50 protein-coding genes and 1 tRNA gene (2 of these 51 only partly in view) are annotated in these 57,671 nt (G+C 60.2%); 22 read left to right on the top strand and 29 right to left on the bottom strand.

Features of this window, described 5'->3' with window-relative positions:
* The 3 genes from GC127_RS07145 to GC127_RS07135 all read left to right on the top strand — a co-directional run.
* On the top strand, window positions 1–342 hold the 3' portion of the coding sequence (locus tag GC127_RS07145) for a hypothetical protein (protein ID WP_254700027.1). Its footprint begins 111 nt before the window's first position; 342 of the gene's 453 nt are visible here — the last part of the coding sequence; its start codon lies off the left edge, out of view; the stop codon is at window positions 340–342.
* 605 nt (window positions 343–947) lie between these two features.
* On the top strand, window positions 948–2,336 hold the full coding sequence (locus tag GC127_RS07140) for a hypothetical protein (protein WP_151977277.1): 1,389 nt from the start codon (window positions 948–950) through the stop codon (window positions 2,334–2,336).
* 225 nt (window positions 2,337–2,561) lie between these two features.
* Window positions 2,562–2,975 (top strand): hypothetical protein, encoded by a 414-nt coding sequence (locus tag GC127_RS07135; RefSeq protein WP_151977275.1) that lies wholly within the window; start codon window positions 2,562–2,564, stop codon window positions 2,973–2,975.
* Between the two features lie 724 nt (window positions 2,976–3,699).
* On the opposite strand, the gene GC127_RS07130 is transcribed toward GC127_RS07135, so the two are convergent.
* Window positions 3,700–3,774: transfer RNA gene (locus GC127_RS07130), tRNA-Gln, on the bottom strand.
* Window positions 3,775–3,902: 128 nt separating this feature from the next.
* Window positions 3,903–4,406 carry an SH3 domain-containing protein gene (locus GC127_RS07125; RefSeq protein ID WP_081507015.1) on the bottom strand — a complete coding sequence of 168 codons (504 nt, stop codon included), beginning with the start codon at window positions 4,404–4,406 and terminating at the stop codon, window positions 3,903–3,905.
* 102 nt (window positions 4,407–4,508) lie between these two features.
* Between GC127_RS07125 and GC127_RS07120 the strand changes: the two genes are divergently transcribed.
* Genes GC127_RS07120 through ggt form a run of 3 tightly spaced genes read left to right on the top strand, consistent with a single transcriptional unit; the run spans window position 4,509 to window position 8,430 of the window.
* Complete coding sequence (locus tag GC127_RS07120; protein WP_081507014.1) at window positions 4,509–5,495, top strand: D-glycerate dehydrogenase; 987 nt, start codon at window positions 4,509–4,511, stop codon at window positions 5,493–5,495.
* Window positions 5,496–5,534: 39 nt separating this feature from the next.
* Window positions 5,535–6,647, top strand: a complete 1,113-nt coding sequence (locus GC127_RS07115; protein WP_151977273.1) for a class I SAM-dependent RNA methyltransferase — start codon at window positions 5,535–5,537, stop codon at window positions 6,645–6,647.
* A gap of 10 nt (window positions 6,648–6,657) precedes the next feature.
* The gene (gene ggt, locus GC127_RS07110) at window positions 6,658–8,430 is read left to right on the top strand and encodes a gamma-glutamyltransferase (RefSeq protein WP_151977271.1); all 1,773 of its coding nucleotides are present in this window, start codon (window positions 6,658–6,660) and stop codon (window positions 8,428–8,430) included.
* A 94-nt stretch (window positions 8,431–8,524) separates the two neighbouring features.
* On the opposite strand, the gene cueR is transcribed toward ggt, so the two are convergent.
* The gene (gene cueR, locus GC127_RS07105; protein ID WP_081507011.1) at window positions 8,525–8,911 is read right to left on the bottom strand and encodes a Cu(I)-responsive transcriptional regulator; all 387 of its coding nucleotides are present in this window, start codon (window positions 8,909–8,911) and stop codon (window positions 8,525–8,527) included.
* Window positions 8,908–11,367, bottom strand: a complete 2,460-nt coding sequence (locus tag GC127_RS07100; RefSeq protein WP_199861207.1) for a heavy metal translocating P-type ATPase — start codon at window positions 11,365–11,367, stop codon at window positions 8,908–8,910. The genes cueR and GC127_RS07100 overlap by 4 nt, the downstream gene beginning before the upstream one ends.
* A gap of 479 nt (window positions 11,368–11,846) precedes the next feature.
* Between GC127_RS07100 and GC127_RS07095 the strand changes: the two genes are divergently transcribed.
* The gene (locus GC127_RS07095) at window positions 11,847–13,082 is read left to right on the top strand and encodes an MFS transporter (RefSeq protein WP_008279138.1); all 1,236 of its coding nucleotides are present in this window, start codon (window positions 11,847–11,849) and stop codon (window positions 13,080–13,082) included.
* Between the two features lie 55 nt (window positions 13,083–13,137).
* Window positions 13,138–14,856: a methionine--tRNA ligase gene (gene metG / locus GC127_RS07090; RefSeq protein ID WP_151977267.1), complete on the top strand. Its 1,719-nt coding sequence runs from the start codon at window positions 13,138–13,140 to the stop codon at window positions 14,854–14,856.
* A gap of 67 nt (window positions 14,857–14,923) precedes the next feature.
* Here the strand turns inward: metG and GC127_RS07085 are convergent, their stop codons facing one another.
* Together GC127_RS07085 and GC127_RS07080 are read right to left on the bottom strand one after the other, a co-directional pair.
* On the bottom strand, window positions 14,924–15,160 hold the full coding sequence (locus GC127_RS07085) for a YdcH family protein (protein WP_151977265.1): 237 nt from the start codon (window positions 15,158–15,160) through the stop codon (window positions 14,924–14,926).
* Window positions 15,161–15,269: 109 nt separating this feature from the next.
* Window positions 15,270–16,076, bottom strand: a complete 807-nt coding sequence (locus tag GC127_RS07080; RefSeq protein ID WP_008279142.1) for a pseudouridine synthase — start codon at window positions 16,074–16,076, stop codon at window positions 15,270–15,272.
* 62 nt (window positions 16,077–16,138) lie between these two features.
* Here GC127_RS07080 and GC127_RS07075 point away from each other — a divergent pair, with 62 nt between their 5' ends.
* Entirely contained in the window at window positions 16,139–16,600 is a 462-nt protein-coding gene (locus GC127_RS07075) for a nucleoside deaminase (RefSeq protein WP_008279143.1), read from the top strand.
* On the opposite strand, the gene GC127_RS07070 is transcribed toward GC127_RS07075, so the two are convergent.
* The 4 genes from GC127_RS07070 to phaC form a co-directional block, all read right to left on the bottom strand.
* On the bottom strand, window positions 16,592–17,557 hold the full coding sequence (locus GC127_RS07070) for a LysR family transcriptional regulator (RefSeq protein ID WP_008279144.1): 966 nt from the start codon (window positions 17,555–17,557) through the stop codon (window positions 16,592–16,594). The genes GC127_RS07075 and GC127_RS07070 overlap by 9 nt on opposite strands.
* Window positions 17,558–17,563: 6 nt before the next feature.
* On the bottom strand, window positions 17,564–18,121 hold the full coding sequence (gene phaR / locus GC127_RS07065) for a polyhydroxyalkanoate synthesis repressor PhaR (RefSeq protein WP_008279145.1): 558 nt from the start codon (window positions 18,119–18,121) through the stop codon (window positions 17,564–17,566).
* Window positions 18,122–18,259: 138 nt separating this feature from the next.
* Entirely contained in the window at window positions 18,260–18,709 is a 450-nt protein-coding gene (locus tag GC127_RS07060; protein ID WP_008279146.1) for a hypothetical protein, read from the bottom strand.
* Between the two features lie 140 nt (window positions 18,710–18,849).
* A complete protein-coding gene (phaC, locus tag GC127_RS07055) occupies window positions 18,850–20,652 on the bottom strand; it encodes an alpha/beta hydrolase (RefSeq protein ID WP_151977263.1) in 1,803 nt (600 codons plus the stop codon).
* Between the two features lie 108 nt (window positions 20,653–20,760).
* On the opposite strand from phaC, the gene phaZ reads away from it, so the two are divergent.
* A complete protein-coding gene (gene phaZ / locus GC127_RS07050) occupies window positions 20,761–22,035 on the top strand; it encodes a polyhydroxyalkanoate depolymerase (protein WP_037296657.1) in 1,275 nt (424 codons plus the stop codon).
* A gap of 36 nt (window positions 22,036–22,071) precedes the next feature.
* Here phaZ and GC127_RS07045 read toward each other — a convergent pair whose 3' ends face one another.
* The 3 genes from GC127_RS07045 to GC127_RS07035 form a co-directional block, all read right to left on the bottom strand.
* Window positions 22,072–22,800: an alpha/beta fold hydrolase gene (locus GC127_RS07045; protein ID WP_008279150.1), complete on the bottom strand. Its 729-nt coding sequence runs from the start codon at window positions 22,798–22,800 to the stop codon at window positions 22,072–22,074.
* A gap of 83 nt (window positions 22,801–22,883) precedes the next feature.
* Window positions 22,884–23,627 (bottom strand): alpha/beta fold hydrolase, encoded by a 744-nt coding sequence (locus tag GC127_RS07040; RefSeq protein WP_151977261.1) that lies wholly within the window; start codon window positions 23,625–23,627, stop codon window positions 22,884–22,886.
* Between the two features lie 87 nt (window positions 23,628–23,714).
* Complete coding sequence (locus tag GC127_RS07035) at window positions 23,715–23,939, bottom strand: hypothetical protein (protein WP_008279152.1); 225 nt, start codon at window positions 23,937–23,939, stop codon at window positions 23,715–23,717.
* A 249-nt stretch (window positions 23,940–24,188) separates the two neighbouring features.
* Here GC127_RS07035 and thrS point away from each other — a divergent pair, with 249 nt between their 5' ends.
* Entirely contained in the window at window positions 24,189–26,135 is a 1,947-nt protein-coding gene (gene thrS / locus GC127_RS07030) for a threonine--tRNA ligase (RefSeq protein WP_008279153.1), read from the top strand.
* A gap of 12 nt (window positions 26,136–26,147) precedes the next feature.
* Here thrS and GC127_RS07025 read toward each other — a convergent pair whose 3' ends face one another.
* Window positions 26,148–26,864 (bottom strand): GNAT family N-acetyltransferase, encoded by a 717-nt coding sequence (locus GC127_RS07025; RefSeq protein WP_151977259.1) that lies wholly within the window; start codon window positions 26,862–26,864, stop codon window positions 26,148–26,150.
* A gap of 67 nt (window positions 26,865–26,931) precedes the next feature.
* A complete protein-coding gene (gene aspS, locus GC127_RS07020; protein ID WP_151977257.1) occupies window positions 26,932–28,713 on the bottom strand; it encodes an aspartate--tRNA ligase in 1,782 nt (593 codons plus the stop codon).
* Window positions 28,714–28,950: 237 nt separating this feature from the next.
* Between aspS and GC127_RS07015 the strand changes: the two genes are divergently transcribed.
* The gene (locus tag GC127_RS07015) at window positions 28,951–30,177 is read left to right on the top strand and encodes a cyclopropane-fatty-acyl-phospholipid synthase family protein (RefSeq protein WP_151977255.1); all 1,227 of its coding nucleotides are present in this window, start codon (window positions 28,951–28,953) and stop codon (window positions 30,175–30,177) included.
* 6 nt (window positions 30,178–30,183) lie between these two features.
* Here the strand turns inward: GC127_RS07015 and GC127_RS07010 are convergent, their stop codons facing one another.
* Window positions 30,184–31,308, bottom strand: coding sequence for an aminodeoxychorismate synthase component I (locus tag GC127_RS07010; RefSeq protein ID WP_151977253.1), 1,125 nt, complete (start codon window positions 31,306–31,308; stop codon window positions 30,184–30,186).
* Between the two features lie 422 nt (window positions 31,309–31,730).
* On the opposite strand from GC127_RS07010, the gene carB reads away from it, so the two are divergent.
* The 5 genes from carB (at window position 31,731) to GC127_RS06985 (ending at window position 38,777) form a co-directional block, all read left to right on the top strand.
* On the top strand, window positions 31,731–35,030 hold the full coding sequence (carB, locus tag GC127_RS07005; RefSeq protein WP_037296663.1) for a carbamoyl-phosphate synthase large subunit: 3,300 nt from the start codon (window positions 31,731–31,733) through the stop codon (window positions 35,028–35,030).
* Window positions 35,031–35,178: 148 nt separating this feature from the next.
* Window positions 35,179–35,445, top strand: coding sequence for a hypothetical protein (locus GC127_RS07000; RefSeq protein WP_151977251.1), 267 nt, complete (start codon window positions 35,179–35,181; stop codon window positions 35,443–35,445).
* Between the two features lie 91 nt (window positions 35,446–35,536).
* Window positions 35,537–35,917 (top strand): helix-hairpin-helix domain-containing protein, encoded by a 381-nt coding sequence (locus GC127_RS06995; protein ID WP_008279162.1) that lies wholly within the window; start codon window positions 35,537–35,539, stop codon window positions 35,915–35,917.
* 598 nt (window positions 35,918–36,515) lie between these two features.
* Complete coding sequence (locus tag GC127_RS06990) at window positions 36,516–36,854, top strand: hypothetical protein (RefSeq protein WP_151977249.1); 339 nt, start codon at window positions 36,516–36,518, stop codon at window positions 36,852–36,854.
* A gap of 234 nt (window positions 36,855–37,088) precedes the next feature.
* Entirely contained in the window at window positions 37,089–38,777 is a 1,689-nt protein-coding gene (locus tag GC127_RS06985) for a type I secretion protein (RefSeq protein WP_151977247.1), read from the top strand.
* A gap of 13 nt (window positions 38,778–38,790) precedes the next feature.
* On the opposite strand, the gene GC127_RS06980 is transcribed toward GC127_RS06985, so the two are convergent.
* Window positions 38,791–39,621 carry an ABC transporter permease gene (locus GC127_RS06980; RefSeq protein WP_151977245.1) on the bottom strand — a complete coding sequence of 277 codons (831 nt, stop codon included), beginning with the start codon at window positions 39,619–39,621 and terminating at the stop codon, window positions 38,791–38,793.
* 178 nt (window positions 39,622–39,799) lie between these two features.
* Between GC127_RS06980 and GC127_RS06975 the strand changes: the two genes are divergently transcribed.
* Entirely contained in the window at window positions 39,800–40,402 is a 603-nt protein-coding gene (locus GC127_RS06975) for a GcrA family cell cycle regulator (protein WP_008279166.1), read from the top strand.
* A gap of 18 nt (window positions 40,403–40,420) precedes the next feature.
* Here the strand turns inward: GC127_RS06975 and GC127_RS06970 are convergent, their stop codons facing one another.
* Both GC127_RS06970 and dapE read right to left on the bottom strand, forming a co-directional pair.
* Entirely contained in the window at window positions 40,421–41,002 is a 582-nt protein-coding gene (locus tag GC127_RS06970; protein WP_151977243.1) for a TIGR04282 family arsenosugar biosynthesis glycosyltransferase, read from the bottom strand.
* The gene (gene dapE / locus GC127_RS06965) at window positions 41,002–42,153 is read right to left on the bottom strand and encodes a succinyl-diaminopimelate desuccinylase (RefSeq protein WP_151977241.1); all 1,152 of its coding nucleotides are present in this window, start codon (window positions 42,151–42,153) and stop codon (window positions 41,002–41,004) included. The genes GC127_RS06970 and dapE overlap by 1 nt, the downstream gene beginning before the upstream one ends.
* A 354-nt stretch (window positions 42,154–42,507) precedes the next feature.
* On the opposite strand from dapE, the gene GC127_RS06960 reads away from it, so the two are divergent.
* On the top strand, window positions 42,508–44,088 hold the full coding sequence (locus GC127_RS06960; RefSeq protein ID WP_151979661.1) for a Hint domain-containing protein: 1,581 nt from the start codon (window positions 42,508–42,510) through the stop codon (window positions 44,086–44,088).
* A 3-nt stretch (window positions 44,089–44,091) separates the two neighbouring features.
* On the top strand, window positions 44,092–45,180 hold the full coding sequence (locus GC127_RS06955; RefSeq protein WP_151977239.1) for a Hint domain-containing protein: 1,089 nt from the start codon (window positions 44,092–44,094) through the stop codon (window positions 45,178–45,180).
* Here GC127_RS06955 and GC127_RS06950 read toward each other — a convergent pair.
* Both GC127_RS06950 and GC127_RS06945 read right to left on the bottom strand, forming a co-directional pair.
* Window positions 45,152–46,459 carry a sensor histidine kinase KdpD gene (locus tag GC127_RS06950; protein ID WP_254700025.1) on the bottom strand — a complete coding sequence of 436 codons (1,308 nt, stop codon included), beginning with the start codon at window positions 46,457–46,459 and terminating at the stop codon, window positions 45,152–45,154. The two genes, GC127_RS06955 and GC127_RS06950, sit on opposite strands and share 29 nt — an antisense overlap.
* A gap of 333 nt (window positions 46,460–46,792) precedes the next feature.
* The gene (locus tag GC127_RS06945; protein WP_008279172.1) at window positions 46,793–47,125 is read right to left on the bottom strand and encodes a hypothetical protein; all 333 of its coding nucleotides are present in this window, start codon (window positions 47,123–47,125) and stop codon (window positions 46,793–46,795) included.
* A gap of 130 nt (window positions 47,126–47,255) precedes the next feature.
* Here GC127_RS06945 and GC127_RS06940 point away from each other — a divergent pair, with 130 nt between their 5' ends.
* Together GC127_RS06940 and GC127_RS06935 are read left to right on the top strand one after the other, a co-directional pair.
* Window positions 47,256–47,648, top strand: coding sequence for a rhodanese-like domain-containing protein (locus GC127_RS06940; RefSeq protein ID WP_008279173.1), 393 nt, complete (start codon window positions 47,256–47,258; stop codon window positions 47,646–47,648).
* Window positions 47,649–47,714: 66 nt separating this feature from the next.
* Window positions 47,715–48,953, top strand: a complete 1,239-nt coding sequence (locus GC127_RS06935) for an FAD-binding oxidoreductase (protein ID WP_151977235.1) — start codon at window positions 47,715–47,717, stop codon at window positions 48,951–48,953.
* 33 nt (window positions 48,954–48,986) lie between these two features.
* Here the strand turns inward: GC127_RS06935 and GC127_RS06930 are convergent, their stop codons facing one another.
* The 8 genes from GC127_RS06930 to GC127_RS06895 form a co-directional block, all read right to left on the bottom strand.
* Window positions 48,987–50,207 (bottom strand): phenylacetate--CoA ligase family protein, encoded by a 1,221-nt coding sequence (locus tag GC127_RS06930; RefSeq protein WP_151977233.1) that lies wholly within the window; start codon window positions 50,205–50,207, stop codon window positions 48,987–48,989.
* A 41-nt stretch (window positions 50,208–50,248) separates the two neighbouring features.
* Complete coding sequence (locus GC127_RS06925; RefSeq protein ID WP_008279176.1) at window positions 50,249–51,073, bottom strand: ABC transporter ATP-binding protein; 825 nt, start codon at window positions 51,071–51,073, stop codon at window positions 50,249–50,251.
* Between the two features lie 106 nt (window positions 51,074–51,179).
* Window positions 51,180–52,466: an ABC transporter substrate-binding protein gene (locus GC127_RS06920; RefSeq protein WP_037296671.1), complete on the bottom strand. Its 1,287-nt coding sequence runs from the start codon at window positions 52,464–52,466 to the stop codon at window positions 51,180–51,182.
* Window positions 52,467–52,566: 100 nt separating this feature from the next.
* Complete coding sequence (locus GC127_RS06915; RefSeq protein ID WP_151977231.1) at window positions 52,567–53,643, bottom strand: branched-chain amino acid ABC transporter permease; 1,077 nt, start codon at window positions 53,641–53,643, stop codon at window positions 52,567–52,569.
* Window positions 53,644–53,895 (bottom strand): hypothetical protein, encoded by a 252-nt coding sequence (locus GC127_RS06910; RefSeq protein WP_008279179.1) that lies wholly within the window; start codon window positions 53,893–53,895, stop codon window positions 53,644–53,646.
* A gap of 1 nt (window position 53,896) precedes the next feature.
* A complete protein-coding gene (locus tag GC127_RS06905) occupies window positions 53,897–54,883 on the bottom strand; it encodes a branched-chain amino acid ABC transporter permease (RefSeq protein ID WP_151977229.1) in 987 nt (328 codons plus the stop codon).
* A gap of 83 nt (window positions 54,884–54,966) precedes the next feature.
* On the bottom strand, window positions 54,967–55,785 hold the full coding sequence (locus GC127_RS06900; RefSeq protein ID WP_008279181.1) for an ABC transporter ATP-binding protein: 819 nt from the start codon (window positions 55,783–55,785) through the stop codon (window positions 54,967–54,969).
* Window positions 55,786–55,812: 27 nt separating this feature from the next.
* Window positions 55,813–57,671 carry the 3' portion of an AMP-binding protein gene (locus GC127_RS06895; RefSeq protein ID WP_151979660.1) on the bottom strand. Its footprint extends 88 nt past the window's final position, so only the last 1,859 of its 1,947 coding nucleotides appear in the window; the start codon falls outside the window, past its right edge; the stop codon is at window positions 55,813–55,815.

The raw sequence follows: 57,671 nt of genomic DNA, 5'->3' as shown, positions 1-57,671 counted from the left end.
CTGACAACAAAGGCCGGGATTTACGCGGAGGTCTACACTCCAGAGCGCGGTGTTCGTATTGGCGAGACAGGTCGAAGCATTCGCGGAAAGATTAAACACGACATTCGTTGGTTCCGCTCGATGCGCGATGGGACGGCCCCGGAAAGCCAGCTTCGACGGACACTTCCTATCGCCCAAGCAGCAAAGTGCACTGGAGACATTGGGTTTGCATATTTCGTTGTTAGCAGCGACCCCCGTCTTGAGGACAAGGTTCTACGCCAAGTGTGCGAGCGCTTCATGTTCGAATGGGTGCGCAACCATCCCCACTGGGTAGACTGGAACCGACAACGCAGCTGGCGTTAAGTAATGATCAGAGCGGACATTGGCACCCGGTGCAACATCGCGAAGTTAGGGCTCACGGCCACTACGCAGCGGTGCGGCGAATTACTCCATTTCAGGGTCGCGCGAATGGCGACTCCAGACGTCACGGCATGGATGGTTCGGGCTTGCAGAGAAGGTCCACAGTCCGCCCTCAGGGTCGAGGGTTCCGGTCCGAGCTGCACCCTGCCGACCGTTTGAAAAGGGGCTGGGACCCGTCGTTTGTGCCCGAAGCAGGTGACGTCTGTGACAGCGATTGTAAGGCGCTCCGCGCTGTCATGCGACAATTCGGCGGCGAACCATGGAAATGGCCACTGGTGAATGTCAGCAACAAGCTCAGCCTGGAAGCTGATGCTACACATCCATCGGTCCAGCTCATCTTCCCTGATTTCGACCTAGAACGAAGGCGACCCAAGCATCCATCATCTCGCGCTGATTTTCCAGTAGATCCAAACGCTGGTATGATCGTAAAAGCTATACATAGTGATTTCCACGACGTCGCTTTATCCTCAAGTGGGTCCCTTGCCGGCTGATACTTCTGCAGGCAAAAGAGCTTTTAAACCTGTGGGGTCGGGGGATTGGTCAAGGAAATGCGCAGGTGGGTCGATCTTCTGACGGGCATCTTGCTGGTCGGGATCACATGTCTTGTGATCTTTCACGAATGGCATGTCGCGGAATGGATGGCACCCGTGAAGCCAGTGCTTGTGGTGTTGACCATCACGATTTTCGCAGCTCAGGTGCGCCTTGCACGCAAGGCGTTTGTCGCGGTTGCCCTCGGACTTACGCTGGCGCTGGCCCTCAGCGCACATGACTGGCAGGAGACGGTTCTGGATGGATTGCGCTCAGCGGCGTTCATCGCGGCCTTCTTCTCGGCGCTGTCGACCTTGCGCAATGTCGCGCAAACCTCGCCTGCTGTGCAGGCAGCGGGGAGATTCCTTTCCGGTCAGCGGCCCGGTCGGCGCTATCTGGCGCTGACCCTAGGTGGACAAGGCTTCGCGTTGCTGCTCAATTATGGTGCAATCCAGTTGTTGGGCGCTCTGGCGTTGGCGAATGCTGGTTCCGAGCCTAATGCCGAGGTGCGTGGCCACCGCATTCGTCGAATGCTCCTGGCGATTCAGCGGGCCTTTGTATCGACCCTCCCCTGGTCGCCCCTGTCCTTTGCCATGGCGATTTCGGTGAGTGTCGTTCCTGGCACGAGTTGGGCACAGGCGATGGTGCCGGGGATCATCTCCTCGGTGCTGTTGGCCGGGGTTGGCTGGGGACTGGACACTGCGTTCAAGCCGAGGCTGAGCGTGACACCACAACGCCAGGAGCCAGAGGGCTCTTGGGCCCTCATGTTGCCGCTGCTAGCGCTACTAGGGGTTCTTGTGATCAGTGTGATCATCCTGTCTGCGATTACGGACGTGCGGATCGTTGGGCTGGTCGTTGTCATTGTGCCGGGGATCGCACTGGTGTGGATGATCATCCAGCATTGGGCGCACGCACCTGTTCGATCGGTGGTGCGGCGGGTCGGCGATTACGTGTTCAAGGAACTACCGGGATATCGTGGAGAACTCACGCTGCTGATGATGGCAGGGTATATTGGCACCGTGGGCTCAGCCTTGTTGGGGCCGTTGATGCAACGCGCGGGGCTCGATCTATCGGTGCTTCCGCCCTGGGTAATCCTCGTGGCTTTTGTCTGGCTCATCCCGCTGGCGGGGCAGCTCGGGATGAACCCGATTCTTGCGGTGACGCTGATCGCGCCGCTCATTCCTGGCGCCGACAGTTTGGGCGTCACGCCGACGGCCATCGTCGTGGCACTGGTCGCCGGCTGGGCGTTGAGCGGGGCAAGTTCGCCCTTCACCGCGACAACGCTGCTGATCGGGTCTTTCGCGGGCATCAGCGCGCTGCGCGTCGGATGGGTGTGGAACGGCGTCTACACCCTGCTCTGCGGTGCGGTCCTGTCGATCTGGGTGGTGCTTTACGCCTTCGTGCTGTGACAGTCCAACCCGGCGTCATTAGGACAGGCGAGATGGCCAGGCGAGAGACATGGGGACGCAGCCCCGGATCTGTGAGCTGTGACGGGTAATGCAGGTCTGGCACCTCGGTTCGGCACTGTTGTCGGCGTTGTGAAGCCGCCAGTCGAGGGTATATCATCCCGAGGTGGATGACACTGCGGACCCGGCTACGTGTTCGTCTGATCAAGGAGATCCATTGTGAAACCTATGACACCCCTCGCGGCTCTTCTCCTGCTCACCAGCCCTGCATTTGCCGAAACGTGGCGGTGTGAGGTGCCCTATGACGAGGTCAACGGTGGCGGCCGTGTCACCATCGAGGACGACCGACTGGTCTTCCTGTCTAACTGGCCGCATCGTGACCCCGAGATTTTGAAATGCACCAGGAACGGTCTGACAAGTGAATGCATGTCGGCGGATCTTGCCGCGAATAGAAATGGCGGCGCGTCCGTATTCGCGAAGCTCTTCTCAATCGTCTGGCAAAAGGACGGCGGCCCTCCGGCGACCATCACAACACGGCAGCTTTCAGCGATCTTCCACGCCCATGAAAACGGCTATGCGATAGCCGAGGCATTTCCCTCCATCGGTTACCGGTTTCCCGTGACCGATTGCAAGGTAGATTGACCGGATGAAGGAAGGCAAACTGGTGCTGCAACCCAATCTGTAGACGGGCCGCGCCGCTGGACTATCTAGGGGGCAAACGAGAAGTGAATTCCCCTGTCGTCCTCGTCGTAGTTAACGGCGCAACACTTGCAGCGGTGTCAGCTTGGGGCGGGGCCATGATCGCCTGAGCGATCGGTTAAAGGGAAACACCTTGCCATTTTCAGTAGTTGTCGCGGTTTGAACAATGTCTCAATAATTGCCGGTGCAGTTGACCCTATCCTCTTAGACAGTAGGGGAGGTCGGACAGTCGGGCATTGGGTGCGTGTCCGACAGTCTGACTGCCCGACACGAAGAATATGGAACGGCATCTGACTGTGCTCTGTAGTGTCAAGCTGTCGCTCCGGGTCATGCTTTACGCATACGCCTTTTGGCGCTCCAATGACGGTGGCGGCTCTGTCGCTGATGATCTCAAGGCGCAGCTGGCTGCGTCCGTGTATCTGCCGAACTCGAATCGGTGTCTGGAGTGCCTGCTCTCGGTCTTTAGGTGGCAGAGACGGGGGGCGGAACACAGCGTGTGCGTGCCGGTCGTCTTGTTCCAGCGGTCAATTGCTTAGAGTTATCGGGTCTAATCGAGTCGTCTGCTCAGAAGGGGCCAAGATGTTATGGATCCATGATCCGATAAAGTGTTCCGGAGGCGAAAATTGTATCACGCCTAAGTTATTGAAAAACATTAACTTAGGAGACTTGGCTGGGGTGGTAGGATTCGAACCTACGGTACACGGTACCAAAAACCGACGCCTTACCACTTGGCTACACCCCAACGTGACGCGCTAATTACTCTGGAGCATGGTGCGGTTCAAGGGTGCTTGGCAAAAAAAACGTGGTGCGATCCAAATACATGGTTAAGTATATAATATAATTCAGTAAATTAAAGGACGCAGCGAGCGGTTACTCGAATGTTTCGCCGTCCATAACGCCCCAGAGCGCCGATTTCGGGGCCCAGCCATCATAGCCACCGGCGGAAACCGCGCACCAGTCGGGCTGGCATTCCTCGAGTCGGGCGATCACGCCTTGCTCCAGCCGGGCCACGACCATGGCCTTCGCATCAGGCTTGGCCAGCAAGTCCAGCATTTCAACTTCGACGCTGGCAGTGCGTACGCCGGACAGAAGCGTGTAATGGACCCATCCGCCCGCGCCGTCGCGATCCCGCACCCGGCGCCAATGGCCATGCTCTGCGGTGATCTCGAGCGGCATGTCGCGCCGTTTGAAAATCCAGTCGATACGATGCGTCAGGCTCGGGCCTCGGCGCACATTGCCTTCTGAGGCCTTCATCGACACAAAGCGGGGCAGTGGCAGGTTCGTGACCGGCCCGCGCTCTTGGCCCATGGCCGCAACGGGGCCCAGTCCCATCATTATGACAAGGGCGGCAAGCCCGGATTTCATCACCGTCATTCGAATTCTGCCCGTAATCTGCAAGGGGGTTCTTGTGCCCCGCTCTTTCCTGCGCCACTCTGGCAGCAACGCGCCTGAAAGGAAAGTTTCAAGGAGGGCTTCATGCCATCTGCACGCCTGAGTGTTGTTGTTACGCGACGCCTGCCCGAGCCGGTCGAGACGCGGATGCGCGAACTTTTCGATGTTCGCCTGCGCGAGACGGACGTGCCCATGACGCGAGAGGAACTGGCTCGCGCCGCCAAAGAGGCAGATGTGCTGGTTCCGACCTTGTCGGACCGGATCGACGCCAGCCTGATCGCGCAGGCCGGGGATCGGCTCAAACTGATCGCCAATTACGGGGCCGGGGTGGACCATATCGACGTGGGCACCGCGCGCCAGCATGGCATTCTTGTGTCGAACACGCCGGGCGTATCGGCTGATGACACCGCTGATATGACCATGGCCTTGATCCTCAGCGTGACGCGCCGCCTGCCCGAAGGGTTGGCGGTGATGCAATCGGGGCAATGGGGCGGTTGGTCACCCACGGCCCTGTTGGGGGGGCGGATCGCCGGGCGCAGGCTGGGTATCCTTGGCATGGGCCGGATCGGTCAGGCGGTGGCGCGGCGCGCGGCGGCCTTTGGCATGCAGGTGCATTACCACAACCGCCGCCGCCTGCGCCCCGAAATCGAAGAGAGCCTTCAGGCGACCTATTGGGAAAGCTTGGATCAGATGGTGGCGCGTATGGATGTGCTCAGCATCAATTGCCCGCACACGCCCTCGACTTTCCATCTTATGAACGCGCGGCGGCTCAAGCTAATGAAGCCCGAGGCGGTGATCGTCAACACGTCACGCGGTGAGGTGATTGACGAGAATGCCCTCACCCGCATGTTGCGCGCCGGAGAGATCGCAGGCGCCGGTCTTGATGTTTATGAACATGGCGCGGACATCAACCCGCGCCTGCGCGAGTTGAAAAACGTTGTGCTCTTGCCGCATATGGGGTCGGCCACCGTGGAAGGGCGGATCGAGATGGGCGAAAAGGTGATCATCAATATCAAGACTTTTGACGATGGCCACCGCCCGCCCGATCAGGTCGTCCCCTCGATGCTGTGACGGCTCGCCTTTGGGGCCAGTCTGGCCTATGACGGCGCGATGACACAGCCTGAGCCTTTTGAAATCTTTCTCGCCGCCGCTCCGGGGCATGAAACTGCCCTCGCGGAAGAGGCGGTGCAACATGGCTTTGGCCCTGTCACGATCCTGCCCGGCGGGGTCAGCTTTCGGGGGCTTTGGCCTGATGTCTGGCGCGCCAATCTTGTTCTGCGCGGGGCAGGGCGGGTGCTGGCGCGGATTGGGGCGTTCCGCGCGATGCATCTTGCACAGTTGGACAAGCGGGCGCGTAAATTCGATTGGGCGGCGCATTTGCGCCCGGATGTGCCGCTGCGCGTCGAAGTCACCTGTCGCAAGTCCAAGATCTATCATGCAGGGGCCGCGACAGAGCGGATCGTCAAGGCCTTGACCGAAACCTTGGGCGTGGCCGTCACCGAGGATGCGCCGCTGCGCCTGATGGCACGGATTGAGGATGATCTGGTCACTTTCAGCCTGGATACCTCGGGCGAGCCGTTGCACCGGCGCGGGTATAAAGAGGCGGTGGGCAAGGCCCCCTTGCGCGAAACCTTGGCAGCGCTCTTTCTGCAGCAATGTGGCTATGACGGGCGCGAGCCGGTGCTTGATCCGATGTGTGGCTCTGGCACTTTTCCCATTGAGGCGGCAGAGATTGCGGCGGGGCTGATGCCGGGCCGCGCGCGCCACTTCGCGTTCGAGGATATGGCGGCCTTTGACCCTGCGGTCTGGACCGCGCTCAAGTCGGCGCATGCGCCGCACGCCACAGCGTTGCGATTCATGGGATTTGACCGTGACGCAGGTGCCGTGCGGATGGCAACTGAGAATGCGGAGCGGGCGGGCGTGGCAGGCACTACGCAGTTTGCTTGCCAACCGCTTTCGGCCTTGACCCGCCCCGAAGGGCCGCCGGGATTGGTGATGGTCAACCCGCCTTATGGCGCGCGCATCGGCAATCGCAAGTTGCTCTTCGGTCTCTATGCCAGCTTGGGCGAGGTGCTGCGTCGCGAGATGCACGGCTGGCGGGTGGGGATTGTCACCAGCGATGGGGGCTTGGCCAAAACCACCGGTCTGCCCTTCTTGCCACCGGGGCCGCCGGTGGCGCATGGTGGGCTCAAGGTGACGCTCTGGCGCACCGATCCGCTTTAGGGGGGGGCTCATGCGCGGTCTGGTTCTGATCTTGTCGATCTTCGCAGGGGGTGCCGCTTTGGCACAACAGGCCGCCGACACTGTCGCACCAGAGGGGGCAGGGGCCGGGGTATTGCAGGTGCCCGCGCGCCTTCTGTCGGCGCAGGCGGCCAAAGACGCAGGCCAGCCGGTTGAGGCACAAAACTGGATGATCGCCGCCGCCCATCCGCTTGCCGTTGACGCCGGCGCAAGGGTGCTGCGCGAAGGCGGCACAGCGGCGGATGCGATGATCGCCACGCAGCTTGTGCTAGGGCTGGTGGAGCCGCAAAGCTCGGGGCTAGGCGGCGGAGCCTTTCTTGTCTGGCACGATGGCGCGAGCGGAGCGATCACCACGCTCGACGGGCGCGAGACAGCGCCTTTGGCGGCAACTCCCACACTCTTTCAAGATGCCAACGGGCAACCCCTTGCCTTCTTTGACGCGGTGGTGGGCGGGCGCTCGGTTGGCACGCCCGGCATCCCGGCGCTTTTGGCAGAGGCGCATGCCCGCTGGGGCCGCACGGCGTGGGCGGGGCTGTTTTCCGAGGCCATCGCCTTGGCCGAGACCGGCTTTCCCGTTAGCCCGCGCCTTGCCGGGCTGATTGCCGAGGATGCCGACCGCCTCAAGATATTCAAGGACACGCGCGAGTATTTCCTGCCCGGTGGCGCGCCGCTCGCGCCGGGGCACATCCTGCGCAATCCGGATTACGCCGATACCCTGCGTCTGCTTGCCGATAAGGGCGTATCGGCCTTTTACGCGGGTGAGATGGCGCTCGACATCGCGGAACGGGTGCAGCGGTCAGGTGGCAATCCGGGCGTTCTCAGCCCCTTGGACCTTGCCATCTACCGGGTCAAGGAACGACCTGCGCTTTGCACGCCCTATCGCGGCTATGAGGTCTGTGGCATGGGCCCGCCGTCTTCGGGGGCAAGCACGGTGGGGCAGATACTTGGCCTGCTGGAACCTTTCGATCTTTCATCTCTTGGGCCTCAAAGCCCCGAGGCTTGGCGCCTGATCGGGGATGCCAGCCGATTGGCCTTTGCTGACCGGGGGCGTTACCTTGCGGATAGTGATTTCGTGGCCGTGCCGCTCAAGGGCCTTTTGTCACCTGAGTACCTCAAACAGCGCTCTGACCTGTTGCGCGGCGATGATACCTTGCCGGAGGTGACGCCGGGCCGCCCCGACTTTGATCACGCCTATCTCTGGGCGGATGATCAATCGCTGGAACTGCCCTCGACCTCGCATATCTCGATTGTCGATGGCTATGGCAACGCCCTGTCGATGACGACGACGATTGAAAACGGGTTCGGGTCGCGGCTGATGGTGGGGGGCTTTCTGCTCAACAATGAGCTGACCGATTTCTCTTTTGCCACTCATGACTCAGGCCTGCCTATCGCCAATGCCTTGGCCCCCGGCAAGCGCCCGCGTTCCTCAATGGCGCCCACAATCCTGCGCCGCGACGGCGTGCCGGTCCTTGTGCTGGGCAGCCCGGGGGGAAGCAGCATAATTGGCTATGTTGCCAAAACCATCATCGCCTGGGTCGATTGGGGCCTTGATGTGCAACAGGCGGTCAGCCTGCCGCATCTGGTCAACCGTTTTGGCCCTTATGACATTGAACCGGGAGCGCGCGCCTTGGTGTCGCCTCTCACCGAGATGGGGTTCGAGATACGTGAGACGGCGCTTACCTCGGGCCTGCATGTCATCGCCATTGGCGCAGAGCTTGCAGGCGGTGCCGATCCCCGCCGTGAGGGTCTCGCCTTTGGGGAGTGACGGATTTTGAGTATTTGAGCCATAAAGAAACAGCTTTGTTTTCATCTGGCCTTAAATACCGCGGGGGGTTCGGGGGGCAGCGCCCCCCGCCTGCTCAGCCTTCGGCCAGATCGCGCAATATGGGGCAATCGGGCCGCGCATCCCCGGCGCATTCCCGCACCAAGTGGCGCAGCGTCGCCTGCATCGATTGCAACTGTGCGATTTTTTCGTCGATCTGCGCCAGATGCTCTTGCGCCAGTTGCTTGACATCGCTGCTGGCGCGATCCTGATCCTCATAGAGCGCCATCAGTTTGCGGCAATCCTCAATGGAGAACCCAAGCGCGCGGGCACGGCCCAGAAAGGCCAGCTTGTGACTGTCGCTTTGGCGAAACACGCGGTAGCCATTGGTATCGCGCAAAGGCCGGATGAGGCCGATTTCCTCATAATACCGGATCGTCTTAGGGGGCAGGCCGGTTTCGCGGGCCACATCCGAAATATTCATGCCGCAGCCCCCATCACCGGGCGCAGACGCTTAAGGCGCAGCGCGTTGGACAGCACAAAAACCGACGAGAGCGCCATCGCCCCCGCCGCCAGCATGGGCGACAAGAGGACACCGCTCACCGGATAGAGAACCCCCGCCGCCACGGGGATGAGTGCCGCGTTATAGGCAAAGGCCCAAAAGAGGTTTTGCCGGATGTTGCGCAGCGTGCGATGCGAGAGCGCCTGTGCCTCGACCACCCCGGTCAGGTCGCCTGACATCAGCACCACATCTGCCGCCTCGATCGCCACATCCGTGCCGGTGCCCACGGCGATTCCCACGTCGGCCTGCGCCAACGCGGGCGCATCATTGATCCCGTCCCCGACAAAGGCGAGCGTGCCAAAGCGCGCTTGCAAGGCGCGCACCGCCGCCACCTTGCCTTCGGGCAGGACTTCGGCCTCGACATGGTCGATGCAGAGGTCGCGGGCGATGGCATGGGCGGTGGCGGCACTGTCGCCTGTGATCATCGCGGTTCTGATCCCCTTGGCATGCAGGGCGGCGATCACCGCAGCACTGGTCGGTTTGACCTGATCGGCAATGCCCAGCACCGCCACAAGATGTCCGTCAACCGCGATGTGAATAGCGGTCTGCCCTGCGTCGGCCAAAGAGGCGGCCTCATTGGCCAAGGCATCGATCGCGATGCCCTCGCGCGTCATCAGCCGCGCCGCGCCGATCAGCACGCGGGCGCCTTCGACCTCGGCGCTTAGCCCGTGGCCAGCGATGGCGCGCACAGCATCAGCCGCCGGCACCTCCAGCCCGCGCCGCGCTGCTTCGGCCTCGACCGCGCGGGCGATGGGATGTTCAGAGCGCGCCTGAGCCGCCGCTGCCAGCCGCAGCACGGTGTCCGCCTCTTGCCCCGCAACCACGGCAACCCGCGTCACCTCGGGCTTGCCACGTGTCAGCGTGCCGGTCTTGTCAAAGGCGATGGCGCGCACCTCATCCAGCCGCTGCAACGCTTCGCCCTTGCGAAAGAGCACGCCCAGGTCTGCCGCGCGCCCGGTTCCCACCATGATCGAGGTCGGCGTCGCCAGCCCCATCGCGCAGGGGCAGGCGATGATCAGCACCGAAACCCCCGCCACCAGCGCATGGGTTAGAACCGGGGCGGGGCCCAGCAGCAGCCAGACCGCCACCGTCAAAAGCGCAATCGCAATCACCACCGGCACAAAAATTCGCACCACCCGGTCGGCCAGCGCCTGCACCGGCAGCTTGGCCCCCTGCGCCGTCTCGACCATCGCCACGATGCGCGCGAGCACGGTATCCTGCCCCACCGCCGTCGCACGAAAGCTGAGTGCGCCCGCACCATTGACCGTGCCGCCGACGATACTGTCACCGGGCCCTTTGGCTACGGGCAGCGCCTCGCCGGTGATCATGGATTCATCGATGTAAGACTGGCCTTCGATCACCTCGCCATCAAGTGCCACCCGCTCGCCGGGACGCAGATGGATCAGATCGCCAAGCGCCACCTCCTCGATGGGCAGATCGTTGACCTTGCCGTTGCGCGCGACACGGGCTGTCTTGGGCTGCAATCCGATGAGCCGCTGGATCGCTGCGCCCGTGCGCCCCTTGGCCCGCGCCTCCAGCCAGCGGCCTGTCAGGATCAACGTGACAATCACCGCCGCCGCTTCGAAATAGACAGCGCGCGTGCCCTCGGGCAACACGGCAGGGGCAAAGAGCGCCACGGTGGAATAGGCCCAAGCCGCAGTTGCGCCCAGGGCGACGAGGCTGTTCATATCCGGCGCGCCTTTGAGCAGCGCAGGAACCCCCAGACGGTAGAATTGCCGCCCCGGCCAGATCAGCACCAGCGTGGTCAGTCCGAACTGAATCGACCATGACAGAGCCATGCCAAGCGTCGCCATGATCAAATCATGCAGCGCGGGGATCATGTGCCCCCCCATTTCAAGCACGAAGACCGGCAAGGTCAGCAGACCCGCGATCAACATCTGGCGTCGGGCTTGCGTGATCTCTGCCGCACGCCGCAGAGCGGGGTCCTCGCCATCCTGACTGCGCAGGCGCGCAGGATATCCCGCCTCGGTCAAGGCGCGCGCAAGGGTGCGCGCATCGGTGCTGCCCGGCAGATAGCGCACATGGGCAGTTTCCGCAGCAAGATTGACCTGCGCCTCAAGGACGGCGGGCAGCGCGTGCAAGGCGCGCTCGGCACGGTCCACACATGAGGCGCATGTCATGCCACTGACGGTAAGGATCACACTGTCTTCACGGGCCGGATAGTTAGCGGCACGTAAGGCGGCTGTAATCTCGGTGGCCTGCGCCCCATTGAGGGCCATCTGCGCCGTGCCATTGGCAAAATTGACCGAGATCTCCTTGAGCCCCTCTACTCCGCCAAGTGCCCGCTCGGCGCGACCCGCGCAGCCTGCACAGCTCAGCCCTTGGACTTCGATTCTCAGGTTTGTGGGCTTGGCCATCTCGATTCCTTTGGTCATTTGGCCCTGAAATAGGGGTTCCAGTGACTGTAAGGTCAAGGGGCCATGCCGGAAATGTAGTAAAACAAGGCGATTTGCGGGAAAATTAAGCGGCGTGAAGAAAATTTCATTTTTCTGTAAAAAAGCACTTGCGACTCTCCGGGCTCATCCGTAAATACCCCTTCACCGGCGCTGCTGAGGCGGTTGCTGGGACGCGGAACGGACTTGGGCGGATGTCTTGGGAAGGGAAGCGGCTAGAAATTCTGAGGTAGGATTGGCGGGTTGCGCTAGGTAGATTGGCGCTCTCGGTTGATTTTGTCTCGACGCTCTTTGAAAATTTAGTAACTGAAGAGATATGTGGGCGGTTTGGTTCATTTCGATGGATCAACGTCTGTANCCATTCGCCCCCCCTGCCCGAAACCGACGCATCATGTCGAAAACATCTGGTCCCTCATCCTTCGTCCTGCCATGGTAGCCCCACCATGCGCCTGCTCATTTCCTTCGCCGCCCTCTTTCTCTCGGTCGTGCTCCTGCAACTCTCGACAGGCGGCGTGGGTCCACTTGATGCGCTCTCAGGTCTGGCACTGGATTTCACCACGGCCCAGATCGGACTCCTCGGCTCGGCGCATTTCGTGGGTTTCTTCATCGGTTGCTGGTTCGCCCCTCGCCTGATGGGCACCATCGGGCATAGCCGCGCCTTCGCCGCCTTCACCTCGGCGGGGGCCATCGGCCTTCTGGCACATATGCTGGTGATCGACCCCTACGCTTGGGCGCTGATGCGCGTGGCCTCTGGCCTCTGCGTGGCGGGCTGTTACACTGTGATCGAGGCTTGGCTTCAGGCCAAGGTCACGAATGAAACACGCGGGCGCGCCATGGGCATTTACCGCGTGGTCGACATGGGCGCATCTCTCGCCGCCCAATTGCTGATTTCTGTTTTAGCACCGGCCTCTTACGTCTCTTACAACCTGCTGGCGCTCCTGTGCTGTGCTGCGCTTTTGCCGCTCACCCTGTCGCGCCTGCGCGAACCCGAAACGCCAGACGCCCCCCGCCTGCGCCCCATGCTGCTTATCGCCTGCTCGCCACTGGCGGCGGCGGGCGTGCTGGTCGCGGCCCTCTCCAGTGCCTCGTTCCGTATGGTCGGCCCCTTGTACGGCCAGCAGGTGGGCCTTGCCGTCGACCAGATCGCAGGCTTTCTCGCCGTCTTTGTTTTGGGCGGCGCGGTCGCGCAATACCCGGTCGGCTGGCTCGCGGATCGCTATGACCGACGCTGGGTCCTGATCGGACTCTCAGTAGCGGCGATCCTGTCCTCGGTCGCAACCGCCATGACCGAAAATCTCGACACCTTCGGTATCCTGATGACCGCCTTCTTCTTTGGCATGACCACCTTTCCAATCTATTCGGTCAGTGCCGCCCACGCCCATGACTTCGCCGAGGCGCATGAACGTGTGGAACTTTCCGCCGCCCTCATGTTCTTTTTCGCCGTGGGCGCCATCGCGGCCCCCCTCATGGCCTCCACCCTGATCGAGGCCTACGGCCCCCCCGCCATGTTCGTGATGATCGCAGCCGGCCACGCCCTCCTTGTCGTCTTTGGCCTTGTTCGCATGCGCGCCCGCCCAGTCGCCGAACGCCGCACCGCCTATGTCTGGTCGCCGCGCACCTCCTTCCTGATCGGTCGCCTCACCGGGCGCAGCCGCGACAAAGACGGGAACGAACGCTAGAACTGCCTGCAAAACCAAGCTAAACGGGGCCAAACCGTCAAGGAACAGGCGCGATATGGCACGGCATCTCATCACCTCGGCGATCCCCTACATCAACGGGATCAAGCACCTCGGCAATCTCGTGGGCTCGCAACTTCCCGCCGATCTCTTTGCCCGCTACTGCCGCGCCCGCGGCCACGAGGTGCTGTTTCTCTGCGCCACAGACGAGCATGGCACCCCCGCTGAATTGGCAGCCGCCAAGGCGGGCCAGCCAGTCGCGGACTATTGCGCCGAAATGCACGCCGTTCAGGCCGAAATCGCGCGCGGTTTTCGCCTCAGCTTTGACCATTTCGGGCGCTCCTCCTCATCCCAGAACCACCGCCTGACCCAGAATTTCGCCAAGCGCCTGCATGATCAGGGGCTGATCCGCGAAGTCTCGGAAACGCAGATGTATTCGCCCACCGACGGGCGCTACCTGCCAGACCGCTATATCGAGGGCACCTGCCCAAATTGCGGCTACGAGAGCGCGCGGGGCGACCAATGCGACAACTGCACCAAGCAGCTTGACCCGGTCGATCTGATCAACCCGCGCTCAGCGGTATCGGGCGCCACCGATCTCGAGATGCGCGAGACCAAGCATCTCTACCTGCGCCAGTCACAGATGAAAGACGAGCTTGAGGCTTGGATCGACAGCAAGACCGACTGGCCAATCCTCACCACCTCCATTGCCAAGAAATGGCTCAATGACGGCGATGGCTTGCAGGATCGTGGCATCACCCGCGATCTTGACTGGGGCATTCCGGTGCAGTTCGACGATGCCCCGTGGCAGGGGATGGACGGCAAGGTTTTCTACGTTTGGTTCGATGCCCCGATCGAATACATCGCCTGTGGGGCCGAATGGGCCGAGGCGCATGGGCTTGAGGCCTCCGCTTGGCAACGCTGGTGGCGCACCGACAAGGGGGCTGACGATGTCCGCTATACGCAATTCATGGGCAAGGACAATGTGCCCTTCCACACGCTCAGCTTTCCCGCCACGATCCTGGGTTCCGCAGAGCCGTGGAAGCTGGTCGACTACATCAAATCCTTCAACTACCTCAACTACGACGGCGGCCAGTTCAGCACGTCGCGCGGGCGCGGCGTCTTCATGGATCAGGCGCTCGAAATCCTGCCCGCCGATTACTGGCGCTGGTGGTTGCTTAGCCATGCACCCGAAAGCTCGGACAGCGAGTTTACATGGGAAAACTTCCAGGCATCAGTGAACAAGGACCTCGCCGACGTTCTGGGCAATTTCGTGTCCCGCGTGACCAAATTCTGCCGCTCGAAATTCGGCGAGGTGGTGCCAACGGGCGGCGCTTATGGCGCGCAGGAAACAGCGCTGATCGAGCGGCTCACAACCCGCATCCGCGAATATGAAGCCCATATGCAGGCGATGGAGGTGCGCAAATCCGCAAGCGCCTTGCGCGCCATCTGGGTTGAGGGCAACGAGTACCTGCAAGAAGCAGCCCCTTGGTCTACCTTCAAAGCAGACCCCAAACGCGCCGCCATGCAAACGCGCCTCGCGCTCAACCTCATCCGCCTTTACGCGGTCCTCAGCGCGCCGTTCATCCCCGATGCCGCTGCCGCCATGCTGACCGCGATGCAGACGGATGATGACAATTGGCCCGACGATGTGCCTGCCGCCCTCGAAATGCTCGGCCCCAACCACGCCTTCACAACCCCCGATGTGCTCTTTTCCAAGATCACCGACGAGGCCCGCGAAGATTGGCAAACCCGGTTTTCGGGGATACGCACCTAAGCCGCGAAAAGCAAAACGCGCAAGACGGGCCCACCGCCTTGCGCGCTATCTTCACCGAAGTGCCGCCTCAGGCTGTCAGCATCCGGTATAGCTCATCCTTGAGCGCCGCGCGCTTCTTGCGCATCTCGACTTCGGCCAGCTCCTCGACCGGTTCGACCAGCGTTTCGGCCCGGTGCACCGCGCGGTTCAGCGCGTGATATTCCTCGGCCAACTTGGCAAAATGCGCATCCGACTGCTTGAGTTCGCTGATCTTGTCAGCCAGTTGCGGAAATTCTTCCAGCAGTTCGTGGGGGGTGTTGGACATCGCGCATCTCTCCTTCTTGATTGCTCGCCCCTGACCCTAGGCGTCAAGAGCCGACCGATCCTTGATCCGGATCAACACACACGAATAACGCAATCCTCTTGGAGCGTTCTCAGCGCCGCCGTCGCTGTGGCTTGGGGCGGGCGGGCTTGGCGGGTTCGGCCTCGGGCTCTTGCGGCATGCCCAACTGATCTCGCATCACGCGCGGCCGAATCTCTTCCACCGCACCGGGCTTCAACTGACCCAGTTGAAACGGGCCATAGGAAAGCCGGATCAGCCGGTTCACAACCAGCCCCACCGCCTCCATCGCGCGCCTGATTTCACGGTTCTTGCCCTCACGAATGGCCACCGTGATCCAGGCATTGGCCCCCTGCTGACGATCAAGACTGACGATCATCGGCTGAAACGCCTCGCCATCCACCACCAACCCTTTGCGCAATGGCTCAAAACTGGCATCCGTGGGCCGTCCATTCACCCGCACCCGGTAGCGGCGCAGCCAGCCGGTCGAGGGCAGTTCAAGCTTGCGCTTCAACTCGCCGTCATTGGTCAAGAGCAGCAGCCCTTCGGAATTAAGGTCAAGCCGACCCACACTCATCACGCGCGGCATGTCCTCGGGAAGATCGTCATAGATCGTGCGGCGCCCCTTCTCGTCGCGCGTCGTCGTCACAAGGCCCGTGGGCTTGTGATACAGCCAAAGCCGCGCCGGCTCTGCTGCCTCAAGCGCGCGCCCGTTCACCACCACCTTGTCCGCGGGGGTGACATTAAGCGCAGCGCGCAGCACCTTTTGCCCGTTGACCGTGACGCGCCCCTCTTCGATCAATCGCTCAGCCTCGCGGCGGCTGGCAATCCCGGCGCGGGCGATGACTTTGGCGATACGCTCGCCCTCGGGGGGCTTTTTCTCTGGGGTTTTGTTGTTCATGCGCCGCGCATAGCGCAATTGCAGCGCTTGCGAAAGCGTCTTGCACGCGGCACAAGCGGCACATGACATTTCGCAGCTATATGGATATCGCTCTCGACGAGGCCCGCGCCGCCGCCGCGCGGGGCGAGGTGCCAGTGGGCGCGGTCATTGTCACCCCGTCAGGTGCCATTGCGGCACGTGCAGGCAATCGCACCCGCGAATTGAGCGATCCAACTGCCCATGCCGAAATACTGGCTATTCGCGCCGCCTGCGCCGCCCTTGGCTCGGAACGTCTGCCGGGGCATGATCTCTACGTGACACTCGAGCCCTGCGCCATGTGCGCCAGTGCCATCGCAGCCACCCGCATTGCCCGGCTCTATTACGGTGCCGCCGATCCGAAATCTGGCGGCGTGGCCATGGGCGCGCGGGTGTTCAGCCATCCGCAATGCCACCATGTGCCCGAAATCTATGACGGCATCGCCGCGACAGAGGCCGAGACCCTGCTCAAGACCTTCTTTCGCGACCGCCGCAGCGGCTCAGAATAGCGACAGACCGTCACCCAGAAACGGATGCCGCGCCACAATTGGCGTGACAATCGTATCGCGCAGAATGGGTTTCAGCTTTTCCGCCAAGGTCGCGGGCATGTCCTGCAAAATCCCCTTGCGGGCCGTCACGCTGATCGTACGTGTCAGAGGGGCCATCGGCAATTCGAACACATCAATCTGATCGGCAAAGCGCCGCGCCCGCATCAGCGCCAAAGGCGTCAGGATCGACCACCCCGCCCCCTGCCCCACAAGGGCCAGAATGGAATGATAGCTGTCCAACTCAAACCGGTGTGGAATACTTAGATTCTGCCGCGCCAGATGGGACGATATCAGCCGCCCCATATAATGCCGCTGCGTGTATTGAATGAGCGGCAGGCGTTTAAGCTGCCGCAAAACATCGCGCTCGGGTCGGATCACGCCACGCGGGGCCACCACGGCAAAGCCTTCGCGCAGCACCGGATGCACCTCTACCCAATCCGCCTCACCGCCCAGTTCCGCCGCAACGATCACGTCCAGCGCGCGCGCATCAAGCTGATCATAAAGATGATGGCTGGCCCCAGTCTCCAGCAGAAACTGACAGCCTTTCAACTCACCCGCCATATGGGTCAAAAGCTGCGGCGTCACATCCGCCTCCAGATCCTCGATCATTCCCAGCCGGAACCGCGTCAGCGTCGACAGATGCGACATCGCCAACTCTGCCCGCGCCTGCGCCGCCTCGTTGAGAATGGCCAAGGCACGCCGATGCATGATCTCGCCCGCAGGCGTCAGGCGGATGGGCCGCGCGTTGCGCTGCAACAGCGTGGCCCCGACCGCCCCTTCGAGATTGGTCAACTGCTGGCTCACCGCCGAAGGGCTTGCCCCCAACCGCCGCGCCGCAGCGGAAATAGAGCGCTCATCAGCCGCCGCCATGAACACTTCGATCCCCCACAGGGTTATCCGCCCCGGGCTCTCAACCATGTCGGCTTATTTGCCCAGCTTCGACAGTTTGTCCTGCAATTCGGCGAGCTGTTTCTTGATGTCATCCAGCCCCTCCTTGCTCTCACCTGCGGGCGTTTCGGACTGGGGCGCACTTGTGCCCATGCCCTTGAACCCACCTGTCATCGCTTTCATAAAGGCCTCTTGCTGCGCGCGCATCGCCTCCATGCCCGGCATCGAAGCCAGAGGATTCGCCTTGGTCATATTCTCAAGGATCTTGGATTGCCCGTCGCGCAGCATCTCGAAACTGGCGGCAAGAAACTCGGGCACAACGCTGGTCGCCTGCGTGGTATAGCTGCGCACCAGATCATTCAGCACATTGATCGGCAGCACGCTTTCACCCCGGCTTTCGTGTTCGGCAATGATCTGAAGAAGGTATTGCCGCGTCAGATCATCCCCGGATTTGAGGTCGATGATCTGCACCTCACGCCCTTCCCGGATGAATTCCGAGATATCCTCAAGGGTCACGTAATCGGATGTCTCGGTATTGTAGAGCCGCCTGCTGGCGTAGCGTTTGATCAGCAGCGGTTTTTTGGAGTCGGCCAAGGGGTATCCTCCCGGAGAATGCAGCGCTGCAGCACAGCTTAGACACAAGCGCCACAAAAAGAAAGGGCGAGCCGCATGGCTCGCCCTTCGCAGTCCATACCCCTCAAGGGAGGGGATCAGGGTATGGGTCTGCTAACCTTACTTGGCCGCTGCGGTTGCCTTCTGGGTCGCTGCGGTCACGTCGTCTGCTGCTTTCTTGACAACCTTGGTGGCGTCTTCCTGCATGGTCTTGCCAGCAGCAAGCATCAGCTCAACGGTTTCCATCTGAACTTTCTTCGCCACTTCGGCAAAGGCGGCCATGTTCTCGGCGGCCACTTCGGCATTGGCCGATGCGAAATCGGTCATCGCCTTGGCGTAATCAGCGGGCTCAGCTTTGGCTTTGGACATTTCGCTCAGCTTTGCGAGCGTGTCTTTGGTCCACTTGTTCGAAATCTCTGCCGACTTCTCGGCAGCGGTCAGAGCCACACCCGAGAGCTTCTCGCTCAGGGTTGCTTGGTTCTTGAACGCGTCTTCCAGAGCTTTGGTGTCAACCGGGAATGTGCCCATGACATCTTTGAACATCGCGGTGAAATCTTGTGCTTTTGCCATTGGTTCGGTCCTTTCGGCTAGGGCGGATCAGTCCGCCGGTTCTGTAACTGCACTTAGATATACATGCTGCACTGCAGCATTTCAAGCTTTTTCTGCACTGCAGCATTTTCACCGGGAGCTTAATAAAAAAGCGTAAAAGATCAAAGCGTTGCCTTTTTACGCACATAGGTGCCAGGGGCCGGGGCCAATGCCGGATGCTCCGAATCGCCCGGTTCACGTGCCGAAATCATCTTGCCAGATCGCTTGGCCAACCACGATTCCCACCGCGGCCACCACGATCCGGCGGTATATTCCGCCCCTTCCATCCACGCCTCGGCATCGGCGCTCAGATCCGGATTGGTGTAATGGCCATACTTCTTCTTGGTGGGCGGATTTACAATTCCGGCGATATGGCCCGACTCCGAAACAATGAATGTCCGGTCCTTGCCCCCCGTCTGCTGGAACCCGCGATAGCAATCTTTCCACGCGGCGATGTGATCGGTCTCGCAGGTGATCGACATCAGCGGCACTTTGACATCGCGGATATGCAACCGCTCGCCGCAAATCTCGAATCCGTCGGTCACAAAGTGGTTGCCCTGACACAGACCACGCAAATATTGCACCGTCATCTTGCCCGGCAGATTGGCCCCATCGCCATTCCAATACAGCAGATCAAACGCGGGCGGGGCCTCGCCCATCATATAGCTGCGCACGGCGGGCTGATAAATCAGATCACGCGACCGCAGAAAAGACATGGTCCGCCCCATGATAAAGGATCGCAGCACGCCCTGCTGTGTCACCTCATCCTCGATCCCGTCGATGAAATCATCCTGCAGGAAGGGCGTAAATTCCCCCTGCTCCGAAAAATCCGTGAGCGCGGTAAAGAACGTCGCGGACTTGACCGACTTATCCCCGCGCTTGGCCATCAACGCCAGCGTCATATGCAGGGTGGTGCCCGCGATGCAGTAGCCGACGGCGTTCACCTCTTTTTGGCCCGTGATCGCCTTGGCCTCGCGAATCGCAGTCAGAAAGCCCTCTTCGATATAATCTTCCATGCCCACCTCGGCATGGCTCGTATCGGCATTCACCCAACTCACGACAAACAGCGTGTAACCCTGATCAACCACCCATTTGATCATGCTGTTGTCAGGCTTGAGATCGAGAATGTAGAATTTGTTGATCCACGGCGGAAAGATCACAACCGGAATCTCATGCACCTGTTCGGTCGTGGGGCTGTATTGGATCAGCTCCATCATGCGGTTGCGGTAAACAACCTCGCCCTGCGTGGTGCCGATATTCTCGCCCAGCTTGAACGCCTTGTCATCGGCCAGCCGCACCACCAATTCGCCGCTGTTGGCCTCTAGGTCCGCAATCAGGTTTTCCAGCCCCTTGACCAGGCTTTCGCCCTCGGTCGCCACCGCCCGTTCCAGAGCATCGGGATTGGTGCCCAGAAAATTGGTGGGCGACATCATGTCGATGATCTGATGCGCGAAATAGTCCAGCCGCCGCTTGTCCTTGGGCGGCAGGTCCTCGACATCGCCCACCGCATTTTCGATGGCCTGCGCGTTCAGCGCATATTGCTGTTTGATGTAACGAAAATAGGGGTGCGTGTTCCACAGCGGGTTGGAAAACCGCTTATCTCCCGCCAAGGGATCGGGCTCTGCTTCCTCTGCCACCGGTTCGCCCCGCAGCATGACCTGCTGCGCCTCTAGAAAATGGCGCACCGACTTGCCCCAATATTCCAGTTGCTGTTCATAGATCTTGCCGGGATTCTCAACCGCCTCGGCCCAATAGGATTTTGCCGCCTTGGCAAAAAGCTCTTGATTGGGGCCGTTCAAAGTGGGGTTGGCAGGATTACGCGCAGCAAGTGCTTGAATCAGCCGCTGAGAAAGTTGCTCGACCTTGGCAAGGTTCTCGTTGAGTTTTTCCAGATTCTGCCCTGCGACATCGTCTTGCGTTGCCATTTTGACTATTTCCCCTTAACATTTTCTGCTATGCAGCATAGCGTCATATTGATCGGAGGGGATCATACGACGAGCAAACCGGGCCACCCGCCCGAACAGGAGACGAACATGCGCTACATGGCCACATACGACCTGATGGAATCCCTCCGAAATACCAATCAATGGCTGGGTGCCTCCGCCCTCTCACTCGCATCCTATCCGCTTTTCAGTATGGTGCCAAACCCTGCTTTGCAATGGATGGCAGCTTGGGGTGAAGTAACAGAACGCAGCTTCAAGCGTATGGTGTCCAAGCCTGACTGGGGCATTCGCACCTTTACCCATGAGGATGGCCGCGATCACCTCGTGAACATTGAAACCGTCGTTTCGCGCCCTTTTGGCGATCTCATCCACTTCAACGTCTCGGGCCGCCCGGAACAACCGCGCAAGATCCTGCTGGTCGCGCCGATGTCGGGCCATTACGCCACGCTTCTGCGCTCGACGGTGAAATCGCTCATCGTGAATTGCGAGGTCTATGTCACCGATTGGCATAACGCGCGCGATATTCCCGTGTCCGAAGGCAAATTCGATATCGAGGATTACACCCTTTATCTTGTCGATTTCATGAAGGCACTGGGCCCAGACGTCAATGTGATCGCCGTCTGCCAGCCCGCGCCGCTGACACTGGCCGCCACCGCCTATCTGGCGGAACTGGACCCAGACGCACAGCCCAGCACGCTGACCTTGATCGGCGGGCCGATCAACCCCGATGCCACCCCGACCGATGTGACAGACTTTGGCCGCCGCGTCACCATGGGCCAGCTAGAGGAAACCATGATCCAACGGGTCGGGTTCAAGTACAAGGGCGTCGGCCGTCAGGTGTATCCTGGCCTGCTGCAACTTGCCTCGTTCATGTCGATGAATGCCGAACGCCACTCCACGGCCTTTTCGGATCAGATCATGCGCGTCGCGGGCGGCGAAGCCTCTGACAACGACGCCCACAACCGCTTTTACGATGAATATCTGGCCGTCATGGACATGACCGCCGAATTCTACCTCTCCACGGTAGAGCGTATTTTCAAAGGCTTGGAAATCGCGCAAAACCGGTTTGTCGTGAACGGGCACAAGGTGGATTTGGGCAAGATCACCCGCGTCGCGGTCAAGACCGTCGAAGGCGGCAAGGATGACATCTCGGCCCCCGGTCAATGCGTCGCGGCGCTGGATCTGTGCACCGGCCTGCCCGACAGCCTCAAGGCCAGCTATCTGGAACCCGAGGCCGGGCATTACGGTATCTTCGCGGGCCGCTCCTGGCGCAACAACATCCGGCCCTTGGTGCTCGATTTCATCGACGCCAACGCGCGCAAAGATCCCAAGCCGGCGAATAAGAACGCCCGCGCAACCGGCTGAAACATCAGGCGGCGGGTTCACCCGCCGCCACTTCCCTCACGCATCCACCCGCCGTTGCAACACCAACGGCTGCCGCAGCCAACCCCGCAGCGCCGCCGTTGTGGTCTCGGGCTGCTCCAGCACCGGCAAATGCCCCGCCCCCGGCACCACCACCAGATTGGCATAGGGGATGAGATCGGCCATGAACCGATGCCGTTTGACCGGCGTCAGCCCATCCTCTTCTCCGCACAGCACCAGCACCGGCACCTGACACCGCCGCAACACCGCCTGATAATCGCGCCGGCGCTGCAACGCCCGCGTCTGCCGGATAATCACCTCCGGCCCAATCGCCTCGGCCATCCGCACCACCTCGGCCATCACCTCCGCCCGCCGTGGCCCGGATGCCAGATACTCTGGCCGCAGCAACATTTGCGCCGCCGCGGCCACCGCCCCGGTTCTCAGCTTGATGATGAACGGCTCATAGGCCGTGGCCGATTGCGGCGTCTCGGCCAGCGCATTGGTATCCATCAGCGCAAGCCGCGTCACACGATCCGGCGCGCGGCGTAAAATCTCCATCGCCACGATCCCACCCATCGACAACCCCGCAAGCGCAAACCGGCGCGGCAGCACATCAAGCAGGTCCGAAGCGATTTCCTCGATCCGGTCCCCGCCCGTGATTGGCGCAACGGTCACGGCCATATCCGGGCTCAACGCGGTTATCTGCGGCGCGAAAAGCCGTGCGTCGCACATCATTCCGGGCAAGAACACGACTGGTTCACTGCTCATCCGTCATCCTTGTCTCTGACCCGTCACATATGGAAACACACTGACGCCAGCATGACACCAGATCGGCACCCCCGACAAGGGGCTCACCCGCTCACCTCTGCCACGGTCGCGCCAATCAGCGTCAAACACTCTGGATCGGAAAACCGGTGATCCGCTCCCTTGACCAGACACAGCCGCATATCCGGCCCCGTGGCATGGTCCAACAGCCGCATTGCCACCGACATATCCACATCCCTATCGCAGGTGCCTTGCAGAAATCGAACCGGAAAGGGCAAATTGAGCGGGCTGCGCAACACCAGATTGTTGCGCCCCTCCTCGATCAGCCGCCGTGTGATGATATAGGGCTCGCCATAGTCTGACGGCAACGCAACCTGCCCGTCTTCGATCAGCGCATGCCGTTGGTCGGCATCAAAACTGCCCCACATTCCGTCTTCTGTGAAATCGGGCGCGGCGGCAATTGTCACCAAGCCTGCAACCCGCTCTGGCATCGCCCGCGCCAGCAAAAGCGAAATCCAGCCCCCCATAGAGGACCCGACCAGAATTTGCGGCCCCTCCGTCAGAGCTTCGACGACTGCCCGCGCATCCGCTGCCCAATCGCCAATCGCGCCGTCTTCGAAACGGCCTGAGGATTGCCCATGCCCGGAATAGTCAAACCGCAGGAAGGCCCGCCCCTTTGCGCGCGCCCAGTCTTCCAACCACAGCGCCTTGGTGCCCTGCATGTCCGACTTGAACCCACCGAGGAAGACCACACCCGGCCCGCTCCCTGCGCTCCGGTGATAGGCCAGATTGCGGCCCTCTGGACCAGCCAAATAGTCAGGGTCCGCCATCTCGCCCTCCGTTTCTGCAACGGCACAATCATGCACGCTGCAACACAGAGGCGCAAACCGGAATTACCGCAGGCGTGGCACCCGGGATCAGCCGCCGATATAGGCGCCGCGACGTGGCCGGTAGAACACTTTTTGATTGTGGAGCCGCCCCAGCAGATCGTGGATCTTGCGCAGGGTCTCATCCGCGCAGGCCAATCCGTCGGCCATACGGTCAGGTTGTGTCGTTAGATCCGCCTTGGTCTTGAGCAAGGCACTTTCGATCAGCTCCATGTCTGCGACCGACAACTCAAAATTCGAATTATACTTCGGCATGTCAGGCCCCCTTCTGGTTGCGCACGCAAGAATCTTGCGTGTCCGATATACGGCATTTAGGGCCTCATATCCGACATGTCCATAGATTTTTTCTGCACTGCGACAAAAGGAGAAACGTATGCTTTTGCATGCAAAATTCCGTGCGAAAAAGCCCTCCTATTGACCTTGCCCGCCTGAACGGGCATGTGACGCGTATCAAACCCGCAACCGGGCGTTCCGTGGGCGCCAAACCGACGAGGAGCCAAGAAAATGGCCCAGATTTCCCTCAGCTTTCCCGATGGCAATGCGCGCGAGTACAGCGCAGGCGTAACCCCCGCAGAGGTGGCCGCCAGCATCTCGCCGTCACTGGCCAAGCGCGCCATTTCCGCCCATGTGGACGGCGCACATTGGGACCTGCAATGGCCCATTGATCGCGACGCAACCATCAGCATCAACACGATCAAGGATGACGCGCCCGCGCTCGAACTCATCCGCCACGACCTTGCCCATATCATGGCCCGCGCGGTGCAGGAAATCTGGCCAGATGTGAAGGTCACGATCGGCCCGGTCATCGCGAATGGCTGGTATTACGATTTTGACCGCACAGCCCCCTTCACCCCCGAAGATCTCGGTCTCATCGAGAAAAAGATGAAAGAGATCATCAACCTGCGTGATCCGGTGCGCACCGAAATCTGGGAGCGCGACCGCGCGATCCAGCATTACCGCGACACAGGTGAGCCCTATAAGGTCGAGTTGATCGAGGCGATCCCCGGGTCTGAGCCGCTGCGCATGTATTGGCACGGCGACTGGCAGGATCTCTGCCGGGGTCCGCATTTGCAGAACACCGGGCAGGTGCCCGCCGACGCGTTCAAGCTGATGAGCGTGGCCGGCGCCTATTGGCGTGGCGACAGCACGCGGCCCATGCTGCAACGTATCTATGGTGTCGCGTTCCAGAACCGCGACGCGCTCAAGGATTACCTGAACTTCCTTGAAGAGGCCGACCGCCGCGACCACCGCAAATTGGGCCGCGAAATGGACCTTTTCCACATGCAGGAAGAGGCCCCCGGTCAGGTGTTTTGGCACCCCAACGGCTGGACCGTCTACACCACGCTTCAGGATTACATGCGCCGCCAGCAACGCCGCGGCGGCTATGTCGAGGTGAACACGCCCCAAGTGGTCGACCGCAAGCTGTGGGAAAGATCCGGCCATTGGGAAAAATATCAGGAAAATATGTTCATCGTCGAAGTCGACGAGGATCACGCCCGCGAAAAAGCCGTGAACGCATTGAAGCCGATGAATTGCCCCTGCCATGTGCAGATTTTCAATCAGGGTCTCAAATCCTACCGCGACCTGCCCCTGCGCATGGCTGAATTCGGCTCGTGCAACCGCTACGAACCCTCGGGTGCGCTGCATGGCATCATGCGCGTGCGGGGCTTTACGCAGGATGACGCGCATATCTTCTGCACCGAGGATCAGATCGAATCGGAAACCGCACGCTTCATCACCTTTCTGTCGGGTATCTACACCGATCTGGGCTTTCCGAATTTCGAAGTTCTCTTTTCCACCCGCCCCGATGTGCGCGCCGGATCAGACGAGGTCTGGGACAAGGCCGAAGCCGCGCTTCTATCCGCCACCCGCGCCGCAGGCATCGAACCCAAGGTTAATCCGGGCGAAGGCGCGTTCTACGGGCCCAAGCTCGAATTCACCCTGACCGATGCCATCGGGCGCAAATGGCAATGCGGCACGCATCAGGTGGATTTCGTTCTGCCCGAACGGCTGGATGCAAATTACATCGGCACCGACGGGGCCAAACACCGTCCCGTGATGCTGCACCGTGCGGTTCTGGGCAGCTTTGAGCGCTTCATCGGTATCCTGATCGAAGAGCACGCAGGCCGCCTGCCCTTCTGGTTGGCCCCGCGTCAGGTGGTGGTCGCGTCCATCGTGTCTGAGGCCGACGACTACGTTACAAAAGTCGCCCAAAACCTTACAGACCTTAACATCCGCGCCGAGGCCGACACCCGCAACGAAAAGATCAATTACAAGGTCCGCGAGCATTCCTTGGGCAAGGTTCCTGTGATCCTCGCCTGCGGCCCGCGTGAGGTCGAGGATGGCACCGTATCCCTGCGCCGCTTGGGTGAAAAGGACAGCCGCATCGTGCCTTTGGATCAGGTTGCCGCAGAACTGGCACGAGAGGCCACACCGCCTGACCTTTTGTAATATAAGGGAAATTCAGCGCTGCGCCGGATCAGAGGCCACCCGAACCAACCGCGTGAGGCTGCCAAGGCTCTCGCGCTGTTGGCCCTGAGCGTCAAAATTTGACGGGTCCAGCCAAAGCGTAAAGGCCTCTTTCAACGCAGGCCATTCGGCGTCAATCGCGGCAAACCACGCCGTGTCGCGATTGCGCCCCTTTACCACCGTCGCCTGCCGGAAAATCCCCTCGTAACTCAGCCCAAACCTCTGCGCCGCCCGTCGCGAAGGCATGTTAAGCGCATCGCATTTCCATTCGAACCGGCGATAGCCCGCTTCAAAAGCCCATTGAATCAAAAGGAAAATCGCCTCGGTTGCGGCACGGGTGCGCTGAAGAGAGGCGGCAAAATTGATATGCCCCACCTCGATTGTGCCCGCCTGCGGCGTGATCCGCAAATAGCTGGCAACGCCCCCCAAATGCCCGCTGTCGAGGTCGGTAATGGCATAAAACAGCGGGTCACTCCCCGCCGCCATCTCCCGCGCCCACCGGTGCAACTGCGCCGAGGACGAAAACGGCCCATAGGGCAGATAGTCCCAAATCGCATCATCCACCGAAAACGCGCGGTGCAGATCTGCCGCGTGGCGATCCGAATCCAGCCTGTCCAACCGTGCATATCGCCCAACAAGCGGCGCACCATCCGGCGCGGGCGGCGGGGTCCAATTCACCAGCTTTGGCCCAACTGGCCTATTTTGCGTCATTTTTTCGGGCCTTGCACAGTTCCTTGGCGCGACATTGCCCGAATATCACGCCAAGGGAAAGCCCCGCCTAGTCTTGTGGAATGATCCGCAATCCCAGCTCCATCAACTGATCCGAGGTCGGATCAGAGGGTGCATTCATCATCAGGTCTTCGGCCCGCTGGTTCATCGGGAACATGATAACCTCGCGAATATTCGACGTACCCGCCAGCAACATCACGATCCGGTCAATGCCCGCAGCACAGCCGCCATGCGGCGGGGCGCCGTATTGAAACGCGTTGACCATGCCGCCAAACCGCTTGCGCACCTCTTCCTCGCCATACCCGGCCAGCTCAAATGCCTTGATCATGATGTCGAGCTTGTGGTTTCGGATCGCGCCCGACACCAGCTCATAGCCGTTGCAGGCCAGATCATATTGATATCCCAAGACTTTGAGAGGATCACCGCTCAGCGCGTCAATCCCACCCTGCGGCATCGAAAACGGGTTATGCGAGAAATCGACCTTGCCGGTGGTCTCATCGGCCTCATACATCGGGAAATCGACGATCCAGGCAAAGGCAAAGCGGTTCTGATCCGTCAGCCCCAATTCATCGCCAATCACCGTGCGCGCCTTGCCCGCCACCCGCTCAAACGCCGCAGGCTTGCCGCCAAGGAAGAACGCAGCATCGCCCACACCAAGCCCAAGCTGCTGGCGGATCGCTTCGGTGCGTTCCGGGCCGATATTCTTGGCAAGGGGGCCTGCGGCCTCCATCGCGCCATCGGCCTCGCGCCAGAAGATATACCCCATCCCCGGCAGGCCCTCTTTCTGGGCAAAGGCGTTCATGCGGTCGCAGAACTTGCGGCTGCCGCCCGTGGGCGCGGGAATGGCGCGAATTTCTGTGCCGTCTTGCTCCAACAGTTTGGCAAAGATCGCAAAACCGGACCCCCGAAAATGCTCGGAAACATCCTGCATCTTGATCGGGTTGCGCAGGTCGGGCTTGTCGGTGCCGTACCAGAGCGCTGAATCCGCATAGGAAATCTGCGGCCATGCCTCGGGCGCATCCACCGTCTTGTCGCCACCGAACTCTTGGAACACACCTGCGATCACCGGCGCGATGGTGTCAAAGACATCCTGCTGCTCGACAAAGCTCATCTCAAGGTCGAGTTGGTAGAAATCCGTGGGCGAACGGTCGGCGCGCGGGTCTTCATCCCGGAAACAGGGCGCGATCTGAAAATACTTGTCGAAGCCCGACACCATGATCAGCTGCTTGAACTGCTGCGGTGCCTGTGGCAACGCATAGAACTTGCCCGGATGCAAACGCGACGGCACCAGAAAGTCGCGCGCGCCTTCAGGGCTGCTGGCCGTGATGATCGGTGTCTGAAACTCGCGGAATCCCTTGTCCCACATGCGACGGCGCATCGCGGCCACCACATCCGAGCGCAGCACCATATTGCGCTGCATCGCCTCACGGCGCAGGTCAAGATAGCGATAGCGCAGACGTGTTTCCTCTGGGTATTCCTGATCGCCGAACACCTGCAGCGGCAATTCAGCGGCAGAGCCCAGAATCTCCATATCGCGGATGAACACCTCAATCTCGCCAGTCGGGATCTTTGCGTTGATCAACCCAGCATCGCGCGCTTTGACCGCCCCATCGATTCGGATGCAATATTCGCTGCGCAGCTTTTCCACTTGCGCAAAAACCGGGCTATCGGGGTCACAAATGAGCTGAGTTACGCCGTAATGATCGCGCAGGTCGATAAAAAGAACCCCGCCATGATCGCGGATACGGTGCACCCAACCGGCAAGGCGCACATCCGCGCCCACGTCCGTTTTTGTCAGGTCTGCGCAGGAATGGCTGCGATATGCGTGCATGTTGGCTCTCCGGTCCCAAGTCTGGGCTGTCGTTTCGGGTTCGGGCCGATACACCTTGGCGGGGCGGCAAAGTCAAGGGCGTGGGGCCGTGCACGCCGCAAAACCGTTTACACAAAAGGCAATCTGCGCGAAAATACCCACCACATGAGCAGGCAGGCCCAGAGAACTCGGGCCGAGGGACAAGTTTGGTACGCCGTTGAACTGCGCCGGGTTAGGCGCGCGGACATGGGGTGTGACATGTGGACAAGGGCTCTGGACGGGTTGCTGACCCATCTTTTCAAGCAAGGACATCTAAGCGTGACTTACCCAGACGGGGTCACGCGGCACTATGGCGAGCAGGGCGACGGCATTGCGGTGACGCTGCATGACCCCACGTTGCCCCGGCGCATCGTGCTCTCGCCGGATATGGCGGCGGGCGAAGGCTATATGGATGGCACGCTGACGATCGCGGGCGATGATCTTTACGGCTTTCTCAGCCTCGCGATCACCAATATCGCGGCGCAGGGGCAGCCATGGTTCCGGCGTCCTATGGAAACGCTGCGCTGGCTCAAGCGGCGTCTGGATCAGTTCAACCCGGCGGCGCGGTCGCGTGCCAATGTAGCGCATCATTACGATCTGTCTGGCGCGCTGTACGATCTCTTTCTCGATGCCGACCGGCAATATTCCTGCGCCTATTTCGCCCGCCCCGACATGACACTGGAAGAGGCGCAGGCCGCCAAAAAGGCACATATCGCCGCCAAGATGCTGATCCGTCCGGGCATGCGCGTGCTCGACATCGGCTGTGGCTGGGGCGGCATGGGGTTGACGCTTGCGCGCGATTTTGGCGCGCAGGTGACGGGCGTGACCCTATCTCAGGAACAGCATGCGGTGGCCAATCAGCGTGCGCAACAGGCGGGGCTGGCGGATAAGGTGCGTTTCCACCTCATGGATTACCGCGATGTGAAGGGGCAGTTTGACCGCATCGTATCCGTGGGCATGTTCGAACATGTGGGCGTGCCTCATTACGATGCCTATTTCGCGACGGTTCAGCGGCTGCTGGCCCCCGATGGCATAGCTCTTATCCATACCATCGGGCGGGCGGGGCCTCCGGGTGCAACAAGCCCCTGGATCACGAAATACATCTTTCCGGGGGGCTATTGCCCGGCCATGTCCGAGGCGGTGGCCGCCGTGGAACGGCACGGGCTGGTGACGACGGATGTTGAGGTGTGGCGCCTGCACTATGCGGAAACGCTGCGCCATTGGCGCGACCGGTTCGAGGCAAATCTCGACAAAGTCCGCACGCTCTATGATGAGCGCTTTTGTCGGATGTGGCGCTATTACCTGATCGCCAGCGAGCTTACCTTTCGCCTTAACAATCAGGTGGTGTTCCAGTTCCAACTGACACCGAAACAGGATGCCGTGCCACTGACCCGCGATTACCTATACAGCAACAGGGCTAACGGCCTGCGACACGCTGCCGAATAGGCCCTATCAGGCAGGAACAGGCGCAAGCGCACGGGCGAACCGCGCCTTCCACAGCGCCTCTTCATATTCGCCCCAGGCCGTGCTGTCATAGACCACGCCGCCCCCCACGTTGAGGGTTGCGCGCCCATCCTCGAGCATCAGCGTGCGAATGGCCACATTGAATTCGGCCCGTCCATCCGGTGCGGCCCAACCGATAGCGCCGCAATAGATATCGCGGGCGTGGTGCTCCAACTCGGCCAAGATTTGCATCGCGCGCAGTTTCGGCGCGCCAGTGATCGAGCCACAGGGAAAAAGCGCGCGCAAAATATCCGACAGTCCCATATCGGGCATGAGATCAGCGGTGATGAGCGAGGTCATCTGATGCAGCGTCTCATAGGTCTCGACCGAGAATAGCTCGGGCACGCGCACGCTGCCGGGCAGGCTGACCCGGCTGATGTCATTGCGCAATAGGTCCACGATCATCAGGTTTTCGGCGCGGTTTTTGGCGTCCGATTGCAGGAAAAACCGACGCCGCGCATCCTCGGCCGCGTCGGTGCTGCGGGGCTGCGTGCCCTTCATGGGCCGGGTTTCGATCCGCCCATCGGCATGGGTGCGAAAGAACAACTCGGGCGAACGCGACAGGATCGCGGGCAGGCCTGCCGCCTCGATCAACGCGCCATACCGCACCGGTTGAATGGCGCAGAGCGCGGCATAAAGCGCCTGCGGCGTGCCTTGGGCCGTCATGCGCAGCGGAAAGGTCAAATTGGCCTGATAGATATCACCCGCACAAATATACTCATGCACCGCCTGAAAGGCCCGCGCATAGCGGGCCTGATCCCAGTCAGGCACCAGATCGCCAAGCGACGCCTGCCCCGCCTTGAGCGGCGCGGCTTTGATGGGGGCGGCATAGGTTCCAAATTGCAAAAGCGGCAAACGACGGGATGCAGGCAGGGACGAGGCCAACCGTGGCTCCAGCGCATGACCAAGTTCATAGCTTGCAAAGCCCGCCAGCCAAAAGCCCTCTGCCCGCGCCTCGTCAAGCGCTGCAAGTGCGGCGGGCACCTCTTCGGGCGTCTGCGCCACGATCAGGCGTTCGGGCTGAGCAAACTGGCAGGCGTCGGTGTTGGGCCCATGATCGAAACGAATCTGCACGTCGCATCCTCTTGGCAAGTGGGATGTATTTAGGCGCGTGATCCACAAAGCACACCCTTAAATACGTCGGTTTGAGCCAGTTTTGCGGTCACAGGCGCCCTTGGCTGCGCTTCAAGTCGGGGAAACGCTGGATAAAGGCGTTTTCAGGGGGCTCAGCAAGCCTGCAAAAGGGCGGCGGCGGCTTGATCAGTGTCTGGTGTTCTGTCGCACCGGTGCAAGTTGGGCAAGTGTTGATGGACGTCAAGGAGAGCGCGAAAGGCGCGCTCGACCGGGTCTTTCTAAAGGATGCGGCAGAGTTGCCCGAAACCTCCTGAGCATGGCACGGGTTTGCCCCTTGCACCCCGGCCCGTGATGGCTATAACCCCACCAATTTGCGCAGGTGGGCCAGCCCCTCCTGCCCTTCCAGCTGCCCGGGGACCGATATGCCGAAAAGAACCGATATTTCATCCATCATGATCATCGGAGCGGGGCCAATCATCATCGGACAGGCCTGTGAATTCGACTATTCCGGCGCTCAGGCCTGCAAGGCATTGCGCGAAGAAGGGTATCGGGTGATCCTCGTCAACTCGAACCCGGCCACGATCATGACCGACCCAGAATTGGCCGATGCGACCTATATCGAGCCGATCACCCCCGAAGTGGTCGCCCGTATCATCGAAAAGGAACGCCCCGACGCGCTCTTGCCCACGATGGGTGGGCAAACCGGGTTGAACACCGCCCTTGCGGTGGCGGATATGGGTGTGCTCGAGAAATTCGGCGTGGAACTGATCGGCGCTAACCGTCAGGCCATTGAAATGGCCGAAGATCGCAAGCTCTTCCGCGAGGCGATGGACCGGCTCGGGATCGAGAATCCCAAGGCGACCATTGCCAACAACATGGATGAATGTATGGCGGCGATTGATTACGTCGGCCTGCCCGCGATCATCCGCCCCGCCTTTACCCTTGGTGGCACCGGCGGCGGCGTGGCGTATAATCGCGACGATTATATCCACTTCTGCAAGACCGGCCTTGATGCCTCCCCCGTAAGCCAGATCCTGATCGACGAGAGCCTTCTGGGATGGAAGGAATTCGAGATGGAGGTGGTCCGCGACAAGGCGGACAACGCAATCATCGTCTGTGCTATCGAAAACATCGACCCGATGGGCGTGCATACGGGCGATTCGATTACCGTGGCCCCTGCGCTGACCCTCACCGACAAGGAATACCAGATCATGCGCAACGGCAGCATTGCCGTGCTGCGCGAGATCGGGGTGGAAACCGGCGGCTCCAACGTGCAATGGGCGGTGAACCCCGAAGATGGCCGCATGGTGGTGATCGAGATGAACCCGCGCGTGTCGCGCTCGTCGGCGCTGGCAAGCAAGGCCACAGGATTTCCGATTGCCAAAATCGCGGCCAAACTGGCGGTAGGCTATACGCTCGATGAGTTGGACAATGACATCACCAAGGTGACACCAGCCAGCTTCGAGCCGACCATCGACTATGTCGTCACCAAGATTCCGCGCTTTGCCTTTGAAAAATTCCCCGGTGCCAAGCCGCATTTGACCACCGCGATGAAATCGGTGGGCGAAGCGATGGCGATTGGGCGCACCATCCACGAGAGCCTGCAAAAGGCGTTGGCGTCGATGGAAACCGGCCTCACCGGCTTTGACGAGGTCGAAATCGAGGGGGCCCCTGACAAGGCCGCCGTGATCCGCGCGCTCTCGGTTGCCACCCCAGACCGTATGCGCACCATCGCTCAGGCCATGCGCCACGGCCTGAGCGACGATGAAATCAACGCCGCAACCGCGTTCGATCCGTGGTTCCTTGCCCGTATTCGAGAGATTGTTGACGCCGAAGAACGCATCCGGCGCGACGGCCTGCCGCTGACTGAAAATGGCCTGCGCCAGCTAAAGATGCTGGGCTTTACCGATGCCCGTCTGGCCAAGCTGACGGGTCGCGATGAAGGTCAGGTGCGCCGTGCCCGCGTCAATTTGGGGGTGCGTGCCGTGTTCAAGCGGATCGACACCTGCGCCGCCGAGTTTGAGGCACAGACGCCCTATATGTATTCCACCTACGAGGCCCCGATGATGGGCGAGGTCGAATGCGAGGCGCGCCCATCCGGCGCCAAAAAGGTGGTCATTCTGGGGGGCGGCCCCAACCGGATCGGTCAGGGGATCGAGTTCGACTATTGCTGCTGCCATGCCTGCTTTGCCCTGTCCAAGACCGGGTATGAGACAATCATGATCAACTGTAACCCCGAGACAGTCTCGACCGACTATGACACGTCAGACCGCCTCTATTTCGAGCCTCTGACGTTCGAGCATGTGATGGAAATCCTGACCAAAGAGCAGGAAAACGGCACGCTTCATGGGGTCATCGTGCAGTTTGGCGGGCAAACGCCGCTCAAACTTGCCCGTGCGCTCGAAGCTGAGGGAATTCCAATCCTTGGCACCACCCCCGACGCGATTGATCTGGCCGAAGACCGCGAACGGTTTCAGACGCTTGTCACCAAACTTGGCCTCAAACAGCCGCATAATGGCATCGCCAGCACCGGGGCGCAGGCCCTTGCGATTGCCGAAGACATCGGTTTTCCATTGGTCATCCGCCCCTCCTATGTCTTGGGCGGCCGCGCAATGGAGATCGTGCGCGACATGGCGCATCTGGAACGCTACATCAACGAGGCGGTCGTGGTGTCGGGCGATAGCCCCGTGCTGCTCGACAGCTATCTCTCTGGTGCCATCGAATGTGACGTAGACGCGCTCTGCGATGGCAGCCGCGTTCATGTGGCGGGCATCATGCAGCATATCGAAGAAGCGGGCGTGCATTCGGGCGACTCCGCCTGCTCACTGCCCCCCTATTCGCTGAGCGATGCAACCATTGCCGAGATCAAGAAACAGACCGAAGCCCTAGCGCTCGCGCTAAATGTCGTAGGGCTGATGAATGTGCAATTCGCGGTCAAAGGCGACGACATCTATCTGATCGAGGTCAACCCCCGCGCAAGCCGCACCGTGCCTTTCGTGGCCAAGGCGACCGACAGCGCCATTGCATCAATCGCCGCGCGCCTCATGGCGGGTGAAACGCTCGACGCATTTCCCTTCCGCGGCCCCTACCCCAAAGATACCAAGCCCGGCACATTGCCAATGGCCGATCAGATGACGCTGGCCGATCCCAATATGCCGTGGTTCTCTGTCAAAGAGGCGGTTCTTCCCTTTGCCCGCTTCCCCGGTGTGGACACGATCCTTGGTCCGGAAATGCGCTCGACCGGCGAGGTAATGGGCTGGGATGTGTCCTTCCCGCGCGCCTTCCTCAAGGCGCAGATGGGCGCGGGCGTGGACCTTCCTGAAAGCGGGCGCGTGTTCATATCGATCAAGGATATGGACAAGCAACCGCAGATGATCGAAGCGGCACAAGTACTGGTCGACCTTGGGTTCGAGATCATCGCCACGCGCGGCACAGCGGCCTTTTTGTCAGAAGCAGGCATTGCGTGCGAAATCGTGAACAAGGTCTATGAGGGACGCCCCAATATCGTTGATCTGCTCAAGGATGGTCAGATAGCGCTTGTGATGAACACAACCGAAGGCACGCAGGCAGTCGAGGACAGCCGCGAAATCCGCTCGGTCGCGCTCTATGACAAGATCCCCTATTACACGACCATGGCCGGCTCTCATGCCGCAGCCCTTGCCATCAAGGCGCGGCAAGAGGGGGAATTGACGGTGCTACCGTTGCAGGGCGGCACCGCCTGACCCGGCAGGCTTACCATCCTTCAAGACAAGCAAGCGGCGCGCCAATGGCGGGCCGTTTTTTATTGGCGAACGCTCGGGATCACATTAAGAATGTATATACATTGCATAGGCATTGTGTTACTTTTCGGACATTTAAGGACGCCGCCACATGGCAGATGGACCACTCAACAAGAAAGACCGCAAGGACAGCCAGCTCATTCTGCGTATCAACGGCAAGGAACGTGATGACTTCATTGCGCTTTGCGAAGCCTTGGATACGAGTGCGGCACGCGAAATCCGCGCGTTCATACGTGGCTTTGTCAAATCCCATGAAACACAGGCGTCGCCCCCAAGTCCGGCACCTACTATCCCGAATGACATAGCTGAGACCCAAGAGAAAAAGCGCAAAGCCAAACGGGATAAAAAGCGGAAATGACGACCCTCAAATACTGAAACAGCCCATATATAAAGACCTCACAGACCCGCATTCATTCAACTGCAACTCACGACTTCACAGGACAAAATCCATGTCAGATCTCAACGACATCCCCGGCGTCGGCCCCGCTATCGCCCTTGGCCTTGCCAATATCGGCATCACGACCACCGAACACCTGAGTAAAGCCGATGTGGCGACACTCATCCAAGTGCGCGGCATCTCAGAGGCGCGCGCCGAGCGGTTCATCGCCGTGGCCAATATGGTTCTCGCCGCCCCAGAGCTGCCCAAAGCGGCCCCGGTCAATGCAAAAAAGACCGCAGAGACCAAACCATCTGAGGACAAGCCAAAGTCCAAGAAAGGCGGGGGCAAAAAGGATAAGAAGCCCAAGAAAGACAAAAAGAAAGATAAGAAGAAGAAGGGCGACAAATCCGGCTCCGATAAGAAGTCCAAAAAAGGCAAGAAGAAGAAATAGCGCCGAGCTCGTGGAATGAACGGCAGGTTGGAGCGTCAATCTGCCGGTGTCCGATGAGCCAGGCGCATGCCCGCACTTCGAACCTTCGTCCCGATGGGCCACAGACCGACAATGCACAAGACTAGAGGCTGTCCACCGTGATGCGGCAGTATATCGCGCTTGGCACGTGGCTGACATCCGGGCCGCAGCCCCTGCTTTCTGGATCACCAGCGACTTCTCCCGCCGCCCGGTGCCTGTGCGGATTGGCGCAATCGCAGTTCTGTACGACCAAGAATAGCGCGCAAGACAGGCGTGGCGCGATACGGCTAAACCTTTGCTCCGCCATAGGAAAGGCGGAGAAGAACACGCGGAATAGACATCCCATTCATCGCAAAAATCTTAGGCGATACCAATACCGCCATTGGCCTCCTAGGGATACTTTGGGGATCGGGAAAAGCAGGCTATAGAAATACACTCTGCTCAGTCGGATTAGAGACCTTGTGTTAACTATCGTGGGCCAGAGCATTGTTGCGAATTGAAGAATCTCGGTAATTCAGGCAAACATTCCGAATAACAAAGCCCACAACCGGGCGGACGAAACGAGCAAGAGGCGCGGGCTATGAAGCATTGGGTGATGTTGGTTGCGGTTCTGGCACTTGCAGGGTGTGGCGGGGGTGATGGTGGTCGTGGGACCAGCGGTGCCACGCCGATGGCCAGCGGCCCGATCAGCTCAGCGTGCATGCAATCCGACCGCAAGGCGCGCTCACGTGCCCTATGCGGCTGCATTCAGGCCGTTGCCAATGATACACTCAGCAGTGCTCAGCAACGCCGCGCTGTCCGGTTCTACCGCGACCCGCAAGTGGCGCAAGATATCCGTCAATCCAAACGCCCCGGCGACGAGCGATTTTGGGACGCCTACAGCGCCTATGCGCAACGCGCCGAGCGGGTCTGTCGCTAACCCCTGCCAATCCAGATCAGAACCTAAACAGCATCGCGCCTATGGATGCGGCCAAAGGCGCTATCGCAACCCCTCAGACTTGGCCTATCAGCCCCGCCAAGAGGCGGCTTAGACCTTGCAATACAACAATAATCACGTTAAGGTTGTATTGTGGCGATTGATTTATCCCTTAAATAGTATCTTCAGGCGAAACAATGCTGTGTCGGTTCGTTTCAGACACATTGGAGCCGTGGGATGCCGTTCATTCTGTCGATTGAGGACGTCGGGGGTCCGTCTTTTACTGCCGCGCATTTTGGGGGCAACCTGCTTGCGACACGCGATGTCGTCGGCACCAATGGCACCTTTGCGGACACCGCTGAAACACTCGGAATGGCGCATCTGCGTTATCCCGGTGGCGCATTGACAGAAAATTGCGCCTGCATTTATGAGGCGGATCGTCTGTCAGACCCGCCGCGCACCACTGACGAACCGGTCCAGACCTCCGTGACCGAGATGTTCAGCTATGCCACCCAAGCTGGCATTGCGCTGACCCTTGTTCTGCCGACACGTGACTTTCTGACTGATATCAGCGATGAAAATGGCCATCGCTTTGCAGATGTTGACGAGGCGGCCGTTCGACAATTCATCGCGGATATCGCCGAGGGCAACTTCGGCACTGCACCCGTCATTCAGGCCTTTGAAATCGGCAATGAATATTGGGGCAGCGGTGAGATGAACACTGTCGAATATCGGCGTCTGGCCTCTGAAATGGCGCTGATCGTCGAGGATGAGATGTCACGGCATCCCGCAAGCCCGCAATTTACGGATACTGATATTCTCGTGCAGATGGGAACGAACCACGGGGTATCGGACTTGTCCGGCCTCTTTGACGGCACAGGTTCAGAACAGCTTGCCGCTGCGAACCAGATGTTTGGCCTGTCCCTGTCCGAGGAGGGATACATCTACTCGTCCGGCGAGGTCGCATGGTCCAAGGTGAACAACGCAATCCTCATGGACCAGTTCGATACCGACGCAGAGCGCGCGGCAGTGGATGGGATCGTCGCGCATATCTACTCGCGCGGTGAGGATGTACCGGGTAGCCGCTACTTTGAATTATCGCAAATCGGGGATACCTGGCTCGAGGAAATGCCAGACCTCAAGGTCTATGCCACAGAGTGGAACCTCAAGCGTACGGTCGGGGACACCCGTGAAGAAGAATTTGGCCTGAAACAGGCCCATGAAATGCTCAACATCGTCGAAGCGTTTCATTGGGGCGGGGTTGATGCCGCGCATGCCTGGGCGCTTCAGCTGAACAGCCGCACCGCCCTAGCCGAGGTTGAGGGAGACGCCGAAATGCGCGTCGCCGGAGAGATGTTTCGGCTGATGAACGAGGTTCTTCCGGGCACACGACCCCTGGCGCTTGTTGGCAGCGCAGGACGAGAAACCGAATTGCAAGGCACCACCGCCGATGTGCACAGCTTTTATGCCCAAGACCGGCTCGTGACCTTCATCGCCTCAACCTCTGATGGGCAGAGCGAGCAGGTTGTCGACTTCAACAATCTGGTGACGCAGAGCGGCGAGGTGTCAATCACACGGCTCGGCGTGGCCGAGGGGGAAAATCCGACTTTCACATCAGCAGAACCACGGATCACCCACGAAGACGCGAGTGCGCTTTTGGCGGATGGTATTCTGATCGCGGATCTGGCCCCTAGGGAAATCCTGGTGATCGAGATGTCCAACCCCACCTTTACCGACGCGGTGCGAGAGAACGCAGCACAGGATGTGCCGGATGATGATCCGGTCCTGCCCATGCTGCCCCCCGAAGCCCCGCCACAAGACCAAAACAACCCACCAGATCAGCAAGCTGAAGATGAGGGCAAGGATGACGGCGGATTCGTGTCCACGTTGCTCGGCGTGCTCCCCCTCTTGTTCTTTGCAGGGTAGCCGATATTGCCCCTCAAGCCTTGAGCCGATATCCCGTGGCCAGCATTCGCCAAGCCGTCAGGCAGATCACGAGGGTCGCCGTAGCGCCCACCGCCAGCCCAAGCAGCGGATCGCTGTCCGACACACCGATCACCCCATAGCGCGCGCCGTCGATCAGGTAGAAAATCGGGTTAAAATGCGTGATCGTGTAGAGCACAGGGGGCAGTGCCTCGACCGAATAAAAGGTGCCCGACAGAAATGCCAGTGGCGTCACGATGAAATTGGTGATCGCCGCCATCTGATCGAATTTATTGGCAAAAATCCCTGCGACAATGCCAATCCCACTCAGAAATGCCGCGCCAAGCAGCACAAAGCAGAGCGCCCACATCGGATGCGCAAGCCCGATCCCAAGAAAAACCCACAGCCCAAGCCAGATCGCAACAGCCACCAGCAGGCCGCGCCCCACGCCCCCCGCAAGATAGCCAAGCACCAACTCCCCCGCTGAGAGCGGCGGCATCAAAGTATCCACAATATTGCCCTGCACCTTCGAGATGACGATGGACGAAGAGGTATTGGCAAATGCGTTCTGAATGACCGTCATCATCAGAATGCCCGGCGCGATAAAGGTTGTAAAAGGCACGCCCATCACATCGCCCCGTGTCGGACCAATGGCGATGCTGAAAATCAGTAGAAAAAGACCCGCCGTCACCAAAGGTGCCATAATGGTCTGTGTCCAGACTGCCATGAAACGGCGTGTTTCACGCTCTGCCAGCGTGGCCAGCCCCAACCAATTGACGCGCCCGAACCGCCGCGATCCCATTGCCGCCGTGAAGGGCGATCCCTCGTGTCGTGCGTGATCTGTCATTTATCGCTCCTTGCCTGCGTGGTCTGGCTCTTTTGGGCGCGTTTCCACCACGATGTGCTGCCTGCCCGCGATTCGATGCCTTGTAACTCACACGCCAGTGACTAGAATAGGGGCTTGATCAGATTTGCAAGGCGGCGGGCCCGGGGCCCGGTCCGCCTTTTGACCGAAGGAAGCCCCGATGTCCTGGAACGACGAACGCGTTGAAATGCTCAAGAAGATGTGGGGAGAAGGTCAGTCCGCAAGCCAGATCGCCAAGGAGTTGGGCGGCGTGACCCGCAATGCGGTGATTGGCAAGGTGCATCGCCTTGGCCTGTCCAATCGCAATGGCACCGGGCCCACAGGGGCCCCTGCCCCCAGCACCCCAGACCCCAAGGCCAAGCCCGCTGCGGCCAAGACCGCCGAAGCGCCTGCGCCCAAGCCTGCACCCAAGCCCGCAGCACGGGCCGAGGAACAGCCGGAACCCGCGAATGAACCGGTCGCCGTGGCCCCCATCAGCCGGATCAAGGCGATCATTCCTGCGGGCCAGCCGCTGCCACCGCAGCCTTCGGCCAACGAAATCGACCCCGCAGCCTTGGCCAAGGTCAGCGAGATCGAAAAGAAGGCCAAAAAGCTCACGCTGATGGAATTGACCGAACGCACCTGCAAATGGCCGGTGGGTGATCCCGCCACGCCAGATTTCTGGTTCTGCGGATTGCCGGTGCAATCCGGCAAACCCTATTGCGAGGCGCATGTGGGCGTCGCGTTTCAACCGATGAGCAGCCGCCGCGACCGCAAGCGCTGAGCAGGATGATCCGCGCGGCTACCGGCGCGGACCCAGATCACTCACCGTGTCTACATCGCGCAGGATATCGACCTGCGCGATGCGCGCGCCCGGCAGTGTTTTCATTGTGTCACGCAAGGCATGTTCGGTTGACCAACGCACGCCATGAAAGAGCGCAGACGGGACAGCCTGAACCCGTTTCAGACCGACAAGCCAATAGCCCCCATCAACCGCAGGGCCAAATACGGCATCGCAGCGTCCAAGCGCTGCAAAGGCACGGGCGATACTTGCCGGGGTGATCCCCGGAACGTCCGCACCAATGATGCAGACGGGACCGGGTGGCATACCGCGCAACAGCCGCCCCATCCGGTCGCCCAGATCGCCCGGCCCCTGCGCCACGCGGGGCAAATGATCTGGCCAGACGCCGCTTTTGAGGCCCGCATGGTCAGGAGCCACCGCAAGAACCACCTGCCAACGGGGATCGTCAAGCTGCCGCAAAAGGCGCGCAACCTGATGCCGGAACCACCATGCCGCCGCGACCATGCCGATGTCACGCCCCAGACGGGTTTTAACCCGTCCGGGGCGCGGTTCCTTGACCATGACGATCAAATAGCGGCGCATTATTCGAAATAGTCGCGCAAAACACGCCCGTAAATCGCCTTGAGCTGATGGATCTGCGCCACTTCGACCCGCTCATCGACCTGATGCATCGTCTGGCCAACAAGGCCGAACTCCACCACCGGGCAGTGATCCTTGACAAAGCGGGCATCCGAGGTGCCGCCGGTGGTCGAAAGTGTGGGCACCACGCCGGTTTCCGCCGCAACCGCGCGCGCAACCAGATCCGAGAGCGGCCCCGGCGGGGTCAGGAAACTCTCGCCAGACACCTTGACGCGCATCTCGCCGGTGATCTCGAAATCGCCGCAAACGCGATCCAACTCTGCCTGCATCCATTTGATCAGATCCGTGCTGTGATGGGCGTCATTAAAACGGATACTGACCGTCGCACGGCATTGCGCGGGGATCACATTGGTTGCGGGATTACCTGTGTCGATCGTCACGACTGCGAGGGTCGAGGGATCGAAATGTGCCGTTCCCGTATCAAGCTGGTGCGAGGCCAGCCGATCCATCAAACGCGCCATTGCGGGGAGCGGATTGCGGGCGCGGTGCGGATAGGCGGAATGGCCCTGCACCCCTGTCAGCGTGAACCACGCCGAAAGCGAGCCGCGCCGCCCGATCTTGATCATCTCGCCCATCCGCTCGGGGCAGGTCGGCTCTCCGACAAGACAAGCGGTCATAGCCTCGCCATGGGCGGTCATCCAATCGAGCAGGGCGACCGTGCCATCCACGGCATCGCCCTCCTCATCTCCGGTGATCGCCAAGATAACGGCCCCGTCGGGGGGCGTGTCTCGCACGAAATCCACCGCCGCAGCAGCAAAGGCAGCCACGCCCGATTTCATATCTGTGGCTCCGCGCCCCCAGATCATTCCGTCTTTCTCGACCCCGCCAAAAGGCGGCACTGACCATGCCGCCAGATCCCCCACCGGCACCACATCCGTATGCCCGTTAAAGCCAAAGCTGCGCGCTGCTTCCTTCGGTCCCCACCGGGCAAAGAGATTGGGCACCTCTCCTCGATCCACACGGACACATGAAAATCCGGCATCTGTCAAAACCTGCTCCAGCAAGCGCAGTGCGCCCCCCTCTTCGGGCGTGACCGACGCACAGCGAATGAGGTCGGCCGTCAGTTGGGCGGGATCGAGCGGGGTGTGAGGCATGAAAAGCGTCCTGTGCGGCAGTTTTGTCCGAGGCCTAGCGCGGATCATGCACAAAGGCAAATCGCGCCGCAACCAAGGCTATCGGGCCACAGATTCCGCGCACCTCTAGCCAAAGGCGATTAAACCTTAACAACGCGGGAATTGTTTGCTATCCAAAAGGATATAATAAACCCGAGGCAGGGCAAACATACCACGTCAGGGCCAACAGATCCGCAAAGGACAGACTGGCCCGCGACATTCGAGCAGCACGGCGCAGCACAGGCAAAGTTATGCGCCGTCGCATCCCGGATCGGGCAGTCTGATAGACTGCGCGTGCGCGTGTCGGCGCTGCCTCTACAAGGGGCAGGCAGTGATATGGTGGCAGGCGTCGAACTTCCGATCAATCTGAACGCATCCGCGAATCAGATGGCGCAGACAATCTTTGGTGACGGCGTTCAGGTGGTCAACGCCTCTTACACCGGAGACCGCGATTCGTCGGGCATCTACACCAATGGCAATGCTATATCCCCCGGCGTGGTGCCAAGCGATAGTGGCGTCCTGTTCTCGACCGGCGATTTGCGCGGCTTCACCAATAGCAACTTCTTTCAATCAAACCTGAGCGCAAGCACAACCACCACATCAAGCGGGCCGAATGGCGTGGCGGATTTCAATGCCGCTGCCGGCGCTCAGACCTTTGACGCCTCATATCTCGATGTGGATTTCATCCCTACCGGCGATGTGATGACCATGCAATTCGTCTTCGCCTCAGAGGAATACCCAGAATTCGCCGTCGGGGCGTTTCAGGATTTCTTTGGCGTTTGGGTCAATGGCAGCCTTGTGCCGCTCAGCGTGGGGGATGGCGATATTGACCCCAACAACCTCAACTCGGGGTCTAACGGCAACCTTTTCATCGACAACACCCAAGATCAGTTCAACACCGAGATGGACGGGTTTACCGTTACTTTGACCCTGACCATCCCAGTCAACTCCGGCGAGGTGAATTCCATCCGTATCGGCATTGCGGATGTGACAGATGCCAACTACGACTCTACCGTTCTGATTGCGGCGGACAGCGTGCAAACCACGCTTGTTGCGATGAATGATACAACCACGCTCTTTCCTGATGGCACCCGCATTCTCGACCTGCTTAGCAATGATGTGAATAACACCGCGGGCACGTTGACGATCACCCATATCAACGGCAAGGCCGTTGTCGCTGGCGGCATCGTCACCCTGAATTCCGGCCAGCAAATCCTCCTGAATGCAGACGGCACTATCGAGATAATCGGTGATGGCGATACCGAAGTTTTCAATTTCACCTACGAAGTCCAAAGCAGCACCGGCCAAACCGATATCGGGTTTGTCACCGTCAATTCGGTGCCCTGCTTTGTCGCAGGCACGATGATCCGCACGCCCAAGGGTGAAGTGCCCGTAGACAGGCTGCAACCCGGCGATCTGGTGGTGACACAAGATGACGGCGCACAACCCTTGCGCTGGATTGGGCGTCGACGGGTGGCAGCTGTCGGCGATTTCGCCCCTATTCGGATCGCGTCGGATACCTTTGGACGGCACCGAGCGCTGTTGCTCTCGCCCTTGCACCGGGTCCTGATCCGCGACTCTCTGGCAGAGTTGCTCTTTGGCGAGCGTGAGGTTCTGATTGCCGCGCGCGATCTGGTCAATGGCCGATCCGTGCAGAGGATCGAAGGAGGAGAGGTCGAATACGTTCACATCCTTTTTGACCGCCATCAGGTGGTATTTTCCGAGGGCCTGCCAACCGAGAGCTTTTTACCCGGCCCACAAACCACCCGCAGCTTTGAATCCGAGATCGTCGCAGAGATTTGCGCACTTTTCCCGGAAATCGACCCCGAGACCGGCGCAGGCTATAGCCCCGCCGCCCGTCGCATGCTCAAGAGTTATGAGGCGCGACTCTTGGTGGCTCAGGGCGTGGCGGCCTAAAGGATGGGGTGGATCGGGATATCCGATCAGGAGGGCGGGCGGTTCGCCGTGAACGGGCTTGATGCGCCGCAAGCCGTGTCTGCCCCGCCGGATGAAACCGCCTTGCTGACACGTGGCACGTTGATGATCGAAACCCGGAAGTCCACCGAAGGGCGGCCGCAAACCCTGCTGGCCTTTCGTCGCAGCCATCCTTGGAGCGGCGGCTTTTCGATCCAGGCGCTCCCGGGCGGGGGGATTGTCCTGATCGAGACGCAGGCCGGGGATGTGCGCCATGCCACCCTGCCCTATCAGGCCGATGACCGCACGGATACATTGCGCCTGACCTATGCTTGGGATGCTCCCGCCCGGTGGGGGCGGCTGTCGCTTGAGCGCCCGGAAATGGACCGCGTGCACAGCATTGCGCTGCCGCCGCCGCATCCCATGCCGCTTGCGGATCTGCGCACGCTGCTGACCGATCCCAGGCAACGCCAGATGGACCCCGACGTTATATTTGTCGCCCTGTCAAACCGGATCGAACCCATCGGCCCAATGCCGGGATTGACTGCGAACGTGCCGGTCTGCACGCCGAGCGGATATGTGCCCGCGGGGCAACTCAAACGCGGGCATCTTATAGATACCGACGAAGGGCAGATTGTCCCTGTGCTTCAGACAGTCTCGCGGCGGGTGCCTGCCATGGGCAGTTTCCGCCCGGTCCGGCTGCGCGCACCCTATTTCGGCCTGCGCCGCGATGTCGTTGTCTCACCACAACAGAGGCTTGTGATCCGGGGGTCCGAAGTGGAATACCTCTTTGGATGCGAGGCCGTTTTGGTTCCAGCGCGGCATCTGATCAACGGGTTTTCGGCGCTCTATGCTCAGACAGGTGATATCGTCAGCTATCATCACGTGCTGTTGCCCGGCCACGAAGAGATCATCGTCGCAGGCACGCGCACAGAGAGCCTCTATATCGGGCGGCTCCGGCGCAATCCTGACCTGTTGGGTGCCAGCGTTCTGGCCGGATTCGACCGTGCCCGCCTGCCAGAACACCCTCGACCAATCTGGCCGGTTCTCAAGCCCTATGAGGCGATCACGCTTGCAATGAACCGCGCGGCTTAAGAGCGGTCCGGGTTGCTCCCTCGTCAAAAAACGCCGGCAATTCGATCCAGACGCGCGCCCCTTTTGGCACGTCAAAATCTATCCCAACACTGCCAGACATCGCTTCGGCCTTGATCCGCGCAAGAGCAAGCCCCATCCCCGCGCCAAAGGTCGTGCCGGTCGCATGGGCCAAGCGTTCAAAGGGCGCAAAGGCCAACGCAGGATCGACCGCACCGAACCCCGGCCCGTTATCCGTCACCGTGATCCGGTGATACCCTGACCGTTCGCCAGCGACCGCGACCTTGACGCAGCCCCCGGCACCGCAATACCGCACACCATTTTCCACCAACTGCGCCAACGCCTCTTGGAAGAGGGTTGCATCCGCAAGAACAAGCGTGCCGGTTTGCTCAGCCAAGATCGTGACATCCCGTTGTGCAGCCTCGTCGCGATAGGCCTCCAAGACCAACTCAACCACATCCGCAACGGCCACCGGCTCCAGCGTCACCGCAGAACGACGTGCCGCGATATCGGCGAAATGCATGGTCTTTTCCACAGTCGCCAAGAGCGTCTCGCCAGATTGCATGATGCGACTGGCAAAATCGGCCTGCTGCGCATCGCCTTTGGTCACGCCATCTTCCCGCAAGAGCTCGGCAAGACCGATGACCGCGTTCAGAGGTGTGCGCATTTCGTGGCTGATGCCCGAGAGCAACACGGTTTTGGCACGGCTCGATTGTTCGGCGTCTTGCCGGGCGCGCTTGATTTCGGTCGAATGCTGCGCTGAAACGATGGCAAAGTAGAAAACCGGATAGACGATGATACTAAACGCGGTCAGCGCAGACATTGGCGCATAAAATCGCACGGCAGTTGCCTGATCAATGATCGGGTTCCAGTCTTCGTGCCAGAAAAACCACGTGGCCCAGAGAATGATCGGCAAGGCCACCATAGCGGCAATGTGAAACCTGTCCCGATAGATCGAGAAGACAGCAAAGGGAAAACCCACCATCGGAACCAGCATGATGTCGATATGCCCATCAACGTGCACGACACAGGCGCCAAGAAAGATCGCGACATTGGTCGATGTCAGCCAGCAGGTATTCACCCAGACCAGCGGCAACTGGTTTTTGAGCACGCGCACAAGGGCAAAGCCGGAAAAGGCGAGCGCCCCGACAAGGAAAACCTCAAGCTCACCACTCAGCCCGGTAAGCACCATCCAGACAGACGTGAACAAAAGCCCAAGCCAGACAAAGGCAAAAGACAACTTGCGACGGCGCGCGCCCGCCTCAAGTCGGCTGTCCATCATGGCCTGTTCTCTCATTGGAACTGCTGCCTCTTCGTCACTTTTCACAACAAACCCTAGCACAGGTCGTGCCATCCCAATCGCGCTTTGCGATATGGTTTCACCCACGCGTTTTTTAGTTTACGCTTTAATACGTTCCCAACGATCATTGTGAAATGGAATTTTACTCCAGGTCCCACGCTCGTTCGCGTCCTTGACACACTGGCAGCCAGTCGCACCCCGATAGATTGCACGAGGCCCTGCTGGCCCCAACGTGCCGCAATCGTAGATAGAGTTTACCTAACGGAATTCCACCCCTGTTGCGCTGCTAGGTCGCAGGCAAAAATTCAGACATGATCAGTCAAAGAACGGGGTCATCTGCGCGACGATCACAGAATTCTCATCCAAGGCGCGCTGCATCAACGCCCGCTCCTCGTCCGAGATGTCGTGGCCTTCGGCCTCGCGTTCCGCCAACGTACCGTAACCGGACACATCCAGAGGCGCGCAATCGGCCTGTTTCAGGATCGCCACCGTTTCGCGCACAGCCTCTGCCTCGTCGACGCCCGAGGCATAGATCATCAGCGCAGCGCCCGTCGCCTTGTCCGGCAAACCATCGCCGGTCTTGCGCCCGATTTCGACCAAGAGCGTGTAGACCTGCTGCCGATTGGGTTTCTTTTGCGTGTCGCTCATGTCCGGCTCTCCAACGGCCTTTCGTCGCGCGCAGCCCTGAGCCAAGGCGCACGCAAAGTCAAGCACAGCCGCTTTCCTTCCGTCTTTGCGAGCGTTAGCCTACTGCGGAAACACCAAGGGAGGGAACTGAATGAAACACATCAAAGACATGGTGGCAGAGGCAAACGCAGTGGTCAGCCACGCGCCCGCAGCCGAGATGTTGGATAGGCACGGAACCGATGACGTAATCTTTGTCGATCTGCGCGACCCGCGCGAGTTAGAGCGCGACGGCATGATCCCGGGCGCGTTTCATTGCCCGCGCGGGATGCTGGAATTCTGGATCGACCCCGAAAGCCCCTATGCCAAACCCCAATTCCAAAGCGGCAAGCGGTTTGTGTTCTACTGCGCCTCCGGCTGGCGTTCGGCCCTGTCAGCGCGCACCGCGCAGGACATGGGGCTAGAGGGCGTAAGCCATATCAGCGACGGATTCAAAGGCTGGCAAGCAGCAGGTGGCCCGGTCGGGGAAAAGCCCACCAAAGGCTGATCACGCCTCTTGCATCCGCCGCGCGCATTGCGCAACGTGGCGCGCAATCCAAAGAGGGCGCAAGTCATGTCGAGCAGGATCATTGTCATCGGCGCGGGCATCTGCGGGCTGAGTGCCGCCATCTGGCTGCGCCGCGCGGGCCATGATGTGACGCTGCTCGACAAGGATAGGCCGGGGGCCGGGGCGTCTTTTGGCAATGCCGGGCTCTTGGCGCAATGGGCCATCGTACCAGTCAACACGCCCGGCGTTCTGACGACAGGGTTGAAATACGCCCTCAACCCCAACAAGCCGCTTTTCCTGCAATGGTCCTATTTTCCACGCCTGATCCCGTGGTTGATGAAATTTGCGGCCAACGCCAATGATCGCGATACGCGGTGGATGGTGGCGGGGATCACAGGCATTGTCGCAGACAGCCTCGACCAGCATCTCGCCCTGACGCGGGGCACGCGCGCAGAAAAATGGGTGGCCTCTAGCGATTTCTCCTATGCCTATGAAAGCCGCGCCGCTTTTGAGGCAGATGCCTATGGCTGGGCGCTGAAACGTGCAGCAGGCTATATCCCCGAGGTCTTGGAAGGCGGCGCAGTGCAAGAGGCAGAGCCAATTCTTGGTCCCACCATCCGCTGCCTTGCAACACTCAAGGGCCATGGCCACATCCTCAATCCCGGCGCCTATATGGCCGATCTCGCAGCCGTTTTGCTGGACGAGGGCGGGCACTATGTGCAGGCCGAAGTACAAGACATCACCCTGACCGATGGGCGGGTGAGCGCCGTCGAAACAGATCGCGGCACGATGCCCTGCGATGCGGCAGTGTTGGCGGCGGGCATCTGGTCTAAGCCGTTGATGCGAAAACTGGGCCTCAAGGTGCCACTAGAGGCCGAGCGCGGCTATCACCTTCATTTCACGGCCCCCTCTCAGATGCCACGCAATCCGATGATGATCACGACCGGAAAATTCGCGGTCAACCCGATGGCGCATGGGCTGCGCTGCGCGGGCACGGTGGAATTGGGCGGGATCACCAAAGGACCATCGCGCGCGCCCTTGGATCTCATCCGGCGCGGTGCGGCGCGTGCCTTTCCAGACCTGACCTATGAGGGGGTTGAGGAATGGATGGGCTTTCGCCCTTCCACCCCAGACAGCCTGCCGCTTATTGGCGAGATCGGGGGAACGGGCGTACATGCGGCGTTTGGGCATCAACATGTTGGCCTGACAGCCGGGCCCAAGACGGGGCGGATCGTGGCCGACCTTCTCAGCGGCAAGCGCCCGAATATCGACCTTGCGCCTTATGACGCAAACAGATTTTCCTGACTGTGCTGCGATGGTTTCAAGACTTCGTCGGCGTCACTCGTAGCTGCGCAAATCTTCGATCACCTTGCCGTCATTGGGCAGGCTACCGGGCGGTACAATCTCGATCCGTCCCTTGAGCTTGAGGGTTTCAACCACTGATCCCGCAAAATGCTCGGCCTCACCGCCCGCAGTCTCGATGCGCACCGTCATCACATCCGCCTCACCTTCGCGGCTGGCAATCACGCGGGCGCGCGCAATACTGTCGTGTCGCGCCACAAGGGCGGCCACCTGTTCGGGACGCACGAACATGCCCTTGATCTTGGTTGTTTGATCGGCACGTCCCATCCAGCCCTTGATACGCAGGTTGGTGCGCCCACAGGGGCTTTCCCCCTCCATCACGGCGCTGAGATCGCCGGTGGCGAAACGGATGAGCGGGTAATCGGGATTAAGCGTCGTTACCACCACTTCGCCCACGTCGCCGGGGGCAACCGGATTGCCGGTGCCGGGCGTCACAATCTCGACGATCACCCCCTCATCCACGATCATCCCCTGCATCGCGGCGCTTTCATAGGCGATATTGCCCAAATCGGCGGTCGCATAGCATTGCAGACAGGCGATACCGCGCGCCGCATACTCCGCGCGCAGCGACGGGAAAAGCGCGCCACCACCAACCGCAGCCTTGGTGATCCTGAGGGGCAAACCCATCTCGTCGGCCTTGTCGAGAATGACTTTGAGATAGTCGGGCGTGCCGGCGTAGGCGGTAACGCCCACGTCATGCGCGGCGCGCGCCTGCAATTCGGTCTGGCCCGTCCCGGCAGGCAGCACCGCCGCCCCCACCGCCCGTGCACCATTTTCAAAGATCATGCCGGCAGGGGTCAGGTGATAGCCAAAACAATTCTGCACGATATCGCCGCGGCCCATGCCACAGGCATGCAGAAAGCGGCCCATCCGCCACCAGTCATGGCCAACGCCGCCCGGCTCATAAATCGGGCCGGGGGATTGAAAGATATGGGCAAACCCGGCAGCAGGCAGGCTGGTCAGCCCGCCAAACGGTGCCGCTGCCCCCTGCGCACGGCCCAGATCGGATTTGCGCAGGACCGGCAGGCGTGCCAAATCCGCGATCTCTGTAATCTGCGATGCAGCGACCCCATCAAGCGAACCACCATAACCGGGCAAAGCCTGCGCGCGGGCAATCTGTTCCGGCAGAGCGCGGGCTAAGGCCTCGGCGCGCGCCTCGGGACTGCGAGTTTCAAGAGGGTCGAAATACTGGGTCATGCCATTATCCTTGGGGGCGGTGTCTTGGTGCGAAGAATAGGTCACGCCAGCCAACGCTTGCGGCGCCGATAGCTGCGCACGTCGCGAAAGCTCTTGCGCCCCTCGTCGGACATCCCGAGGTAGAATTCCTTGACGTCCGGGTTCTCGCGCAGACTGCGGGCGTCACCATCCATCACCACACGCCCCGACTCGAGGATATAGCCGTAATGCGCGAACCTGAGCGCGACATTGGTGTTCTGCTCGGCAAGCAAAAACGTATAGCCCTGCTCTTCGTTGAGCGATTTCACGATGCCGAAAATCTGCTCGACCAGTTGCGGCGCCAGCCCCATCGACGGCTCATCCAAAAGGATTGTCTCGGGGCGGCTCATCAGGGCGCGGCCAATGGCGCACATCTGCTGCTCACCGCCAGATGTATAGCCTGCTTGGCTCTTGCGTCGCTCCTTGAGGCGCGGAAAATACTCATAGACCATGTTGAGATCGGCATCAATTTCACCCCGGCTGGAACTGCGGGTGTACGCGCCGGTCAAAAGGTTCTCTTCGACCGTCAGATGCTCAAAACAGTGCCGCCCCTCCATCACCTGCACCACGCCCTTTTTAACCAGATCCGAGGGCATCAGATCCTGAACGCGCTCGCCGCGATAGGTGATCGTGCCCTTGGTCACTTCGCCACGTTCGGATTTGAGCAGGTTTGAAATCGCCTTGAGCGTTGTTGTCTTGCCCGCGCCATTCCCCCCCAACAGCGCGGTAATCCCGCCCTTGGGCACAGTCAGGCTGACGCCCTTGAGAACAAGTATGACGTGATTGTAGATCACCTCGATGTTGTTGACCTCAAGCAGGGTCTCGTCGCGTGGGGTGGCATCCAGCATCGCAATTCTCCGTCCCGGAAAGGCGGGCACGCCCGTCCTGATATTGCCAATAAATCCAAGGTGCCCCGGCCGCAGCACATACTGCGGCCGGGACAGGGTCACAGGCTTAGCAGCCCGGCGTGATCCCGCTTTCGGCAGCGAAGGCCGCGCTATCCTCGGCCACAAGCGCCGAGATGATCTCTTGATCCGACTGGAAGTAGTCGGTGATCAGCTTGAAATCACCCGCTGCGGCATCCCATTGCGACACGGCACCATAGCCGTTCCCGCCGTGGTTCTGACAGCTGACCTTGAACTCGGGGCCAAAGTTGGGCAGGCCCAACGCGGTCATCTTGGCCTCGGTCATCTCGAGGTTCTCCATGCCATCCCGCATCTGTGCTGCATTGATCGCGGTCACGCCATGCATCTCTTGCGCGGTCTTGATCGCCTCTGCAGCCAGCATCGCGGCATACATGCCCCGGTTATAGAGCACGCTGCCCACCTGATCGCCCGCACCTGCAGCCTTGCCAGCATCAACGACATGCTTGCGCAGATCGTCATAGAGCGGATAGTCATCGCCAAGGTTGTGGAAGGTCAGCGCCTTATAGCCATTGGCCGCATCGCCGGCAGGTTTCACGTCATTCTCAGAGCCAGACCACCAGATGCCGATAAAATTCTCCATCGGGAAACGGATATTCACCGCCTCTTGGATCGCGACCTGGTTCATCACGCCCCAGCCCCACATCAGCACATAGTCAGGACGGTCGCGGCGGATTTGCAGCCACTGCGATTTCTGTTCTTGGCCGGGATGATCGACCGGCAGAAGGATCAGTTCAAACCCGTGCTTCTTGCTCAGCTCTTCCAGGGTGCGGATGGGCTCTTTGCCGTAGGCAGAGTTGTGGTAGACAAGCGAGACTTTCTTGCCGCTGATGTCGCCACCGTTCTGGTCAAGAATATGGGTGATCGCGTGGCTGGCACCATCCCAGTAGTTTGCGGGATAGTTGAACACCCATTTGAACACTTCGCCATTCTTGGCAGAGGTCCGGCCATAGCCCATGGTGTGCATCGGGATGCCATCAGATGTCACCTTGGGGATCAGCTGATAGGTGATGCCGGTGCTGAGCGGCTGATAAATCAGCGCGCCATTGCCTGCGGATTTGGTGGCCTCATAGCATTCCACACCCTTTTCGGTGTTATAGCCGGTCTCGCATTCCACCAGATTGATCTTTTCGCCGCCGATGCCACCATCACGCTCGTTCAGCAGGGTAAAGTAATCTTGGTAGCCGTCCGAGAACGGGATGCCATTCGCGCCATATGGCCCGGTGCGATAGCTGGTGTCGATGATCGTCAGCTCGGCGAGAGCCGGGCTTGCGACCAGCATGGCGGCGGTCAGGGCCGTCATCAGTCTCTGTCTCATCGGTTTATTCCTCCCTTGGTTTTTCCGATGTTTCGTCTTGAACGCGATGTCTTGCGCCCAACCTCCTAGGGTGGGTTTTCAGCCCACCAATGGCCCGCCCCTAATGTGGAAAGGGCCAAAGTCTGAGTTTTTCCTTGGCGACGCGCCAGAGCTGCGCCAGACCATGTGGCTCGGCGATCAGGAAAATGATGATCAACGCCCCCACGATGATGAACTCCAGATGCGCCGCAAGATCCGTGGGCCAGCCCAAACCGCCCACCAGCGTATTCTTGAGCAACACAGGCAGCAGCACGAGAAACGCCGCCCCGGCAAAACTGCCAAAGATAGACCCAAGCCCGCCGATAATCACCATGAAGAGCACGAGAAACGACTTGTTGATGCCGAACGCCTCGCCCACCTCGACCGCGCCCAGATAGACAGCAAAGAAAAGCGCGCCAGAGATACCCACGAAGAACCCCGAAACCGCAAAGGCCGTGAGCTTCGCCTTGAGTGGGTTTACCCCGATGATCTCGGCGGCAATATCCATATCGCGAATTGCCATCCATTTGCGCCCCGCCATGCCGCGCGTCAGGTTGCGGGCGATGATCGCGGCCGCCACGGTAAAGACGAGGCAAAAGAGATAGGCCGACCAAGGCGGATTATTGGCACCGGTGACGGCAATCCCAAATACCGTCCGCTCAGGCGCAGTAATCTGGCCAGACGCCGAGTAGTTGTAGAACCAGCCGACACGGTTGAACAGCCACACCAAAAAGAACTGCGCCGCCAAGGTCGCCACCGCGAGGTAAAACCCCTTGATCCGGAGCGAGGGCAAGCCAAAGAGCACGCAGACAATCGAGGTGATGCCCCCCGCAAGGATGATGTGAAAGAAGATGCTGACGTCTGGAAAGGCGGTCATCAGCTTGTAGCTGGCATAGGCCCCCACCGCCATGAAACCGCCCGTCCCAAGCGACACCTGCCCGCAATATCCCACAAGGATATTGAGACCGATGGCCGCGATGGAATAAATGAGGAACGGCAGAAAGACCGCGTTGACCCAGTAGTCGTTGATGACAAACGGCACCACGGCAAAGGCCGCGACCAGCACTGCGTAATAACGATACCGATCGAACCGGATCGGAAAGGTCTGGTTGTCCTGCTCGTAGGAGGTCTTGAAATCCCCTGCTTCCCGGTAAAACATCTAGAGAACCTCCCCATGAATATCATCCTCGCGCTTGATCGCGCGATTGGCTGGCCGGGCATAGCCCGTCGCCTCGGTGTGGCGCACCAGCCAGAGATAGGCGAGCATGCCCACGCCCCCGCCCATGGCGGCCAAAAGCGCCGCTATGACCATCTGCCCGGTGTTCTCTACCTGCGCCGAGAGGGCCAGATAGCCAAACGACCAGAACCCGGCCCAAGCGATCACATTGACGATGGCAATCAGCTTTTGCATCTCACACCCTCTCGATGATCTTTTCGCCGAACAGGCCCTGTGGCCGGAACACGAGGAACAAAAGCGCCAGCACATAGGCGAACCAGTTTTCAGTGGCCCCGCCCACCAACGGACCGACAATGAACTCGAACAGCTTTTCGCCGACGCCGATGATCAAACCGCCCACAATCGCGCCGGGGATCGACGTAAAGCCGCCCAGCATCAGCACTGGCAGCGCCTTGAGGGCAATCAGCGAGAGCGAGAATTGCACGCCCGATTTGGTGCCCCACATGATCCCCGCCACAAGCGCCACAAAGCCCGCCAGCGACCAGACCATGACCCAGATGAAATTGAGAGAGATACCAACCGACAGCGCCGCCTGATGGTCATCCGCCACCGCACGCATGGCGCGCCCCTGTTTGGAATACTGCGCGAAGATAACCAGCGCGATCACCAAAAGGGCCGCAACACCTGTTGCCACAAGATCGAGATTGTCGATGAAGAAACCGTAACCGAAAATGTTGAACGTGGTTTCGTCGATCATCAGGTTGATACCTTGCGGAAGACCCACATCCAGCTTCTTGATGTCGCTGCCCCACATCATATCCCCGAACCCTTCAAGGAAATAGGCCAGACCAATCGTCGCCATGAAAAGAATGATCGGTTCTTGGTTCACCAGATGCCGGAAAATCAATTGGTTCACGATCCAGGCGAGCGCCACCATCACGACCATGGTCAAGAGGATCGCCGCCAACCCCGGCAAGTGCCAGCCGAAGTGGTGGATCTCGGTGCCGAAAATCGCGTTGATAAGATGGCTGAAGGGCACCCGCCCTTCCATCATCCCCACCAGCGTCATCGCCGCAAAGAGCGCCATCACCCCTTGGGCATAGTTGAAAATGCCCGAGGCCTTGTAGATGAGCACAAAACCAAGCGCGACGAGCGCATAAAGCACCCCGGCCATGAGGCCGTTCAAAACGACCTCCATCCCGAAAATCAACTGATCAGGCATGGCTCCAGCCTCCGTTTTTGGCGTTGCTCTGCGGTGATACCGGTTTTCCGACGGGATACCGACGTTCTACCGACGTGAAAAAATCAGTCATGCGCCACCCCCAGATAGGCGTCGATCACGTCTTGATTGCTGCGCACTTCATCGGGGGTGCCGTCGCCGATTTTCTTGCCATAATCCATCACGACCACCCGGTCGCTCAGGTCCATGACCACGCCCATGTCATGCTCGATAAGGGCAATCGTGGTGCCGAATTCGTCGTTCACATCGAGGATGAAGCGGCTCATATCCTCTTTCTCTTCGACGTTCATGCCCGCCATCGGCTCATCTAGCAGAAGGATCGACGGCTCTGCCGCAAGCGCGCGCGCCAGTTCCACCCGCTTTTTCAGACCATAGGGCAAACGGCCCACCGGGGTCTTGCGGATATGTTGGATTTCAAGAAAGTCGATAACCTTTTCAACGACTTCACGGTTGGCAACCTCTTCCCGCTCGGCCCGACCCTTCCAGATCGCTTGCGCAAATAGCCCCGCCTTCATCTCTCGGATGCGGCCCGTCATCACGTTGTCGAGCACGGTCATGCCTTCAAAGAGCGCGATGTTCTGGAATGTGCGGGCAATGCCTTGTTGTGCCACCTGATAGGGTTTCATCGGTGGACGCCGCGCGCCCTGATACCAGACCTCGCCTTCTTGCGGGTGGTAAAAGCCGCTGATCACGTTCAGCATCGAGGATTTACCAGCCCCGTTCGGCCCGATGATGGCGCGGATTTCGCCCTGACGGATGTCAAAGCTGATGTCCTTGATCGCAACCACACCGCCGAACCGCAGGGTGATGTTCTTCATCTCCATCACCACGCCGCCGATCTTGCGACCGTCCTCGGTGGTGTAGCCTTCGCTTGCGTCAAGCATGACAGCCCCCTTGTTGCACCGGCCCGCTCATTCTGCCGCCACCCTTTGCATCGTCGCCACCGAGGCCACCTTGGCATCGACGATCTTGAGGGTGGCGCTGATCGCCCCCTTGCGGCCATCCTCATAGGTCACTTCGGTGGTGGTGTAGATTTCAGGCGACCCGTCATAGAGCGCGGTCAGCAGGTCATCGAATTTCTCAGAGATCACACCACGCCGCACCTTGCGAGTGCGCGTCATCTCGCCATCGTCGGCATCCAGTTCTTTGTGCAGCACGAGGAAGCGATGCACCTGGCAATGCGACAGCATGGGATCATCCGCGAGGCTGCGATTGACCTCTTCCACATGGGATTTGATCGTCTCCAACACCTTGGGATGCCCGGCCAATTCCTGATAGGACGCATAGCCGATATTATTCCGCTCGGCCCAATTTCCGACTGCTGTGAGGTCGATGTTGATAAAGGCGGTGCAGGCGTTGCGCCCGTTGCCAAAGACGACCGCCTCGAGAATATTCGGATAGAACTTGAGCTTGTTTTCCACATATTTGGGCGCGAACATCCGGCCATCAGCCATCTTGCCCACATCCTTGGCGCGGTCGATGATCCGTAGATGCCCACTGCCTTCCTCGAAAAATCCGGCATCACCGGTGGCAACCCAGCCTTCGGGGTCTTTGGTTGAGGCCGTGCTTTCAGGATTCTTGTAGTAATATTCAAACGTGCCCGCCGAGCGATAGAACACCTCGCCAGTGTCGCTGATACGGATTTCCACGCCGGGCGCGGGGACGCCAACCGTGTCAGAGCGCACTTCGCCATCGGGTTGCAGGGTGATAAACACCGAAGCCTCGGTTTGCCCGTAGAGTTGTTTGAGGTTGATGCCAAGCGAGCGGTAGAAATCGAAAATCTCCGGCCCAATCGCCTCACCCGCAGTATAGCCCACGCGCACGCGACCAAGGCCAAGCGTGTCCTTGAGTGGGCCATAGATAAAGAGATTCCCAAGCCGGTATTTGAGGCGGTCCAGACCGCTGACCGGCTTACCATCGAGGATCGCAGGGCCGACGCGGCGGGCATGGGACATGAAATGGTCAAAGAGCCATTTCTTGACGCGGCCCGCATCCTCCATCCGGATCATCACATTGGTCAACTGCGTCTCGAACACGCGGGGCGGCGCAAAGAAATAGGTGGGCCCAATTTCACGCAAGTCGGTCTGCATGGTCTCTGGGCTCTCAGGACAGTTGACACAAAACCCGCACCAATAGGCCTGCCCGATGGAGAAAATGAAATCGCCCACCCAAGCCATCGGCAGATAGGCCAGCACCTCTTCGTCCTTGGTCAGATGGTCAAACTCGGAAGACGATTTGGACGCCTCGATGATGTTGCGATTGCTCAGCACCACGCCCTTGGGCTTGCCCGTGGTGCCCGAGGTGTAAAGCATGACGCAAACACTGTCATAGGTCAGTTTCGCGCGTCGCGCCTTAAGATCTTCGATCCATTCGTAATAGGCGGCGCGGCCCTGCTCCTGAATGTCGATGAAGCGGTGCAACTTGTGGTGATCATATTTGCGCAGGCCGCGCGGATCGACATAGATCATATGCTCCAGTTGGTGCAGCCCCTCCTGCACCTCGATCAGCTTGTCGACCTGCTCTTGATCCTGAACGATGGCAAAGCGTGCCCCACAATGCTCCATCACATAGGCCATCTCGGGGGCGGCAGCATCTTGGTAGAGCGGAACGGGGATTGCACCGACAGATTGCGCCGCGACCATGGACCAGTAGAAATGCGGACGGTTGCGACCGATGACGGCGACGAAATCGCCCTCATTCACACCAAGATTGATGAGCCCGAGCGCAAGCGCCTCGATCTCCTTCTCGGCCTCGGCCCATGTCCAGCACT

The organism is Roseovarius sp. EC-HK134, assembly GCF_902498815.1.
Taxonomy (GTDB): domain Bacteria; phylum Pseudomonadota; class Alphaproteobacteria; order Rhodobacterales; family Rhodobacteraceae; genus Roseovarius; species Roseovarius mucosus_A.
The sequence above is the reverse complement of the archived record's forward strand: the minus strand, read 5'-3'. Positions and strand labels throughout refer to the sequence as shown.

Coding starts and splice junctions, on each gene's coding strand:
- metG (WP_151977267.1), top strand. CDS start 13,138: ATGGCACGGCATCTCATCACCTCGGCGATCCCCTACATCAACGGGATC.
- phaZ (WP_037296657.1), top strand. CDS start 20,761: ATGCGCTACATGGCCACATACGACCTGATGGAATCCCTCCGAAATACC.
- dapE (WP_151977241.1), bottom strand. CDS start 42,153: ATGCCTCACACCCCGCTCGATCCCGCCCAACTGACGGCCGACCTCATT.
- GC127_RS06950 (WP_254700025.1), bottom strand. CDS start 46,459: ATGATGGACAGCCGACTTGAGGCGGGCGCGCGCCGTCGCAAGTTGTCT.
- GC127_RS06960 (WP_151979661.1), top strand. CDS start 42,508: ATGGTGGCAGGCGTCGAACTTCCGATCAATCTGAACGCATCCGCGAAT.
- GC127_RS07025 (WP_151977259.1), bottom strand. CDS start 26,864: ATGACGCAAAATAGGCCAGTTGGGCCAAAGCTGGTGAATTGGACCCCG.
- GC127_RS06980 (WP_151977245.1), bottom strand. CDS start 39,621: ATGACAGATCACGCACGACACGAGGGATCGCCCTTCACGGCGGCAATG.
- aspS (WP_151977257.1), bottom strand. CDS start 28,713: ATGCACGCATATCGCAGCCATTCCTGCGCAGACCTGACAAAAACGGAC.
- GC127_RS07100 (WP_199861207.1), bottom strand. CDS start 11,367: ATGGCCAAGCCCACAAACCTGAGAATCGAAGTCCAAGGGCTGAGCTGT.
- GC127_RS07070 (WP_008279144.1), bottom strand. CDS start 17,557: ATGGTTGAGAGCCCGGGGCGGATAACCCTGTGGGGGATCGAAGTGTTC.
- GC127_RS07140 (WP_151977277.1), top strand. CDS start 948: ATGCGCAGGTGGGTCGATCTTCTGACGGGCATCTTGCTGGTCGGGATC.
- phaC (WP_151977263.1), bottom strand. CDS start 20,652: ATGGCAACGCAAGACGATGTCGCAGGGCAGAATCTGGAAAAACTCAAC.
- GC127_RS06920 (WP_037296671.1), bottom strand. CDS start 52,466: ATGAGACAGAGACTGATGACGGCCCTGACCGCCGCCATGCTGGTCGCA.
- GC127_RS07015 (WP_151977255.1), top strand. CDS start 28,951: ATGTGGACAAGGGCTCTGGACGGGTTGCTGACCCATCTTTTCAAGCAA.
- GC127_RS07085 (WP_151977265.1), bottom strand. CDS start 15,160: ATGTCCAACACCCCCCACGAACTGCTGGAAGAATTTCCGCAACTGGCT.
- GC127_RS07035 (WP_008279152.1), bottom strand. CDS start 23,939: ATGCCGAAGTATAATTCGAATTTTGAGTTGTCGGTCGCAGACATGGAG.
- cueR (WP_081507011.1), bottom strand. CDS start 8,911: ATGAATATTTCGGATGTGGCCCGCGAAACCGGCCTGCCCCCTAAGACG.
- GC127_RS06995 (WP_008279162.1), top strand. CDS start 35,537: ATGTCAGATCTCAACGACATCCCCGGCGTCGGCCCCGCTATCGCCCTT.
- GC127_RS07095 (WP_008279138.1), top strand. CDS start 11,847: ATGCGCCTGCTCATTTCCTTCGCCGCCCTCTTTCTCTCGGTCGTGCTC.
- GC127_RS06945 (WP_008279172.1), bottom strand. CDS start 47,125: ATGAGCGACACGCAAAAGAAACCCAATCGGCAGCAGGTCTACACGCTC.
- GC127_RS06925 (WP_008279176.1), bottom strand. CDS start 51,073: ATGCTGGATGCCACCCCACGCGACGAGACCCTGCTTGAGGTCAACAAC.
- GC127_RS07080 (WP_008279142.1), bottom strand. CDS start 16,076: ATGAACAACAAAACCCCAGAGAAAAAGCCCCCCGAGGGCGAGCGTATC.
- GC127_RS06975 (WP_008279166.1), top strand. CDS start 39,800: ATGTCCTGGAACGACGAACGCGTTGAAATGCTCAAGAAGATGTGGGGA.
- GC127_RS07115 (WP_151977273.1), top strand. CDS start 5,535: ATGACACAGCCTGAGCCTTTTGAAATCTTTCTCGCCGCCGCTCCGGGG.
- GC127_RS06990 (WP_151977249.1), top strand. CDS start 36,516: ATGAAGCATTGGGTGATGTTGGTTGCGGTTCTGGCACTTGCAGGGTGT.
- GC127_RS06955 (WP_151977239.1), top strand. CDS start 44,092: ATGGGGTGGATCGGGATATCCGATCAGGAGGGCGGGCGGTTCGCCGTG.
- GC127_RS06915 (WP_151977231.1), bottom strand. CDS start 53,643: ATGTTTTACCGGGAAGCAGGGGATTTCAAGACCTCCTACGAGCAGGAC.
- GC127_RS07040 (WP_151977261.1), bottom strand. CDS start 23,627: ATGGCGGACCCTGACTATTTGGCTGGTCCAGAGGGCCGCAATCTGGCC.
- GC127_RS07120 (WP_081507014.1), top strand. CDS start 4,509: ATGCCATCTGCACGCCTGAGTGTTGTTGTTACGCGACGCCTGCCCGAG.
- GC127_RS07045 (WP_008279150.1), bottom strand. CDS start 22,800: ATGAGCAGTGAACCAGTCGTGTTCTTGCCCGGAATGATGTGCGACGCA.
- GC127_RS06930 (WP_151977233.1), bottom strand. CDS start 50,207: ATGACCCAGTATTTCGACCCTCTTGAAACTCGCAGTCCCGAGGCGCGC.
- GC127_RS06935 (WP_151977235.1), top strand. CDS start 47,715: ATGTCGAGCAGGATCATTGTCATCGGCGCGGGCATCTGCGGGCTGAGT.
- GC127_RS06900 (WP_008279181.1), bottom strand. CDS start 55,785: ATGCTTGACGCAAGCGAAGGCTACACCACCGAGGACGGTCGCAAGATC.
- GC127_RS07000 (WP_151977251.1), top strand. CDS start 35,179: ATGGCAGATGGACCACTCAACAAGAAAGACCGCAAGGACAGCCAGCTC.
- GC127_RS06905 (WP_151977229.1), bottom strand. CDS start 54,883: ATGCCTGATCAGTTGATTTTCGGGATGGAGGTCGTTTTGAACGGCCTC.
- GC127_RS06970 (WP_151977243.1), bottom strand. CDS start 41,002: ATGCGCCGCTATTTGATCGTCATGGTCAAGGAACCGCGCCCCGGACGG.
- carB (WP_037296663.1), top strand. CDS start 31,731: ATGCCGAAAAGAACCGATATTTCATCCATCATGATCATCGGAGCGGGG.
- ggt (WP_151977271.1), top strand. CDS start 6,658: ATGCGCGGTCTGGTTCTGATCTTGTCGATCTTCGCAGGGGGTGCCGCT.
- GC127_RS06940 (WP_008279173.1), top strand. CDS start 47,256: ATGAAACACATCAAAGACATGGTGGCAGAGGCAAACGCAGTGGTCAGC.
- GC127_RS06910 (WP_008279179.1), bottom strand. CDS start 53,895: ATGCAAAAGCTGATTGCCATCGTCAATGTGATCGCTTGGGCCGGGTTC.
- GC127_RS07135 (WP_151977275.1), top strand. CDS start 2,562: ATGACACCCCTCGCGGCTCTTCTCCTGCTCACCAGCCCTGCATTTGCC.
- GC127_RS06985 (WP_151977247.1), top strand. CDS start 37,089: ATGCCGTTCATTCTGTCGATTGAGGACGTCGGGGGTCCGTCTTTTACT.
- GC127_RS07060 (WP_008279146.1), bottom strand. CDS start 18,709: ATGGCAAAAGCACAAGATTTCACCGCGATGTTCAAAGATGTCATGGGC.
- GC127_RS07125 (WP_081507015.1), bottom strand. CDS start 4,406: ATGACGGTGATGAAATCCGGGCTTGCCGCCCTTGTCATAATGATGGGA.
- GC127_RS07075 (WP_008279143.1), top strand. CDS start 16,139: ATGACATTTCGCAGCTATATGGATATCGCTCTCGACGAGGCCCGCGCC.
- thrS (WP_008279153.1), top strand. CDS start 24,189: ATGGCCCAGATTTCCCTCAGCTTTCCCGATGGCAATGCGCGCGAGTAC.